The sequence below is a fragment of the Shewanella sp. GXUN23E genome (genome assembly GCF_050865035.1).
In the GTDB taxonomy this organism is placed as follows: domain Bacteria; phylum Pseudomonadota; class Gammaproteobacteria; order Enterobacterales; family Shewanellaceae; genus Shewanella.
The window spans coordinates 1-57,671 of record NZ_JBOZWP010000011.1 but is presented as its reverse complement, the minus strand read 5'-3'; the positions used below and the strand labels follow the sequence as shown (position 1 = coordinate 57,671).

General features: G+C 55.1%; 42 protein-coding genes (1 of these 42 running past the window's edge). 12 read left to right on the top strand and 30 right to left on the bottom strand.

The features are described 5' to 3' along the window. From ACRRUX_RS11350 to ACRRUX_RS11325, 6 genes are all read right to left on the bottom strand, one after another. On the bottom strand, positions 1-1,700 hold the 5' portion of the coding sequence (locus ACRRUX_RS11350) for an alpha-amylase family glycosyl hydrolase (RefSeq protein ID WP_432530311.1). 70 nt of this gene lie to the left of the window's left edge; only the first 1,700 of its 1,770 coding nucleotides appear in the window; it begins with the start codon at positions 1,698-1,700; its stop codon lies off the left edge, out of view. 22 nt (positions 1,701-1,722) lie between these two features. Next, the gene (locus ACRRUX_RS11345; protein WP_432530309.1) at positions 1,723-3,249 is read right to left on the bottom strand and encodes an MFS transporter; all 1,527 of its coding nucleotides are present in this window, start codon (positions 3,247-3,249) and stop codon (positions 1,723-1,725) included. 187 nt (positions 3,250-3,436) lie between these two features. After that, positions 3,437-5,854: a TIM-barrel domain-containing protein gene (locus tag ACRRUX_RS11340; protein WP_432530307.1), complete on the bottom strand. Its 2,418-nt coding sequence runs from the start codon at positions 5,852-5,854 to the stop codon at positions 3,437-3,439. 69 nt (positions 5,855-5,923) lie between these two features. Further along, positions 5,924-7,813: an alpha-amylase family protein gene (locus tag ACRRUX_RS11335; protein WP_432530304.1), complete on the bottom strand. Its 1,890-nt coding sequence runs from the start codon at positions 7,811-7,813 to the stop codon at positions 5,924-5,926. A gap of 25 nt (positions 7,814-7,838) precedes the next feature. After that, the gene (locus ACRRUX_RS11330; protein WP_432530302.1) at positions 7,839-10,505 is read right to left on the bottom strand and encodes an alpha-amylase family glycosyl hydrolase; all 2,667 of its coding nucleotides are present in this window, start codon (positions 10,503-10,505) and stop codon (positions 7,839-7,841) included. Between the two features lie 193 nt (positions 10,506-10,698). Next, positions 10,699-13,455 (bottom strand): TonB-dependent receptor, encoded by a 2,757-nt coding sequence (locus ACRRUX_RS11325; protein WP_432530300.1) that lies wholly within the window; start codon positions 13,453-13,455, stop codon positions 10,699-10,701. 533 nt (positions 13,456-13,988) lie between these two features. On the opposite strand from ACRRUX_RS11325, the gene ACRRUX_RS11320 reads away from it, so the two are divergent. Then, on the top strand, positions 13,989-15,605 hold the full coding sequence (locus ACRRUX_RS11320; protein WP_432530298.1) for an alpha-glucosidase family protein: 1,617 nt from the start codon (positions 13,989-13,991) through the stop codon (positions 15,603-15,605). A 541-nt stretch (positions 15,606-16,146) separates the two neighbouring features. Here ACRRUX_RS11320 and ACRRUX_RS11315 read toward each other — a convergent pair. Next, positions 16,147-16,860: a hypothetical protein gene (locus ACRRUX_RS11315; RefSeq protein ID WP_432530296.1), complete on the bottom strand. Its 714-nt coding sequence runs from the start codon at positions 16,858-16,860 to the stop codon at positions 16,147-16,149. Positions 16,861-17,003: 143 nt separating this feature from the next. Next, positions 17,004-17,852, bottom strand: a complete 849-nt coding sequence (locus ACRRUX_RS11310) for a hypothetical protein (RefSeq protein ID WP_432530294.1) — start codon at positions 17,850-17,852, stop codon at positions 17,004-17,006. A 1,025-nt stretch (positions 17,853-18,877) separates the two neighbouring features. On the opposite strand from ACRRUX_RS11310, the gene ACRRUX_RS11305 reads away from it, so the two are divergent. After that, entirely contained in the window at positions 18,878-19,861 is a 984-nt protein-coding gene (locus ACRRUX_RS11305) for a helix-turn-helix domain-containing protein (protein WP_432530291.1), read from the top strand. 85 nt (positions 19,862-19,946) lie between these two features. Here ACRRUX_RS11305 and ACRRUX_RS11300 read toward each other — a convergent pair whose 3' ends face one another. The 3 genes from ACRRUX_RS11300 to ACRRUX_RS11290 form a co-directional block, all read right to left on the bottom strand. Further along, the gene (locus ACRRUX_RS11300) at positions 19,947-20,756 is read right to left on the bottom strand and encodes a CPBP family glutamic-type intramembrane protease (protein WP_432530289.1); all 810 of its coding nucleotides are present in this window, start codon (positions 20,754-20,756) and stop codon (positions 19,947-19,949) included. 755 nt (positions 20,757-21,511) lie between these two features. Then, a complete protein-coding gene (locus ACRRUX_RS11295) occupies positions 21,512-22,264 on the bottom strand; it encodes a hypothetical protein (RefSeq protein WP_432530287.1) in 753 nt (250 codons plus the stop codon). Between the two features lie 533 nt (positions 22,265-22,797). Continuing rightward, positions 22,798-25,539 (bottom strand): TonB-dependent receptor, encoded by a 2,742-nt coding sequence (locus tag ACRRUX_RS11290; protein WP_432530285.1) that lies wholly within the window; start codon positions 25,537-25,539, stop codon positions 22,798-22,800. A gap of 659 nt (positions 25,540-26,198) precedes the next feature. On the opposite strand from ACRRUX_RS11290, the gene gdhA reads away from it, so the two are divergent. Then, positions 26,199-27,542, top strand: a complete 1,344-nt coding sequence (gdhA, locus tag ACRRUX_RS11285; protein ID WP_432530283.1) for an NADP-specific glutamate dehydrogenase — start codon at positions 26,199-26,201, stop codon at positions 27,540-27,542. A 175-nt stretch (positions 27,543-27,717) separates the two neighbouring features. Beyond that, the gene (locus ACRRUX_RS11280) at positions 27,718-28,029 is read left to right on the top strand and encodes a monooxygenase (protein WP_432530281.1); all 312 of its coding nucleotides are present in this window, start codon (positions 27,718-27,720) and stop codon (positions 28,027-28,029) included. A gap of 67 nt (positions 28,030-28,096) precedes the next feature. On the opposite strand, the gene ACRRUX_RS11275 is transcribed toward ACRRUX_RS11280, so the two are convergent. The 8 genes from ACRRUX_RS11275 to ACRRUX_RS11240 form a co-directional block, all read right to left on the bottom strand. Next, a complete protein-coding gene (locus ACRRUX_RS11275) occupies positions 28,097-29,470 on the bottom strand; it encodes a 4Fe-4S binding protein (protein WP_432530279.1) in 1,374 nt (457 codons plus the stop codon). A gap of 8 nt (positions 29,471-29,478) precedes the next feature. After that, entirely contained in the window at positions 29,479-31,623 is a 2,145-nt protein-coding gene (locus ACRRUX_RS11270; RefSeq protein ID WP_432530277.1) for a TonB-dependent hemoglobin/transferrin/lactoferrin family receptor, read from the bottom strand. A gap of 130 nt (positions 31,624-31,753) precedes the next feature. Then, a complete protein-coding gene (locus tag ACRRUX_RS11265) occupies positions 31,754-32,116 on the bottom strand; it encodes a hypothetical protein (protein ID WP_432530275.1) in 363 nt (120 codons plus the stop codon). 204 nt (positions 32,117-32,320) lie between these two features. After that, positions 32,321-33,778: a GGDEF domain-containing protein gene (locus ACRRUX_RS11260; protein WP_432530273.1), complete on the bottom strand. Its 1,458-nt coding sequence runs from the start codon at positions 33,776-33,778 to the stop codon at positions 32,321-32,323. After that, complete coding sequence (locus tag ACRRUX_RS11255; RefSeq protein WP_432530271.1) at positions 33,779-34,285, bottom strand: hypothetical protein; 507 nt, start codon at positions 34,283-34,285, stop codon at positions 33,779-33,781. Between the two features lie 221 nt (positions 34,286-34,506). Beyond that, positions 34,507-35,802: a TRAP transporter large permease gene (locus ACRRUX_RS11250; protein WP_432530269.1), complete on the bottom strand. Its 1,296-nt coding sequence runs from the start codon at positions 35,800-35,802 to the stop codon at positions 34,507-34,509. Beyond that, the gene (locus ACRRUX_RS11245; protein ID WP_432530267.1) at positions 35,795-36,412 is read right to left on the bottom strand and encodes a TRAP transporter small permease subunit; all 618 of its coding nucleotides are present in this window, start codon (positions 36,410-36,412) and stop codon (positions 35,795-35,797) included. Before ACRRUX_RS11245 ends, ACRRUX_RS11250 begins: the two co-directional genes overlap by 8 nt. Continuing rightward, positions 36,409-37,530 (bottom strand): TRAP transporter substrate-binding protein, encoded by a 1,122-nt coding sequence (locus ACRRUX_RS11240; RefSeq protein ID WP_432530265.1) that lies wholly within the window; start codon positions 37,528-37,530, stop codon positions 36,409-36,411. Before ACRRUX_RS11240 ends, ACRRUX_RS11245 begins: the two co-directional genes overlap by 4 nt. A gap of 122 nt (positions 37,531-37,652) precedes the next feature. On the opposite strand from ACRRUX_RS11240, the gene ACRRUX_RS11235 reads away from it, so the two are divergent. From ACRRUX_RS11235 to ACRRUX_RS11225, 3 genes are read left to right on the top strand one after another with little or no spacing between them, the layout of a single operon-like run. Beyond that, on the top strand, positions 37,653-38,396 hold the full coding sequence (locus ACRRUX_RS11235; RefSeq protein WP_432530263.1) for a 5-oxoprolinase subunit PxpA: 744 nt from the start codon (positions 37,653-37,655) through the stop codon (positions 38,394-38,396). Then, entirely contained in the window at positions 38,393-39,115 is a 723-nt protein-coding gene (gene pxpB / locus ACRRUX_RS11230; protein WP_432530261.1) for a 5-oxoprolinase subunit PxpB, read from the top strand. Before ACRRUX_RS11235 ends, pxpB begins: the two co-directional genes overlap by 4 nt. After that, positions 39,097-40,056 (top strand): biotin-dependent carboxyltransferase family protein, encoded by a 960-nt coding sequence (locus tag ACRRUX_RS11225; protein ID WP_432530259.1) that lies wholly within the window; start codon positions 39,097-39,099, stop codon positions 40,054-40,056. Before pxpB ends, ACRRUX_RS11225 begins: the two co-directional genes overlap by 19 nt. Here ACRRUX_RS11225 and ACRRUX_RS11220 read toward each other — a convergent pair. Further along, positions 40,050-40,301: a hypothetical protein gene (locus ACRRUX_RS11220; protein ID WP_432530257.1), complete on the bottom strand. Its 252-nt coding sequence runs from the start codon at positions 40,299-40,301 to the stop codon at positions 40,050-40,052. The two genes, ACRRUX_RS11225 and ACRRUX_RS11220, sit on opposite strands and share 7 nt — an antisense overlap. A 113-nt stretch (positions 40,302-40,414) precedes the next feature. Further along, positions 40,415-41,116 carry an oxidative stress defense protein gene (locus ACRRUX_RS11215; RefSeq protein WP_432530256.1) on the bottom strand — a complete coding sequence of 234 codons (702 nt, stop codon included), beginning with the start codon at positions 41,114-41,116 and terminating at the stop codon, positions 40,415-40,417. Positions 41,117-41,371: 255 nt separating this feature from the next. On the opposite strand from ACRRUX_RS11215, the gene rimO reads away from it, so the two are divergent. Further along, on the top strand, positions 41,372-42,787 hold the full coding sequence (gene rimO, locus ACRRUX_RS11210; RefSeq protein WP_432530254.1) for a 30S ribosomal protein S12 methylthiotransferase RimO: 1,416 nt from the start codon (positions 41,372-41,374) through the stop codon (positions 42,785-42,787). Between the two features lie 121 nt (positions 42,788-42,908). Here rimO and pmbA read toward each other — a convergent pair whose 3' ends face one another. Then, entirely contained in the window at positions 42,909-44,252 is a 1,344-nt protein-coding gene (pmbA, locus tag ACRRUX_RS11205) for a metalloprotease PmbA (RefSeq protein ID WP_432530252.1), read from the bottom strand. 194 nt (positions 44,253-44,446) lie between these two features. On the opposite strand from pmbA, the gene yjgA reads away from it, so the two are divergent. Continuing rightward, positions 44,447-44,977 carry a ribosome biogenesis factor YjgA gene (gene yjgA / locus ACRRUX_RS11200; protein WP_432530250.1) on the top strand — a complete coding sequence of 177 codons (531 nt, stop codon included), beginning with the start codon at positions 44,447-44,449 and terminating at the stop codon, positions 44,975-44,977. Between the two features lie 62 nt (positions 44,978-45,039). Further along, positions 45,040-47,538: an Ig-like domain-containing protein gene (locus ACRRUX_RS11195; RefSeq protein ID WP_432530248.1), complete on the top strand. Its 2,499-nt coding sequence runs from the start codon at positions 45,040-45,042 to the stop codon at positions 47,536-47,538. 124 nt (positions 47,539-47,662) lie between these two features. On the opposite strand, the gene ACRRUX_RS11190 is transcribed toward ACRRUX_RS11195, so the two are convergent. The 5 genes from ACRRUX_RS11190 to ACRRUX_RS11170 all read right to left on the bottom strand — a co-directional run bounded on the left by ACRRUX_RS11190 (position 47,663) and on the right by ACRRUX_RS11170 (position 53,699). After that, complete coding sequence (locus ACRRUX_RS11190) at positions 47,663-48,838, bottom strand: ABC transporter permease (protein ID WP_432530246.1); 1,176 nt, start codon at positions 48,836-48,838, stop codon at positions 47,663-47,665. Next, the gene (locus ACRRUX_RS11185; protein ID WP_432530244.1) at positions 48,835-50,025 is read right to left on the bottom strand and encodes an ABC transporter permease; all 1,191 of its coding nucleotides are present in this window, start codon (positions 50,023-50,025) and stop codon (positions 48,835-48,837) included. Before ACRRUX_RS11185 ends, ACRRUX_RS11190 begins: the two co-directional genes overlap by 4 nt. Before the next feature lie 25 nt (positions 50,026-50,050). Continuing rightward, positions 50,051-51,025 carry an HlyD family secretion protein gene (locus ACRRUX_RS11180; RefSeq protein ID WP_432530241.1) on the bottom strand — a complete coding sequence of 325 codons (975 nt, stop codon included), beginning with the start codon at positions 51,023-51,025 and terminating at the stop codon, positions 50,051-50,053. Further along, the gene (locus tag ACRRUX_RS11175) at positions 51,015-52,463 is read right to left on the bottom strand and encodes a TolC family protein (protein ID WP_432530239.1); all 1,449 of its coding nucleotides are present in this window, start codon (positions 52,461-52,463) and stop codon (positions 51,015-51,017) included. The genes ACRRUX_RS11180 and ACRRUX_RS11175 overlap by 11 nt, the downstream gene beginning before the upstream one ends. A gap of 657 nt (positions 52,464-53,120) precedes the next feature. Further along, a complete protein-coding gene (locus ACRRUX_RS11170; protein ID WP_432530237.1) occupies positions 53,121-53,699 on the bottom strand; it encodes a TetR/AcrR family transcriptional regulator in 579 nt (192 codons plus the stop codon). Between the two features lie 133 nt (positions 53,700-53,832). On the opposite strand from ACRRUX_RS11170, the gene ACRRUX_RS11165 reads away from it, so the two are divergent. Then, positions 53,833-54,873 carry an alkene reductase gene (locus tag ACRRUX_RS11165; RefSeq protein ID WP_432530235.1) on the top strand — a complete coding sequence of 347 codons (1,041 nt, stop codon included), beginning with the start codon at positions 53,833-53,835 and terminating at the stop codon, positions 54,871-54,873. A 161-nt stretch (positions 54,874-55,034) separates the two neighbouring features. Here the strand turns inward: ACRRUX_RS11165 and ACRRUX_RS11160 are convergent, their stop codons facing one another. Both ACRRUX_RS11160 and ACRRUX_RS11155 read right to left on the bottom strand, forming a co-directional pair. Beyond that, the gene (locus ACRRUX_RS11160) at positions 55,035-55,208 is read right to left on the bottom strand and encodes a hypothetical protein (RefSeq protein WP_432530233.1); all 174 of its coding nucleotides are present in this window, start codon (positions 55,206-55,208) and stop codon (positions 55,035-55,037) included. Between the two features lie 191 nt (positions 55,209-55,399). After that, positions 55,400-55,948, bottom strand: coding sequence for a sugar O-acetyltransferase (locus ACRRUX_RS11155; RefSeq protein WP_432530231.1), 549 nt, complete (start codon positions 55,946-55,948; stop codon positions 55,400-55,402). Between the two features lie 265 nt (positions 55,949-56,213). Between ACRRUX_RS11155 and ACRRUX_RS11150 the strand changes: the two genes are divergently transcribed. Further along, positions 56,214-56,447 carry a hypothetical protein gene (locus ACRRUX_RS11150; protein ID WP_432530229.1) on the top strand — a complete coding sequence of 78 codons (234 nt, stop codon included), beginning with the start codon at positions 56,214-56,216 and terminating at the stop codon, positions 56,445-56,447. A 625-nt stretch (positions 56,448-57,072) separates the two neighbouring features. On the opposite strand, the gene ACRRUX_RS11145 is transcribed toward ACRRUX_RS11150, so the two are convergent. Continuing rightward, the gene (locus tag ACRRUX_RS11145) at positions 57,073-57,657 is read right to left on the bottom strand and encodes a recombinase family protein (RefSeq protein ID WP_432530458.1); all 585 of its coding nucleotides are present in this window, start codon (positions 57,655-57,657) and stop codon (positions 57,073-57,075) included. Positions 57,658-57,671 lie beyond the last annotated feature (14 nt).

The window sequence follows — 57,671 nt, the reverse complement described above, 5'->3', positions numbered from 1 at the left end:
ACCAGTACCCGCACGCCGTGAGCCGGCACCGTCACTGACGCCTTATCCTGCAGGCTGACAGCGCCGTCGGTCAGCGGCTCCCGCCAGTCACCAGCCAGCAAATCTGAGTTCAGTTCAAGGGTTTCTGGCTTATCGCCTTTGTTAAGCAGCACCAGCGCCAGCTCATAGCTCTTGGCGCCCTTAACATCGCCATTAACTTCGTCCTTAACACGGCTCAGCACCCGATAAAAGGCAGCCGTGTCTTTGCCATACTCCAGATCCAGCTGCAGACCTCGCTGCAAACTCGGCAACTGGGCGCGCAGATTGGCGATGGGGATCAGCGCCTGACGAATGGGGTGACTGACCGCTTTGGCGACATTGTCCTGACCAAAGTAGTTGCGGTTACCCATGTGCTCAGCCTTGCCGCGCTCAAACCCCATCTCAGAGCCATAGTAGATCACCGGAATGCCCCGGGCGGTAAACAGCCAGTTGTGGGCATCGATAAAGCCCGCGTCGGAGGCATTCATCCGCGGCATATCATGGTTATCGTAGAAGGTCAGCAGCTCATAGGGATTGGCATAAGGGTTGTTCTTTGGCTGCAGAAACAGCGCCTGTTGCAGTTCACTGTAATCCGCCCCCTTGGCAAACACCTGATCCATGGCGGCCTTCATGGGGAAATCCAGCACACTCATGCCGCCCTTATCCGGGAAGGTGTACTGACCTATCTCCTTGGGGTCAAAAGAATAGACCTCGCCGAACATAAACATGCCCGGATACGCGGCGCGAATGCGCTGGCTGAATACGCCCCAGTGCGCCGCCGGTACATGCTTGACGGTATCGATGCGCATGGCACCCGCCCCCTGCCCCAGCCACTTGAGATAGGCGTTGACGAAGTAATCCATTACCTCTGGCTTGCCCGTGTTCATGTCTGCCAGCTGCGCCAAATCCCGCCTGGTATTGAACCAGGACTGCAGCGGCTTGTCGGTATTCAGCTGCTCAGGCGGCAGGTTGCCATGGTCTGCCACCAACTTGCCGCTGTCGTCATACAACTTGCCAAACAGACTGGTCTGATACTGCTCATCTGTCATGCTATAGGCTGGCGAGCCGTGGTTAATCACCACATCCAGAATAGTTCTCAGGCCCTTGTCTGCCAGCTGCTGATTAAGCTGCTCAAAATCCAGCCCGGGAGAGGGCAGATGCTTATCCAGCTGATAGAAATTGGTGCCCCAATAGCCGTGGTAGGCTGCCTTGCCTTTGTCCATGGCAAAGCCATGAGGCTTGATCTCATCGCCACCGCTGAAGGCCTCGGCAGGGTTCTGCACAATCGGCGTCATCCAGACGGCGGAAAAGCCCATCTCACGGATATAGTCGGCGTTATCGAGAATGCCTTTGAAGTCACCGCCCATATAACCCACATTGGCCTGATTGCCCTCCAGCGAGACGGGCAGCTGCCAGCCTGAGTCCTGTTCGTAATTATTGCTTTGGTCGCCATCGACAAAGCGGTCGGTGACCACAAAATAGACGGCGTTAGCGGCGAAGGGCTCAGTGGTGCCCACCAGCTCCTGACTTGCAGAGCCAGCGGCCATCGCCGCCTGGGTTATCCCCAACACCGCGGCAACCGCCACAGTAACCGCCACAGTAACTGCCCCAGTAACCGCCACTATGGTCGCAGCAAGCGTCGACATTCGCGCGCGCCCTTTCGCCATGAGATCCTTAGTCATGAGCTCCTTAGCCATGTGCCCCTTAGCCATGTGCACCACCCTGTGCCAGACTCAGCTCGCGGCCATTTTGCAGCTTCACCCGCACTATCATCAGCGCTGCCAGCGCGAAGGAGACAGCACCAATCACCATGGCATACAGAGGCTTGGACTCGAAACCGTGGCGCAGCAGCAGACCCAGAATACTGGCCGCCAGCAGCTGCGGGATCACGATAAAGAAGTTGAAGATGCCCATGTACACGCCCATTTTCCTGGCAGGCAAACAGCCAGCCAGCATGGCGTATGGCAGCGACAGAATAGAGGCCCAGGCAAAGCCGATACCCACCATAGACAGTAGCAGCCACTGTGGATCTTCAATCCACAGGAAAGACAGCAGACCCAGCGCGCCCAGCAGCAGATTCACGCCGTGGGCCAGTCGCAGCCCCCAGCAGCGCACCATCACAGGAATGATGATCGCGGCAATGGCCGAAAAACCGTTATAAGCAGCAAACAACACGCCGACCCAGTTGGCGCCATCGTTAAACAGCACTGAGCTGGAATCCTCGGTGCCATAGTGATGGGAGGTCACCGCGGCCGTGGTGTAGATCCACATGGCAAACAGGGCGAACCAGGAGAAAAACTGCACCCAGGCCAGCTGGCGCATGATCTGCGGCATGGCGAACAGATCATCCATCACGGTATCAAAACCTGACTGACGGCAGGCCTTGGCACGGCGAGCCCCCATCCACCACTGCGCCAGCGCAAACAGCATGAGACCAATCGACAGGATATACAGCTGCTTGTCCCAACCCAGCATCCAAATCAGTGCCGTACCGAGCGCCGCCGGCAGGAAGAAATACAGGCCGGACTTGTACCAGCTGTTGCTGTTGCGTTGCACAGCGCCTGTCTCATCTGCGCTCTGATGCTCGCCAAACGCCGCCAGCTCCTGGGGGCTGTACTCTTTGGATCTGATGACGGTCCAGCCCACGGCCACAAACAGCACCACGGCGCCGGCATAGAAGGCATATTTCACCGTATCCGGGATCTGCCCCTGTGGCGCGCTATTGCTGACACCAAACTGGCTCAAGATCCACGGCAGCATGGAGGCCACCACGGCGCCTATGCCGATAAAGAAACTCTGCATGGCGTAGCCCCTGGCCTGCTGGCGTTTGGGCAGGTTGTCGCCAACGAAGGCGCGAAACGGCTCCATGGAGATGTTGATGGAGGCATCCAAAATCCACAGCATACCGGCCGCCACCCAGAGCACACCTGAGTTGGGCAGCACCAGCAGCGACAGAGACGTGAAGATGGCTCCCACCAGAAAATAGGGACGACGGCGGCCAAGGCGGTTCCAGGTGTTGTCACTCAGGTGACCCACTATGGGCTGCACCAGCAGACCGGTGACTGGACCGGCGATCCACAGCAGAGGTATGGTGTCCATGTCGGCGCCCAGCGTCTGGAAAATCCGGCTGACGTTGGCATTCTGCAGGGCAAAACCAAACTGGATCCCCAGAAAGCCAAAACACATATTCCATATCTGCCAGAAACTCAGATTGGGTTTCTCGTTTACCATGCCCCGTCCTCTCATCCATTATTGTTATCGGCATCTGTAACATTATGGTAACCAGCCTGGCGCAGGCTGGGCACCCGTTTGCATACGTATTCATGGACGGCAAACCCGCGCTGCCGCCCAGTTCAGACTCGACCGGCGGCGTTGTGAGCAGCCAAAAACACTGCTCACAACCCGCCTTTTCAACGGGTTACAGTTTGATCTTGAGAGTCTGCACGGCATCAACACCCTTGAGCGGGATATTGACCGTCAGCACACCTTGCTGCCACTGCCAGGCCACAGACTGACCGCCGAGCATCACCTCGGAGGGTTTGTCCGCCAGCTGCAGCACTCTGAGCGCAATGGCACGGCCTTCGGCATATTGCGGCTTGCCGCGACTTTGCAGCGTCAGCGTCAGCGCATCGCCCTGGACTCTGGAGCTGAATTCCAGCAGTTCAAAATTGCCTGTCTGCAGGTTGTCTGCGCCTATGCCATCGTCATCAAACATCTCGCCCTTGCTGTGACTGACCGACTTGTCGAAGTAGAAATCCAGCTGCAGCTTATCGGTGCGATAGTCGCGGCTGGAGGCCAGCTCGCCGTCGGCTTTTTGCGGCTCAATCGCCATCGGGATAAAGCTGCCGGCGCGCACCAGCACAGGAATGGTTTGCAGCGTCACCGGCACATTAACCGTGCTGGGAGCCTGACTGTCGCCCTGTCCCGGCGTGGCACTCTCATACCGCGCGCCGGTGAAATAATCGAACCAGACACCACCAGGCAGCTCAACGGCCACAGACGCCACACCGGGATCGGTGACCGGCGCCACCAGGAAGGCATCGCCCCACAGGTAGGCATCCTTGTTGTCAAACAGTGCCATATCGGCTTCGTTTTCAAACATCAAGGGGCGCATCAGCGGCATACCGGTCAGGCTGTTGTGATACGCCAGGGTGTAGTTGTAGGGCAGCAAGCGGTAACGCAGCTTGACGAAGTCGCGCAGAATGTCGCGGGTCTGCTGATCGTGGAAAACCGGCTCAGGCGCGATATTCTCCTGGGCATGGGGGCGATACACAGGCTGGAACACACCATACTGCAGCCAGCGGGTGTACATCTCAGGCTCGAACTGCTCGCCACCGGCAAAGCCGCCCAGATCCGAGTGGGTGTAGCCAAGGCCCAAGAGGCCCATCTGCAATGACAGTTCCACCTGAGGCTTGAGTCCGCCCCAGCTGCGGCTGACATCGCCGGTCCAGGGGATCAAACCGTAGCGCTGGGAGCCGACAAAGCCAGAGCGCATCATGATCATCGGCCGCTTGTGCGGCTGCGCCTGCATCAACCCCTGATACAGTAATTTCGCCCACTCGTGGCCATAGGCGTTGTGGATTTCATCGGCGCTGCCAAGGCTGTGCACTGTGTCATGGGTGTGCACTTCCGGCTCACCCAGATCGCCCCACCAGCCACCCACGCCCTGCTCCAGCAGGGTGTTGTAGATGCCCATAAACCAGTCCTGCCCTTTGGGCGAGAACACATCGATAAGCCCGGTATTGCCAAAGTAGAAATCAAAGGTTTTGGGCTCGCCGGCAAAGTTCTGCGCCAGCGCCCCGGCCTTAACCGCTTCATCCCAGCGTTTGGAGGTCGTCAGCACAAAAGGCTCGGTGATCAGTATGGTATTTACCCCTTTATCACTGAAATCGCTGATCATTTTCTCCGGCGTTGGCCAGGCTTCACTGTCCCAGTCCAGATTGCCCATATGCCCCTGCACATCCTTACCGAACCAGTAGAGATCCAGTACGATGGCATCCAGCGGATAATCCTCTTTGGCGAAGGTGTTGACCGTGTCCCGCGCCTCCTGCTCGGTGTGGTAACCAAAGCGCGAGGCGAAATTGCCCAGCGCCCAGCGCGGCGGCAATGGCTGACGACCGGTGGCGGCAGTCAGGTTTTCAATCACCTCGGGATAGTTGCTGCCGGCAGCCACCAGATAGGCGGTGCGTCCGGCCTGCGCCTCAAACTGCAGCACGTCGGGCTCAGTCTTGCCCAGATCCAGCCAGCCGGTGGCCGAGTTATCAAACACCAGCGCATATTTGTTGGAGGACATCACCGCGCTCAGGCCGTAGTACATCTGCTCGGCATGGGTGGTGTAGCCGTAGGAGGCTTTGTTGTACATAGGCAGGCGATGGCCGCGTCTGTCCATGCCCAGCACCCGCTGACCGCCGCCAATCAGCTTCTCATCCTCGTCCAGCGCGAAGCGAAAACCACGGATATTGTCATGCACAAACAGGCCGCTTTCTTCGGCCAGAATTTGCTTGCCCTCATGGTAAAAACTCAACTGCAGCGGCGAGGACTGGATCGCCACCGTCAGCTCAGGCAGCTGGTATTGCAGCAGGCCATTGCGCTTATGCAGCGCGCCGCGCACCAGCGCCGCAGTTTCATCCAGCGCAAAGGAGGGCAGCTGCTTTACCCCGTCGTTGGCATAGTGCACCGCCACCGCGCCGTCGCCATAGCCGGACAGGGTAACCAGCCCCTCGTCCGTGGTCAGCACCAGATTATTGCCATCAAAATGATGACCTTTGAGCACGGCAGCCTGCGCGGCCGTGCTAATGCTCAGGCCAGCCATCAGGATCCAGAGTAAGTTTTTCATGGGTATCTCGTTATTCTGCTTATTCGGATGTTGTTGTTTAACTTGGGCTGTTGCCCGTGCTGATGCTTATCAGCGCTGCAGTTCAAGAATGCGTGACTGCAGCGCCGCCAGTTGCATCGCCACCCGGCCTTCACCCTTGTTGACTGTCAGCGTCAGCGCATCACCACTCAGCTGGTCCAGCAGCTGATAGCGGCCATCTGTCAGCGCCATCGCGGCGATCTGTTCAGCCGGCAGCGTGAGCTCAAACTCAGTACCAGTGCGCTGGGCAAAGTTGCTGGCAATGATCAGCTGCTGCTGCTCGCTGTAACGCACAAAGGCATAGGTACTGCCGCTGTAACCGGGCGTGGTCTTGTTGGCGGTGTGAATTTCAGCGTACTGACCCATCAGCGCCGGGCTGGACTGCACAAACTGCATCAGGCGCACATAGTAGTCGCGAAGCTGCTGCTCATCGGCGCTCAATCCGCCACCGTCAAACTTGCCGCCGTTCATCCAGCGCTGGTGCGCAGGCACGCCCCAGTAGTCGAAAATAGTGGTGCGGGTAGCCTTGCCAAAACCGGCATCGCCCTCGCCGCGCTCGCCCACTTCCTGCCCGAAATACAGCATGGTGGGCGATGAGCTCAGGGTGGCAGACAGCACCATGGCTGGCAGGGCATTGACCGCTTCACCGGCAAAGTCAGGGCTGGCGATGCGCTGCTCGTCGTGGTTCTCGAGGAAGTGCAGCATATTGTGTTCAATGTCGGCTTTGGCGGCCTGGATCCTGACTATGGCATCCGTGCTCTCACGGCCCTGGATAATGGCTTTCAGGCTGTCATACAGATCCACCTTGTCATACAGATAATCCATCTTGCCCAGGTGCAGATAGTCACGGTACAGGTGCGGCTGATACACCTCGGCCAGCAGGAAGGCGTCCGGGTTGGCATGCTTGATATGACTGTTCAGATAGCTCCAGAAGGCCACAGGCACCATTTCGGCCATGTCGAAGCGGAAACCATCGACGCCAAAGTCAGTCCAGAACAGCGCGATATCGCGGAATTTTTCCCAGGAATCAGGTACATCCTTGCCCTGCCAGAAGGCGTAATGGGCGGCCACATCCAGATTGGCAAACTCAGCAGGCAGCTGCGGGAAGTCATGGCTGCCATCGGGGCGCACGCCATAGTTCACCTTGACGGTTTCATACCAATCGTGGAAATGCGGCTGGGCCGAGCGGGCGCCATTGCCGGTCCACTTGGCCGGGTTTTCCACAAATTCGCCATCAGCCAGCGGCTGCTTTTCACCGCCCAGTGGCAGGTAGCCGTCAAGATATTCAGGCACTTTGAAAGGCTCGCCCACGGCATAGTAGAAGTTGTTGTCGCGGGCGTATTCCACACTGGTGTTGTCACTGGCGCCAAAGTCCTGCACGCCTTCTGGCTTACCCAGGGATTCATAATTGCGGGCCACATGGTTGGGCACTATGTCGATCAGCACTTTCAGGCCGTGCTTGTGGCTGCGATCCACCAGCGCCCTGAACTCATCCATGCGTTTGGCGGGATCGACCGCCAGATCCGGGTTCACACTGTAATAGTCTTTGACCGCATAGGGTGAACCAGCGCGGCCCTTGACTACATCCGGGTCATCATTGCTGATGCCATAGGCCGTGTAGTCGGCCACCAGCGCATGGTGCGGCACGCCTGTGTACCAGACATGGCTGACGCCCAGCTGTTTAATGCCCTCCAGCGCCTTGTCAGATATGTCGTTGAACTTGCCGATGCCGTTCCGCTCCGCCGTGCCCCAGGGGATGTTGGCGCTTTGGGTATTGCCAAACAAACGGGTAAACATCTGGTACACCACGGCTTTATTGTGCGGCTGTGCACCCGCGACGTTAGCTGCGTCCTCGCCCTGGTTTGGCGCGGCACTGCAGCCAGCAAGACCAATGGAAACGGCCACCAGCGCCGACAGCCGGGAAATGCGGAAAAACGACATAGGGTATCTCACTCTTTTGTTTTGCTTATTCTATTGTTGAGCTGGTATTCGGGCTCAGGGTGGATGCCTGCTTCAGCTTGGTATCAAGCCACAGACTGTCCATGATCAGCGGCGATTGACTGTCACCGCCACCGAATGACCAGGAGCTCGCCTGCGGCGTCACCAAACGTAAATCCCCTTCACCACTGCGATCCCAGGTGGTGATATAAATGCTGACGCCATCCCACTGCTGCAGTCCCAGACCTTCTCCCTGATAGCTCAGGGTCAGGGTGCCTGCCGCTTTATCCACAGTCACTTTGGGCGCAGGCGCCACCCGCGCAATCCCGAGCTTGCCCGCAGAGTCGGTCGCGCCCGGAATAAACAGGGTATTGCCCCAGCCATGCAGGGTGTGCCCCAGATGCCAGTGGCCCTGTGGCATATCAGCCTTAAGATCCGGCAAGGCGCTGGCGGCGTTGGCATGGGGCAGCTGGCTGGAGAGATCGAAATAGATATCGAAGCTGACATTGTCGAATCCCTGGGCAGGCTGCCAGCCATCGCTGATCTCGGCCATACTCAGGGTCAGCTCCAGCACACTGCCGCCGCTGCGCACACTGGCTGCAGTGATATCCCGCTGCGCGCCGCTGTTGGCATGATTTGGCCGCTGATAGGCTTCATCACCCACAGGGTCTGTAACCTCCAGTTGCCATGCCGGAGTCAGCACCTGAGTGGTAAAACTGACCGTCTCGCCCGCCAGCGCCAATCCCGGCGCATACAGATTGATAGACTGGGGCCAGTTGCCAAGGGATCTCACCGGCAGTGGATATTGCCACTTGCCATCGGCTGAGACGGTCAGGGGCACAGCAGTATCCAGATTACCGTTCAACACCAGCTGCAGCTGGCTATCAGGCTGGCTGAAATGTCCCTGCAGCAAGGTATCCGCTGTCAGGGTTTGGCCCTGAAGCCGGGTTTCCAGCGTCAGCGCTGGCTTCTTTTCTGGCATTAGCTCTGGCGTTAGCTCTGACTGAACCGCTGCAGACTCGCCCACCCAGCGATAAACCCGGATTGCCTTGGCAGGCAGGTTCATGGTCAGCTCACCACTGCTGCTCAATACCGGCTTGTCAGCAACCGCCCCCTTTTCATCCAGCACCAGCTGCCAATGTCCGGCTTGCAGCGGCATATTGGCCAGCAGCTGGGCGCTCTGGGCGGTATTCATCAGCACCAGAGTGCGCTGCTGAGCGGCTTGTTTATCCTGCTCATCCTGATAGCTGCGCTCAAACCCCAGTATTCCCGCGCCCTGACTGGCGCTCGCCAGAACCCTTAAATCACCCCGGGTCAGCGCCTTGTCACTCAGCCTGAGGGCGGCCAGATCCCGCACAAAACGGAACATCGGCGAGTCGGTATCAAACTGGCTCTGGCTCGAGCCATAACCACCGGCAAACATGGCCTGACGGGTTTGCGTCAACGCCTGCTCGTCCCCCTGATAGATCACAGGGATCCCCGGTACAGTGAAGATGACCGCCATCGCCTGACGGAAAGATTCCAGTGAACCGGATGACAGGAATCTGCGGGTGTCATGGTTATCAACAAAGTTGGGGATCACCCAGGGATTGGGATAGACCGCCATCTGCTGCTCGAGCCGGTAGGCCAGTTGCGCCGTGGGCGCGCCTTCGGCCATCACCCGCCCCAGCTCGAAAAACAGCGGGAAACCGATGACAGAGTTCAGTTCAGGCTTATCCTTTGTGCCCAGAAAGCTCACCAGCTTGTGCTCGCCGCTGTTTTGCATGGGAGCAGAGCCATCAAAAATTTCGCCGAAGGCCAGAAAATCATGCCGCCCTGTGCCTTTCGCCGCTGCCATGATGCCGTTGGGCGCATGTAGAAAGTCGTGCCAGAAGTCATGCTCCACATACTTGGCGGTATCTACCCGAAACGCATCCACCCCCACGGTTTCAATCCAGTAGCGGTAGCTGTCTTTGAGGGTTTCCCGCACCCTGGGGTTGCTGGTGTTGAGATCCGACAGATTAGCCAGCTGATGAGTGAACTCCTGAGCCGGATCCTGATAGTCGGTAATGGGCGGAGTCCAGTGGTAGATATCCGCTGCCACATGCTCAGGATTGTGCCTGTCGACCAGCTCAAAGGGCGCCTGAGTCGGGAAGCGGTTACCCGGATGCTCATCAGCAAACACTCTGAAGTGTTTGGCTGTGTCCTGCGGATCATATTCGCCTTCGTAGCCGAAGAAATTGCCTGTGTGATTGACCACAATATCCTGGATCAAATACATGCCGCGGCGATGCAGATCATCAGACAGCGCCTGATAATCTTCCAGCGTGCCGAAATGGGGATCGTTCTGCTTAAAGTTGGTCGCCCAGTAACCGTGGTAGCCACCATACTGACCTTTGGGATACCACCACTGATTGGCCACAGGCGGGGTCAGCCATAGGGCGGTGGCGCCGAGCTTTTGCATATAATCCAGCTGGGCCTTCATGCCCTTGAGATCGCCCCCGCTGAATTTACGGTGATCTTGAGGATCAAACTCGCCGGCACCCTGATCATTATTGGACGGATCGCCATCGTTAAAACGATCGGTCAATGCGAAATAGATGATCTGATCGCGCCAGTCCGGCGACGGCACGTGCAACAGAGGCTCAGCAAACGCAGGCGCAGCTAAAGATACGAAACTGCTGCCCGCCAGCAGCACAGGGAAAATACGCCTCACTTTACAGTCTCCATCTGACAATAGGCTGGTAGAAATTCTTGATGAGTTGGCACAGGACAAAGCCGCTGCGCGCCCCAGTGTTTCCGTTAACCACATCTGACCCAGATGTTGTTAAGCAAAACACTGTTAACTGATTAATTCAGTTAAAATAATGTCCGGCAGCATCCACTGCCGGACATGGGTTAATCACAGATTAAAATGCGTAGCTGGCACCCAACATATAGGTACGGCCATAGCTCTGATGGTCGATGATTCGACGCTCATCACCGTTTTCAAAGGTGATAAACGGCTCATCGGTCAGGTTCAGGCCCTGCAGCACGATAGACAGACCTTCCAGTCCACGGATCCCGGACTCGGCAAAGTCATAACCTATCTGGGCATCGACGATAGTTTCACTGGCAACGGTACGCATATCCCGCTTCAGACCTACGCCACTGACTTCGCCCAGGAAGTCAGAGCGGTAACGGGCGCTGACACGGGCCTGGAAGCCATAATCTTCGTAGTAGATGCTGGAGTTGATCACTTCCCTGGACAGACCCGGCAGCTCGATAGGCTCGCTGTCGGCAGATTCCTGTACCTTGCTGTCTGTGTAGGAGTAGTTCACCGACACACCGAAACCGGACAGGGCGTCGTGCAGCAGGTCGCCGGTCAGCGCCAGAGTCAGTTCACCACCCCAGATATAACCACCCTGACCGTTTTGCCAGATATTGTAATAACCTTCGGTCATTGCAGGCGGCGTACCGGCAACTGGAACGTCACTGAAATCATGAACGGTTTGCTGGTTGTAGATGTAGTTTTCCAGATGCTTGTAGAACAGGGCCGCAGAGAAGTAGCTGGTGCCGGAGAAGTAGTTCTCATAGCTCAGATCATACTGCCAGGCCATCCAGGGCTTAAGCTCAACGTTACCGCCACCACCACTCCATGGAGATTGGGTTATCTCAGTTGAGTTGGCCTTTTTCGGGTCATAGTTGACGCTTCTGCTGGCATTCATCTGATCCATACGGGCGCGGGCCAGAGTTCGGGCGATACTCAGGCGGACATATTGATCATCTGCCACTTCCAAACCCAGGTTCATACTGGGCAACAATTCCCAATAGTCAGTGCCGCCATTAACTGATACGACTTCCTGAGTATCCGGAGCACCTTCTTGCTCGCCTTTTTTGTTAAGAACGGTATATCCATCAGAACTTTGATCTGTATACACAGCCTGAAGACCCAGGTTACCTTTCAGCTCCATACCTGCAATTTCGGTATACAGGTTGGCCTGCACATAAGGGGTAATCACCTCTTCCTGTACTGACCAGGATTTGGTGTGACTCCAGGGATCCAATACTGATGTTTCCAGCACATCATAGTAGAGACCGCTTTCATACAAAGCGCGGGCGTCATAGGTCAGGATATTGCCTATGCCGATAAAGCCCAGATCCACAGGTGACATAAGATATTCAGAAGGTACGGCAACAGATGCATTGTTCTTCAGTTGCAGGAAGGCACCGCGGTAATTCTTGGTCTTTTCACGATTGGTGTAGTTAACGCCGAACTCGAGCTCTTCAACGATGCCGGAACCCAGGTAGTAATTGGCACTCAGGCGTACTGCCGACAACTCATCTTCCAGCTTAATGTCATTGATAAAGCCATCCTGAATACCAGGATGATTCATCACGCCCCAGTTCTGTGGATTACCCAGCTGCACCAGATTCGGGTCGGCCAGGTTCAGACCCATATCGAAAATCGCGCCGGCATCTGTCATCACAAAATCAACGTCAGTACCAGGACCTGTACCACCACGGCCAATACCGGCATAGCTTTCCAGGGAGAAGGTGTGGGTATCAGCTTTGGAGTAGGAAATGTCTGCCGCTAGGGTCAGATTATCACTGGCTGAGTAGCTGAGATTCCAGCCCAGGGCGATCAAATCAGAATTCTTGTCTTCATAGTCATTCCGGATAATGGGGTTTACACCGGTAAAGGTACCGGAAGTCACCATACCGTCTTTGATAACCGCATTTTCCAGATTAGAGGTGTTAGTGTCTTTGTCGTAGCGGTACAGTGGCATCTCGGCGCCACGCAGATTGTAGTTATCTTCAAAGTTTGTATAGAAGACATCAATCAGGGAGTGCCATTTTTCGTTGGGAGCAAATTCGATAACCGCCATCACGCCGTCACGCTGTTGCTCAGAAGACTGCACATAAGGTTTGTAACCATTGAGCACTCTAGGGCTGCCCTCGATCTCTTGAGCTTCAGGATATCCCCAGCTGTGGGAGCGCTCATTCTGGCTGGGGCTGGACATGGAGGAGAAACCGATGGCCACACCCAGGGTGTCATCCAGGAATTGATCTATGTAGGAGATGCTGCTGCGGTAACCCTTGTTGCTGACTTCAGGGTTAAGCTGATGCATGTCGTTCATTTCATAACGACCGTTGATCACCAGTGCCTGCTCGCCGAAGGCCAGTGGCCGCACGGTTTGCAGATCCACAGTGCCACCAATGGCCTGGGCCATCAGGCTGGCATCCGGGGTCTTGTACACCACGGCTGAGTTGATCAGTTCAGAGGGGTATTGGTCGAACTCGATACCACGGTTTTCGTTGACTGTGACCTGTTCACGGCCATTGAGGGTCGCGGTGGTAAAGTCTGGTGCCAGACCACGGATAGACACCACGTTGGCACGACCATTGAGTCGCTGGGTGGTCAGACCCGGCAGGCGCGCCAGCGATTCGGCGATACTGTTGTCGGGTAACTTACCAATGTCTTCCGCCGAGATGGCCTCAACGATGGAACTGTTATCCATTTTAGTGGCCTGAGCGGCCGCCAGTGAACCTCGGATACCACGGACTTCAATCACTTCTACCGGCGCGTCTGTTGCTGACTGCTCGGCGGCGACCACAACACTTGTGCTGGTTGCTCCAGCAGCGGCCAACGCCAACATCACCAGACTAGGCTTGAACAGTGACATGTCTCCCCCTTGGATTTAATTATCTTTTTGTGGGGATGAGATCTGGTGCCTTGTTATGTAGGGTATGCACTCAGACATCATCAGATATTTGTTACCATCCGGTTAAACCCAGCTCAATTTCCTGCATACGTATTCATCCCTGGGCAAAAAGGCATTTCCGCCTGCCCGGCCTTAATTAAGCCAGTCTGCGGAAAACAGGTAACTCCTTGTATTTACTCTGCCAAATGTCTAATCCATGACAATCTTTGATGCCGGACAGTGCTCCCGGGAGAGAGTCGTCCAACGGCGCACCGGACATCACTTGCGAACCGAAATCAGCGATGCAGGGCAACATGGTTACTGACGATTTTTCAAAGCCCGCCAATAAGACATCACACATGAATAAAATTCAATGATTGATACCTCATTGTGAGCATGCATACGTATGCAAAGTGACGTGTACCTCAGGAACCATTACCGTTATTTGTAAAAGGCGACAGGCCGAACTGTGATACCAGCCCCATTTATCTTCGCAGGGGCGATTGAGGAGTGTTATGAACAACATGGAATGGTGGCGTGGCGCCGTCATCTATCAGATCTATCCCCGCAGTTTTGCAGACAGCAATGCCGATGGCATTGGGGATCTGCCCGGGATAATCGATAAGCTGGATTACATTGCCGATCTGGGTGTGGATGCCATCTGGATCTCGCCGTTTTTCAAATCGCCCATGGCAGACTTTGGCTATGACATCAGTGACTACCGGGATGTCGACCCCATGTTCGGTAATCTGGATGACTTCGATCGCCTGCTGGCAAAAGCCCACCGTCTTGGCCTGAAGGTGATGATAGATCAGGTGCTGAGCCATACCTCAGATCAACACGCCTGGTTTCTGGAGAGCCGCGAAAGCCGCGACAACCCCAAGGCCGACTGGTACGTGTGGGCCGATCCCCGTCCGGATGGCACCCCACCAAATAACTGGCTGTCGATCTTCGGTGGCTGCGCCTGGCAATGGGAACCCCGCCGTGGTCAGTACTACCTGCACAACTTCCTCACCAGCCAGCCGGATCTGAACTTCCATAACCCGGAAGTACAGCTGGCGGCACTGGATAATGTGGAGTTTTGGCTGAAACGTGGTGTGGACGGTTTCCGTCTGGATGCCATCAACTTCTGCTTCCACGACAAGCTGCTGCGCGACAACCCGCCTAAGCCGGAAGCCGAGCGTTCAGGTCGTGGGTTCAGCAACGACAACCCCTATGCGTTCCAGTACCACTGGTACAACAATACTCAGCCGGAAAACCTGGCCTTTATCGACGATCTGCGCGCCCTGCTGGACAAGTATCCGGGCGCAGCGGCGCTGGGCGAGATCTCCTCGGAAGACTCGCTGGCCACCATGGCCGAGTACACCCAGCCAGGCCGTCTGCATCTGGGCTACAGCTTTGAGTTCCTCACCGACGACAGCGACGCGGCCTATATCCGCAGCACAGTGGAGAACCTGGAAAACAAACTGGGCTCCGGCTGGCCTTGCTGGGCGTTCAGCAACCACGACGTTAAACGGGTCGCCACCCGCTGGGCCCGCAACGGCGAGCCATCGGCGATTCAGGCCAGCATGCTCAATGTGCTGCTGGGCTGTATTCGCGGCAGTATCTGCATGTATCAGGGCGAAGAGCTGGGCCTGACCGAAGCCGATATCCCGTTTGAGCTGCTGCAGGACCCCTACGGCATCACCTTCTGGCCTAACTTCAAGGGCCGCGACGGTTGCCGCACGCCCATGCCATGGCAGCAAGATGGTGAGTTTGCCGGTTTCAGCACAGTCACTCCCTGGCTGCCCGCCGTCGATACTCACAAGCCACTGGCAGTGGATGTGCAGCAGGCCGATGAGCTGTCAGTACTGAAAGCCACCCAAGCCTTCCTGCACTGGCGCAAGACCCAGCAGGTATTGCTGGCCGGTTCCATCCGCTTTGCCGATCTGAGCGAGCCACTGCTGGGCTTCTGGCGCGAGTATCAAGGCCAGCGTCTGCTGTGTGTGTTTAACCTCAGCGGTGAGGCACAGTCTGTATCTCTGGACGGTATCGCATCCAATGGCGTGCAGCTTGCCCCAGGTGGGGTGGAGGTGTCTGGCAACACCTTGCACCTGCCGCCGTTTGGGTATGCAGTGTTGTCGGTTGAATAAGCCTGAGCCTTTATTCATCGGCTCTAAATGATGAGAACCCAGCCCAGGCTGGGTTCTTTGTTTTTGCTGATTGCGATTCAGCAGTCGCAGATTTGATGCTTCTCATCGAGGTCGCCTACGGCGGGGAGCAGCCAAGCTACGCTTGGCCGAAATCGAAGCCTTCCAGGCTTCACCCGGGTCAGGGGTATTGCTCGTCCAATACCCCTAACAACCCCAAGGACGCCCCAACCAACGCTGACAACTCCTCAGGCTTATGCTGAAAATTGGCTAACGCGACAGACGCTCGTCCATGATTCGACTGTCGCTGCTTCGGCATCCGTGCCTCGCTACGCCATTTTCAGCAACACCCTCGGCAGCGTCGGACGGGGACTCGGCGCAACCCTCAACTATCGTGCATCTAACATAGGGACAGTTTGGATAACGCCCACTAAGTTGTGAGCAAAGCTGCCACATTACCGAAAGACTGCACCTTAATCACCAAACAAATTGAAACCAAAAGCGCCAAACGTCGCAGATCAGCTTGAATTATTTATAAAACAAATTATTCATTGTTCCAAAAATGATTATCGTGGATACCAAGTGGAAGTTCTAAGTAACTATGCCGTTTCATAGCTGCTTCGTACTCATCAAGTATTCGCATGCATATTTCTTGCTTATGTTCGGCCGTATAATCTTTGGGAAATCTTGCGATATCGTCCGTACGGCATAGAGTTTCAACTCTACGATATATGGGTACTAGCATTACATTTTTCAATTTTTGATAAATAGACTTTGGCAAAGGAACATAACAGACCGAGCCATTACTCAAGTAAATAGCAATCTTTGCTTTGAACATTCTTTGCATACCTACAGGACTCCTGATATCAGATATCTCACAATATGCATCAAAAATTGATTTTGCTGAGCAATTAAATCGATGGTACCCCCCAGATTGAACCTCAATATCTAACCTTTCACTTTGCCTATAAGGATCGTCAACGAATAAGGAACTATGGGTAAACCTGCTTGGCGATTGTTTTCTTCTAGAAATCAACGAAGCTTGGACTAAGCGAACATGCGATATATGTGCAGTAACCGGCTTGAAGTTATATACATCAATAGAAAACTCACCATCTTCACCAAACTTGATTTCTGAGACTCTAGCTTTTAGTCTTGGCCGGTTAACATTCATTGCGTAAAATACTGCTGAAAATGCACCTAATCCAGAAAACCAAGTACCTAACATACTCAAAATATCAACTGTACTTGCCTTCATTTATCTTCTCTACAGGAGATTAGCCTAACACCCTAATCTATGGTGTGAGCAACACTATCCAAAAAATACCGCATACGAGATTATTCACTGAAACCAACACTCTGTGAAAATGCCACGCGTTGCGAATCCGCTTGAATTTATTATTAAGCTGCATTTAGCCACTTACTTAGATCTAGTTCTGGCTTCACTGCTTCTTGCATTACTTTCGAGCTAGGTAGAGATGTAAAGTCGATGTTTAGCATTTGCTGAAGTGTTTCGCTAGGTTCATATGCCAGTTCAAAAGAGCAAGCTTCATTAAAGATATGAGCTACTTTTTGTATTTGAGAAACAAATAACTTTATATCACCATCTTGAACAATTATTTGTACACCATTATACGTTACGGCACTACCGCTACTTCCTGCGTAAGAAGTCAAATACAGTGAATCGGCAAACTTTTGAACAGTAGATTGCATTTCAACCAAAATCCGATTTTGGTCAGACTTCGAGCATGCTGTAAGTTCCGTCGATTGTTCAACAAAACGTGTAACCATAGAGTTGAAACTATCCCAAACACTGGCTGGTACAGAGAAATCACCATATCTCGCATTCGGGAATAGTACTTTATGCAATTTCCTTGGTGAGGATGTGTGATGCGTGCTACTCCATATCTTAATTAGGTACTTTTCAAACTCTTCGATATGCTTGTAGTAGTTAGAAAAGCTATTTTGTTCATTCGCGACACGTATTTGCTCTTTGGTTCGCTCTGAACGATGATTCGCAGCAAGCAAAGCAACGATTGGTATGATTAGAGCCAAGATAGCTAGAGGAACACGAAATACTACCAGGGCATGATTAAAACCAGCATATGAATAATCTGGAGTTATCTGAGAATTAATACCGATGATCAGCGCAACAATAGTTGCGAAGCTAATAAAAACACCTACCACAAGCCAAAGAACCTTTAGCTCAATTAGGCTTTTTTGTGGATCAAAACGCAATTTACTCTTCATTGCCCCTCCTTCTGTGTAATATTTTAGCTACAAGAACGCCTGTTTATCCATTTTGAGCGATCACCCTATCCTTCCGTTTTATTCACAAAATATGCTACATAACGTCTCTGTGGATAGATAGCTATATAGACAAATCGAGACGTCTCGTGATCTCGTTTTATCAGTCTCGTTGATTGAACAATAATTTACCACTAACAGACTGAATAATTGAAGATTTATTGATTCTGCTCTAGCTATCTGTGAACGAAGTTGCGTAGATAGTAGGAGCCGTTCCTGTCATCTCGGATTTAACGGGATAACCGACCGCGCAAAGTGACTTTGGGGTGGCTCAGTGGTTGAGGAGTGCACCAGTCCCCGTCCGACGCTGCCGAGGGTGTTGCTGAAAATGGCGTAGCGAGGCATGGATGCCGAAGCAGCGACAGTCGAATCATGGACGAGCGTCTGTCGCGTTAGCCAATTTTCAGCATAAGCCTGAGGAGTTGTCAGCGTTGGTTGGGGCGCCCTTTGGGGTGGAGGGGGCTTTGGGCGAACAAAGCCCCCTCCCCGGGTGTGGGTTGGAGACCCACGACTTTCGCCGCTGATAGCGGCACGTCCCGCAGGGACAGAACTTTAGTTCGGCCAAGCGCAGCTTGGCAATCCTTGCGAAAGCAAGTTTGGAGCGCAGCTCCAATAATTCCACCGCTGGCAAGCGGCATATCCCGCAGGGATATCAAAAGAGTCTCACTGGCGATACGGTGGCGACATCACGCTTGGGATATCAAAAGAGACTCACCGGCGATACGGTGGTGTCATCTTGCTTGAAAAATCCTAACTTCCCTCAAAGTTAACCCCACCACAGACTCTATGTATGATGAAGTACAAACGACGAGAAAAAATGTGGTCACCAGAGGTGATGTATCGCTCAAAGTGCAGCTTTTAGGGCATTCGCAACCGCTGGTTGACAAAATTACAAGCGGGCTTGGTGGTGGGCAACTGGCTGAATTTCTACGATGAAGGCCTATACAAAGCAACGAGGGATAAGTGCGATGATATTGGCTGACAAGATAGTGAAGTTACGCAAGCAGACCGGCTGGTCGCAGGAAGAATTGGCAGACAAGGTGGGAGTATCCCGCCAGTCTGTGTCCAAATGGGAGAGTGCCAACAGCATTCCGGATCTGAACAAAATCATTCTGCTGGCCGACCTCTTCGGTGTCTCCACCGATTATCTGATCAAAGACGAGATAGAGCAGGCAGACAGAACAATCGTAAGCGATAAGCCAGAGGTGCCGCAGATCGGCATGGAAGAGGCCAATCGTTATTTGCAGAGTAAGATGGCTGTGGCCGAATTGACATTAAAAGGGGTAATGCTGTGTGTCTGCTCCGTGGTGCCCCTGTTCTTCTTCCTCGCCATGGCGGCAGACCAAAGATTTGGCATGACCCATAACATGGCAGTCGCCTGCGGTATCGCTGCTATTTTGGTGATGGTGTGCTGGGGCATCAGTTATTTTATCAAGATGAGCCCATTCAGCGCCGACACTGACACCATAGATGAAGAGGTGTTTGAACTCAGCTATGGGGTCCACAGCGCCTTCACCCAAAAGCTCAACAGCTTCCGTCCCACTTACACCCGTCGACTGACACTGGGCATATTTCTGTTTTTCAGCAGTTTTCTCCCCTTGATGTTAAGCGCTGTCTTCTATCAAGGCCGGGAGCTACTCATGCTGATGCTGGTTGTGCTTGTATTGCTGATTGCCGCTGGCTTGTTTGTCATCATTCCGATATCGGCTAAATTTGATGCTTACACCGCCATACTCACAGACAAAATGGCCAATACCGCCAAGTCACGCCGTGCCAAACAGGCACAAAAGCTGGCAGGATTTTACTGGCCACTGGTTACAGCGATATTTCTTGGTTGGAGCCTGTGGACCATGAACTGGGGCATTACCTGGATTGTCTGGCCCGTCGCCAGTGTACTGTTCGCCGCCCTCGTCGGCTTGATGGAACTGCTCCACAAAGAAGAACCGGCCTGAATCCCGCGCTGCAGTCTTCTCAACAAAGACCCCGGTCAAAACCGGGGTCCAAATGTTACTCCTGATTACCGAGTCATGGCGGTTGTTAAACCAATTTCTCGCCCACAATCATCACCAGATGAGCAACCATATGGGCAATCATGGCAGCCTCCAACCCACGCTTCCAATACAAGGCCCCGGCGATAAAACCGAACAGGCTGTTGCCCAGTATGATGTAGGTCACCAAAGGCATAGTCACAGTCGGCGACAACAAATTGACCGCGGGTAAATGGCCAATAGCAAACAATAAAGATGAAAGAATAATCGCCAGAATATAGTTGTAGGCGTTAACCGAACCCTGCCCCTGCTGGATAAGGCGATATATCCCCCAGGTAAAAAATGACATCAACCCAAAGCGGATCAGTATCTCTTCGGTAATGCCGCCATACAGCAATTTTGTGTAAACAGGTAAACTGAATGCCTGTGCATTACCGATAAACTCACCGGGTAAATAGGGCAAAAACACCCCCTGCACCGCCAAAATAGCGACCCCGCCGACCACGCCCCAGATCACAGCAGGCAATATAATTCGCCGATAATTAATACTCCCCAGTGACTTGCCAATCCACGCGTCAATTATTGGTGTCTCTAATTCCACCTTAGGTGCAGCCCAGATACCGATGAAAATCATGGCAATCAGGAGAGCAGAAGATTGAACAGCAGAAATAACATAAAGGAGTGAAAGTGGCAGCGGACTTTGTTGACCGGAAATTTGAAGCAATTGGGGAATTAATGGCAGCGCTGACAACACCCCGACAAAGCCCAAACCAAAGAGTATTAAAATTTTAAGCCAGTATGCTTTTCTCTGTTCCATCATGTTACTTCCTTCACTCTTCCCTATAGCTTTTTTGCTCACTACACACTGGCTCATTGATATGCAGATTCCCAATTGAACTGGTTATGTTCAACCCACTGTAACATGGGTGTTTATTAGGCACAGCTGAAAATGATTGAAGCTCAAAATGACAACATAAATAAAAAAGATATGACAGGCATACCACTAACTCAGAAATAGCGGAGTACACCAGTCCCCGTCCAACGCTGTCGAGAGTATTGCTGAAAATGGCGTAGTGAGGCATGGATGCCGAAGCAGCGACAGTCGAATCATGGACGAGCGTCTGTCGCGTTAGCCAATTTTCAGCTTAAGCCTGAGGAATTGTCAGCGTTGGTTGGGGCGCCCTTTGGGGTGGAGGGGGCTTTGGGCGAGCAAAGCCCCATCCTCAGGTGTGGGTTGGCGAGTGTCGCAAAGCGGCAAGCTCACGAGCGAGAGCCATGGATGACGAACTGGCGGTTGTACAGGGATGTATTTGCCCACGACTTTCGCCGCTGGCAAGCGGCATGTCCCGCAGGGATATCAAAAAGAGGCTCACCGGCGATATGGTGGCAGGTCGTCAACCTGGTTGATGAAGTAGTTCCGAATTCAGGCATCGTACTATTCTCCCCAAACGAAAAAGCCCCGGTGACTACCAAGGCTTTCACGGTACGAACCCGATTATGGATCAAATGACAAACCAAATCGTCGCAGAGTCAACCGCCAGCTTAGAGCTAAACTGGCATTCTCCTATCGAAGCCAAACTTACGAAATTTCCAATCAGTTCGATATGTAATTAATTATAATACTAAAGGAATTTCTTTAAATGTAAGGATTTTCTTTGCACTCATGCATCCGGAACCAAAGGCCATTTTAATCGCTGAAACACCTGTAACAGCGTTACTAGGTGAAGCAAAAGACAGTCTGAAAGGCGTGTTTACACCATCTATAAGCTGAAACTCCCTAGAGCAATATCCGTCAGCCGATACACTAGTGCCATTGCTAGCAATATACGAAATAACTGTCCCAGCATTTCCTAAATCATCATAAACAGCTGAGGTCGGCCTAATAGTAACACTGGTGTCACCCTCTACAGCTCTAAACACCACATTACAATCCAAGCGAGAACCATTTCTTAGGCAGTCTTTAACGCTAATCGCTACTCCCGCATATTCTTGTGACTTTAATTCCGCAAAACTCTTATTCAATTTTTCCCTGGCAACTCTGCTCTCATTCTCTTTTGCCAGTTTTAGCACTGTTTCTTTTTCGGCCTCTAATAACTGCTTTACCAAGCGATTCTCAGTTACGATACTGTCTAGCGAAGAGTTAAGTGTATCATTCTGGGTTTGCAACCTAGAGTTTTCAGCCTTCAACTCGGCCACCAAACCTTTATATTCAGCGATTTCTTCAAGCTTTGGAGTCATAAGCTCCATTTGATGTTTCTCGCCCATACCAAATGCTGTATACGCAAGACCAACGACCGTACCAACTAAACCAATTGCCGCTACCGTGAAGCCAGTCCCTCTGCTAAACCCTGAAAACAAGTTACTCATCTCACTTTCTCCTTGTGAACTACACCCAAAGCCAATATTACAAACCAACAACCGAACAAAGTACCATATCTTCCAAGTCGAAAACAAAGAGCGGAAAGGTAGGACAGGCATAACTTTTACTCAGTTATCGCAGGGTACACCTGTTCTCCGTCGAAGCGGCCGAAGGTGATGGGTTCAAATGCCGTGGACGAGGCATGGACGCCGAGTCAGGCTCAGTCGAATCATGGACGAGCGTCTGAGCCGGTAGCGATTTTCACCATAAATTCGAGGGGGTGTCGGCACCGTCCGGGGCGGCAGGGGGTTTGCAAAGGGGGCGAAGCCGCCTAGTCCACTTTGCCCGGGTGTGGGTTGGAGACCCACGACTTTCGCCGCTGGCAAGCGGCATGTCCCGCAGGGATATCAAAAATGAGTCTCACCGACGATACGGTGGCTTACTCCTGCCGACCGGCCCTGTCGGCAATAGCAGGGCAATAAAAAGCCCGATCAGGTTTCCCCAACCGGGCTTTCAAAAAGCGTTAACTGATTACGCCCAATCAGAAGCTATAACTGAATCCCAGCATATAGTTACGGCCATACTGCTGATAATCGCGGATCTGGCGGGAGTCACCATTCTGATAAGTGACAAACGGCTCGTCAGTCAGGTTGTTAACCTGGAACAGCACCGACAGTCCTTCCACTCCCATCTCACTGAAGTCATAGCCTATCTGGGCATCCACCAGGGTTTCGCCTTTGACATAAACCGGAGTGCGCGCCAGCGACAGGCCGGTCACTTCACCCAAAAAGTCACTGCGGTAACGGGCACTGATACGCGCCTGGAAGCCATAATCTTCATAATAGAGTGTGGCGTTGGCCACCTTTTCCGACAGACCGGGCAGATCGATGGGATCGCTGTCGGGGGTTTCCCGCACTTCGCTGTCGTTGTAGGAGCCGGAGAGGATTAAACCAAAGCCACTGAGCGCATCGGTCAGCATGCCACCGGTCAGGTGAGCAGACGCCTCAATACCTCGGATATAGCCGCCCTGGCCGTTTTCCGGAAGGGTAACCAGGCCTTCATCCAGCTTGGGCTGAGGATCCGGCACGGTAAAGCCTGAGAAGTCATAGGCCACAGACTCGTTAAACACATAGTTTTCCAAATCCTTGTAGAACAGGCCGAATGCCAGATAGCCTTCATCCAGATAGATCTCATAGCCGAGGTCGTATTGCCAGGCCAGCCAGGGCTTAAGGCTTGGGTTACCACCATTTCCGCTCCAGGGGGAGTTATTGATATCCGTGCTGTCAGCCAGTGAAGGGTCGTAGTTAAAAGTAAGGCTCGCATTCATCTTGTCCATACGGGCGCGGGCCAGTGAACGTGCCACGGCAAACCTCAGCTGATGGCTGTCCATCACCTCCCAGGACAGGTTGGCGCTCGGCAACCATTCTGTGTAGGTATCACCGCGACTGTTATCCTGCAGTACCACTCGGTCATCATCATTCTCATCCTTAGTCACCGCCTTACCGGTCGATGTCTGCTTGGTGTGTACCACTTGCAGACCAAAGTTACCCACCAGCGGCTTGTCGGCAAGTTCAGTATCTACAATGGCCATCACATAGCCTGTGGTGACCTCTTCTTTCACGCTCCAGCTGCCGGTTGCCCGACTGGACACAGTTTCCCCTTCCGAAGTCAGGGTGTAATAACCGTCGTTATACAGGCCCTGAGCATCATAGGTCAGCATGTCACCCATGCCGATAAAGGCCAGTGAAGTCGGTGACATCAGATACTGGGACGGGACTGCCAGCGTGCCTGGATAGTCTTTCAGGGTGAGGAAGAAGCCTTCATCCTTCTTGGACTTTTTACGCTCTGAGTAATTCACCCCAAATTCCACTGCACCAATCGGGCCTTCGGCCAGCAAGCGCTCAGCAGTTAAACGCACTGACGACAACTCATCTTCGATGCTGGGCGTGTTGATAAAGCCATCCTGGGCATTGCCCGGCACAGTGACACCATTGCCCCAGTTGAACGGGCCTCCCAGTTTGATCAGCGAAGCATCGGCATAGTTGATGGTGGGGAAGAAGGTCGCACCGCGATCGCCGCGCATCTCAAACCTGAGATCTTCACAACCGCCCGGCGTACAACCATTGCCACGGCTGGTACCTGAATAAGTTTCCAGACCAAAGTCGGTTCTGTCAGCCTTAGAGTAAGACAGGTCCCCTTCCACACTCCACTTATCGTTGAGGGTATAGATACCGTTCCAGCCAACAGAGAAAGTATCGGCATCGCGGCGGTTCAAATCATTGCGCACCAGCACCTTGGAGTTAACGAACCTGCCGTCTGTCACCAAGCCATTCTGGGTTTTGGTGGCAATGACACCATCGTTGGCCCAGCCAGATCCCCATTGGCCGGGGATCTCAATGCCACGCAGCAATTGCTCATCGGTAAACTTGGTGTAGTAGGCATCCAGGGTCGAGCTGAAATTGGCGTTGGGCTGGTATTCAATCACCAACATCACGCCGTCACGCTCCAGCAGACTGGAGCGCACAAACGGCTTGGCACCGCCCAGAACCAGGGGGTTGGCGTCGTTGTAGTCCAGGTTGGGATAACCCCAGGCCTGCCAGCGCTCTTCCTGATTGGGGGAATACAGCTTGGCATAACCAAACGCGACCCCCAGGGTATTATCAGCAAATTGGTCAATGTAAGAGAAGCTGGCGCGATAGCCCTTATCCTTGCCATCCGGGTTCAGTTTGCCCAGATCGTTGTACTCACCCCGGGCATTGACGACCAGCTTACGCTCATTGAATGACAGCGGCTTGACGGTGCGCATATCCACTGTGCCACCAATGGCCTGCGACAACAGCGCCGCATTGGGGGTCTTGTACACCACCACGGAATTAATCAATTCCGAAGGATACTGATCGAACTCCACGCCACGGTTGTCACCGACAGTCACCTGCTCGCGGCCATTGAGGGTGGCAACGGTAAAGTCCGGTGCCAGACCACGAATGGATACCACATTGGCCCGACCATCCAGCCGCTGCGCCGCCAGGCCGGGCAAGCGTGCCAGTGATTCGGCAATACTGACATCCGGCAGTTTACCTATCTCTTCGGCGTTAATAGATTCCACAATTTCAGTGGAACCTTCTTTCACAGCCTGACTGGCCAGCATTGAACCGCGGATCCCCCGCACTTCAATGACCTCAATCTTGCCGTCCTGCTCCTGTTGCTCTGCCGCAAGCGTGCTGTAGGTCAATCCCGTAGACGCCAGCGCCAGCATGATGATACTTGGCTTAAACAGCGACATGCTCTCCCTCCGGATATAATTGTCGTTATAGGGTCATGCCGCATTCACCTTTGGAGTGCTGTAAAACGGCATCAACTGCAATATTTGTTACCATTCAGTTACAGACGACTCAATTTCCTGCATACGTATTCATTGGGTACAGCAGCGGCTCACCGGCCGTAAACCTCAGTTCACGAGAACACCATCATCATCGTCCATAAAAACACTAAAGCACTGAATTTGAATAATTTAATACCAGTAACATAGCGCTTTGCGGAGCTGACGGCCGCCATGGAATTCCCCGGACAAATATCTGCACTGAGTGCTTCCCCGGGAGAACGCCGCATAGAAAACACGCTCCGGCACCATCCATGAACCGGATAGGCTATCAATAGACATTAAAAATCAATAAATTAGATGTTAATCATGGAATACATACGTATGCATAAGTGACTTGATGAATTGTGAATTCTGATGGGCTTTAATTGATGAATTCTCTGCAGGCTTCGAGTTTCTTTACTCTTTTGAAGCAAATTCATACGTTTAGGGGAAGTGTCATCTTGAGTTGCCAGTGATTCCTGCTATAAATCGCTGACAAAAAAACGCTCAGGCTTGCCCCATCAGGGTCTGGCCCGGTCATAATCACATTTTCCACCTTTGTAATCCCACAGGAGCCCTTAATGAGCACAGAGATGACTCTCGACAGCTTTCTTGCCACAGTCGCCGACCGTAACCCTCACCAACCGGAGTTTTTGCAGGCTGTGCGCGAAGTGCTCACCTCAATCTGGCCTTATGTTCAGGCGCACCCTGAGTACCTGGATGCCAGTATTCTGGAGCGTTTGGTGGAGCCGGAGCGGCTTATTCAATTTCGGGTCTCCTGGGTGGATGATCAGGGCAAAGTACAGGTCAACCGGGCGTTTCGTATTCAGCACAACTCGGCCATTGGTCCCTTCAAGGGCGGTATGCGTTTCCACCCTTCGGTAAACCAGTCAGTGCTCAAATTCCTGGCCTTTGAACAGACCTTCAAAAATGCCCTGACCACCCTGCCCATGGGCGGCGGCAAAGGTGGCAGTGACTTTGATCCCAAAGGTAAAAGCGAAGGCGAAGTGATGCGTTTCTGCCAGGCGCTGATGCTGGAGCTGTATCGTCATCTGGGAGCCGACACTGACGTGCCTGCCGGTGATATCGGCGTGGGTGCCCGTGAAGTGGGTTACATGGCCGGCATGATGAAAAAGCTGACCAACAGCGCCGAGTGCGTGTTTACCGGCAAGGGCCTGTCTTTCGGTGGCAGCCTTATTCGCCCGGAAGCCACTGGTTATGGCGTGCTCTATTTCGTGGAAGCCATGCTGGCCACCGGTGGAGAGACCCTGGCCGGCAAGACCATTGCCGTCTCGGGTTCAGGCAACGTAGCGCAATACGCCATTGAAAAGGCCATGGAAATGGGCGGCAAAGTGGTCACTGCATCCGACTCTGCCGGAGTGGTATACGATCCTCAGGGCTTTACCCCTGAAAAGCTGGCCAAACTGATGGAAATCAAAAACCAGCGCCGCGGCCGGGTGTCTGATTATGCCCACGAGCTGGGGCTGGAATACATCACAGGTGGCACCCCATGGCAGTTCGCCGTCGAAGTGGCACTGCCCTGCGCCACTCAGAATGAGCTGAACCAAGAGCATGCCCGTCAGCTTATCGCCAACGGTGTGCGCATTGTCGCTGAAGGCGCCAACATGCCAAGCACTGCCGAGGCCATCGCCCTGTTCCATGAGGCCAGAGTGCTGTTTGCCCCGGGCAAGGCCGCCAACGCCGGTGGCGTGGCCACCTCAGGTCTGGAAATGAGCCAGAATGCCCTGCGCCTGAGCTGGAGCCGTGAGGAAGTGGATCAGCGTCTGAAAGATATCATGTACTCCATTCACGCCACCGCAGAAAAGTATGGCCGTGAAGGCGACCATATCAATTACGAGCTGGGGGCCAACGTGGCCGGTTTCGTAAAAGTCGCCGAAGCGATGAAAGCTCAGGGCGTGTACTGATAAGCCACGCAGTCTGCCGCAAAGCAGCAGGCTGGCTCCGCAGACTCAAAGGGCCCCCGGGCCCTTTTTTGTTTCGCCCCTCCCGGCCCTTGTCGATTTTATAATCTGACGCAACATCCCGGCTTTGGATTACAGCTATGATGCTGCTTTTCATATCATTTAAAGGAGTATTGATATGCCAACCTTGCTGCAGGTCGATTTTCACTATGAGGGTCCGTTCGGTGACGGAATGAGTGCCATGCTCAAACCGCTGGCCGAGTCTATCAATCAGGAACCCGGTATGCTGTGGAAGATCTGGACAGAAAATCCCGCCAGCCAACGTGCCGGTGGCGTATATCTGTTTGCCAGTGAACAAACTGCCGCCGACTATCTGGCGATGCACAGCGCCCGTCTGACAGCCATGGGCATCCGCGATATCCGCGGCCAGCTGTTTGAAATAAACCAGGCCCTGTCAGAGATCAATCACGCCGCTGGGCTGCTTGTCTGAGACTATTGCAGGGCTGCCGCCCGCACCGGCCCAAAACACTGGCCAGAGCCGCAGCCCCGCAGACATATCAATGACAACTGGCCGCCTGAGCGGCGAGCAGCATACCGCCCCAACGCAGGCCGACGAACAACCACACCAGGGCCGATGCCAGCAGCCACAGGCCGATGCGAGTCAGCGCCCGACGGCTCAGACTCACCGCCCATTGCCAGGCCCTGGCCAGACTCCACAGCACGCCCAGCCATACCAGCAGACCCAATACCGGCATCAACGCCGAATCCCGAGCCAGTGCCGGCAGCGCCCAATCCAGTCCAAACAGCTGTCCAAGCCCTTGGCTGAGCTGGGTAATGCCCCGCATCGCCAGCATCATCAAACCGTGGGACAAGAGCAGGCACAGCAACAACGGGGTATTGACCGCCGCCATGGCTGGCAGCAATTCGCGCCAGGGGCGGCGGCTGAGCGCCGCTGCTGCCAGTGCACAGCAAACGGCCAGCAACAGTGTCAGCAACAGCGAGCACAACGCCAGCGCCAGTGAGCGGCTGGCAAGCCAGGGCAAAGACAGCCCACTCAGCCAGCTATCCAGCGTGTGCCAGGGCATCAGCTCCCGCCAGGCGGTGCGATCCCAGCGATGTGCCAGCTGGGATTCAATCACCACCAGCGCCGTCAGAATAAGCAGAGTCAGCGCTGAAGTCATACTCAGAGACGGCTGCACTCGACGCTTTCCCGGCTGCAGGCGCAAACGGTCACACTGGCGATAACAGGCCAGACACAGGTTGCAGCGCGCCTCTCTGGCCGCAGAGTCCGCCGCCGGCGATTCAGCACTCTGACTGGCCAGCCTGGCGGGTGACAGCTTTTGTGGACACTGGCGAGCACAGTCCGATTTGCGGCAATCGCGGCAGCCCTGCTCACTTTCGCTTTGCTGAACTGTGCCCCGGGACACATGACCCAGACGCACATAACCGTGACCGGCAAATATCCGCGTCAGAATTGCAAAGGGACACAAAGAGCGGCAGAAAGGGGCATCCCGGTACAGCAGCGACAGCACAGCCATCAGCAGCAGATAACCGCCGAAAAATGCCAGGGTAAACACCAGCGGCAAGCGGCCATAGCCCGGCGTCACTGTATTCACCAGCCAGTAGCTGAGCAGCAGCATCAGCGCGCTCAGACCACTCCAGCCAAGGGCGTTGGGCAAACGCCATTTAAGACCATGACGACTGATAAAGCGCCCCATCACCCCGAGGGGGCACAGGGCGCAGAACAATGGCCCGGCCAGCAACAGCACAAACACGGTGAGCACCGGCCAGAACAGGCTCCAGAACAGACTGCGCACCCAGAGTTCACTGGTTTGCGGGGTTAACAACCCCAATGCCAGCGTGCCCAGAAACACGGCGACGCTGGTCCACTGCAGCAGTTTCAGCCCAGGACGGTTGGCGTTATTTTCCATGCAGGCCTCTAGAAACGGTACTGCAGCGCAGCGTTGATATGCCGACCCGGCTGAGTAAAGCGATCCGGATTGATCTGTTCATCCGGCTGCTGACCGGCCAGATTGGGGTACAGCCAGTACTTTTCATCACTCAGGTTCATCACCCCAAGTTGCAGCTTCAGTCGATCATTGATCTGCCACCAGGCCAGCAGATCCAGATACAGGTAATCCGGCGCGCTCAGATTATCCAGCTCACTCCAGTCATCTGCAGTTTTGGCATCACTGTATTTGGCAAACAGCTCGCCGCCCCAGCGACCGGATGGATGCTCATAACCCAGCGTCAGCGTGGTGTTAAACGGTGCCACGCTGTCCAGCGCACGACCGGTATTGCGGTTCTCGCCCTCGGCCCAGGCCGCGGACAAACGCATGAAGCCGCCTTCAATCCAGCTGTCCAGCTGATAGTGGGCTTTCAGTTCCAGACCACGGATCCAGGCCTCTCCCACGTTCTGATACTGCATCACCGCCGGGAACACTGAGTCGTCAGTCACGCTGTCAATGAAATCGCGAAAATCACTGTAATAAAACGCAATTTCTGCCTGCAATCCGCTGCCGAACCAGCGCATGCCCAGCTCTGAGTTGGTGCTTTGTTCAGCCTGCAGATGCTCGTTGGGCAAAATCACCACATGGGGCAGATCCAGCCGGTAGTAGAGATCATACAAAGACGGCGCCCGGTAGCCGCTGCCAACGGTGACATAGGCTGACAGCGCATCTGAGACTGTCCACATCAGTCCTGCGTTATAGGTGAGAACATCGCTTTGATGCTCGGGCAGATCTGATGCAGGATCGGTGCGGTAGTCATCGTATCTGAGCCCCAGATCCCAGGTGAGCGGCAAGCCATCCAGCGCCAGTTGTTGTTTGACAAATACCCCGCTGCGCAGCGCACTGGCAGCAGGCATGGTGGTACTGGTCCGGGCCACAGTGCCGGCAGCAAAATCATGATCTTCAAAGAAAGAATCAAATTCACTGCGCACCACAGACAAGCCATAACTCCACGTCTGGGATGCTGCTGACCAGTCGATGGCTTTATCAAACTGGCCATGCAGCTGCAGATGACGATCCTCGCGGTTGCGCACCAGCTCACAACCGCCGAGACAGTCGGTGTTCTTGACCCGGAAATTGCTGTTGTCCGTAGTGGCTTGCTGCCAGCTCAGCTGCCAGTGGGAGAAGTCAAACCAGGACAGGTCCGCCTGCCACTCATGGGCTGCGGTCAAACGCCAGCGCGCCTGCTCGCTCTCCAGTCGGTTGCCTATGTAGATAGTGTCTTTGCCGCCACGACGGGCAGGCACCAGATAACCTTCCATTGACCAGAGATCGGTATCGCCGTCTTTACGGTACATCTCGGCGGTGAGCGACAAGGTCTGCGAATGGGTCAGCTGCGCAACACTCTTGAGCAACAGGTTATGGCTGGTATAGGCGGCCGGATCCGCGATGCCACGCTGCACACCAATCACATCCAGACTGTCGTCATGGGTTTGGGTCTGTGATTCATCGCGGAAGGTGTAAATCATCAAGCCCTGCCAGTCGCCCAGATCCACTGCACCTTCCCAGGTATTTTTGAATCCGGCGTTGGCGCCGCTGTAACCGAAGCTGACCGCCAGTGCCTGCTCATCGCCCTGCAGAATATCGTCCGGGGATTTGGTACGCAGCAGCACGGCGCCACCAATGGCGTCACTGCCGTACAGACTGGAGGCCGAATTTTTGTTGATTTCGATGGCAGTCAGGGTATCGAGCTCAATCTGGCCTGAGTATTCGTTGATCACATTGGTGTGCGGCGAGCCGGTACCGGCCTTGAAGAACACCGGCTGCTCAATGCCGTCAATAAGCAGCTTGACGCGATCGTCGGTCATACCGCGGATATTGAAGCTGCCCAAACCAAACTTGCCGGTCCCTGCTACTTCCACCCCGGGTTCGGCCTTGATGGCATCCTGCAGGTTGTTGGCCAGGCTGGACTGCAGCTGATCGGCACTGATAGCGGCAACACTGCCACTGACACCGGCGATTTCGGTCGCCACCCGACTGCCGACCACCACCAGGGTTTCATCTATCTGCTGCGCCACACTGACTGGGGTATAGCAAAGTGCCAGCATGACGGGAGAAAGAGCAAAATACTTCATCAGATACATCCACAGAGTTCAACACCGGGCGTATCTTTGTGAAAGGCGATAACAGATGCCATGCGACCGATTGTCGCACCTTATTCAACATACTGTTTATTATGAAATTTTCAGCTAATGCAAATTACCGCTATGTGATCGCTCTGACACTCACCGAGCTGTCCGCGGGGAAATCCAGCGCCTGCGCCAACAGTCCATCGCCATAACTCTGCTCCACTCTGGCAATGATCACCTGATAGCCTTTGAGCCAGTTGTAATGTCGCTGTTTGGCCTTGAGGTGTACCGAGTCCTGCATCAGCATCTCCAGCCCCTGCCTGCCCTGCCAGTAATAGATGTTAATCAGCAGATTCTGCACCCTGTCCTCACAGCTCTGCAGCCCCAGGTAACCCGGCGTCTGACGGGTATGTTCGGCGATCACATTATCCAGCGCGTAAAATTCTTCATCGTATTGGCCTTTACCGAAGATAAAGGTCGCGGAATAGATATCAGACATGCAGGCCTCCTGAAGTCGATGCCAGGTTTCGGGTATCTGCCTAACGTCCCATGAGCGGAGAAGCGGATCAACTGCCACAAATGAAAGTTTCAACGGCTGTCGAGTCTGGATTGCCCCGGAAGCTCTCCGATAAATTGCCAGCAGAGCACCGGGCAAGCTGGAGGTGCAGAATGGCCGTGGGACTGAATGATGCAGGGACTGGGGTTATATCTCCCAGCTGATACCGAAGGAGGCGCCCTGATGCGAAGTCGCGGCGAGTTCGACCCGATTCCGGCCCTGATGTTTGGCCCGATACAGGGCGTTGTCTGCTTCGGCGATCAACATCTCGGCATTGTCACCGTGCAGACGTTCGGCCTGCCACACTGCCACGCCAATGGACAGTGTCAGCAAGCCGCTATCCCCGCCCTGCCTGTGCTTGATTGCCAGCCCTCTAACCCGCTCCAGCAGCGACTCTCCGATACTCCTGCCATCCTCGATATTGAGCAGCGGCAGCAGTAACATCAGCTCCTCACCGCCGAGACGAAAACCAAATCCGCCCAGCTTTTCGGCACTGATGCGGCAAACCTCGGCCAGCGTTTTCAGCGCCTGATCACCGGCATTATGCCCATAGCTGTCGTTGTACTTTTTGAAATGATCAATATCCATATACAGACAACCGATCAGCATCTTAGGGTGAGTATCTTTCAGCTCGGTAATGCGTTCGGCCAATCCCCGGCGATTCAGCAGTCCGGTAAGGGGATCGAACCGGCTCAGGTTCTCCAGCTCGCGATTTTTGTCCATCAAATCATCCAGCAGGATACTGAAGCTCATGGCCAGTTCGCCGATTTCATCGCGCCGTCTCAGACAAGGCACCTGGGCCGTTGGCTGCAGGTGATGACGCTGGCGCATAAAGGAGGTGAGCTTATTCAACGGCGAGGCGATATGGCTGGACAGCAACCAGAGTACAGGCAAGGCCAGCAGACAGCCGATCAGCATTTCCCGCAACGCATTACCGACAAACTGCCCCTTAATGGCAGCGATCGCCTGGGTGTCAAACAGGATCTCCACATGCCCCCTGACCCCGGTGCTCAGCGGCAGATCCAAATACAGCAGCTGGCGATCGAAATCCATCCGCGACTCCTGCGCACCGCGAAACACACTCAGATCCTGACGGAAGGATTGATTCAGCTTCTGGTTACGGGCAAACCCCTCGCGGGCATCCTCAATGCGTCCCATCAAAAAATCCAGCTTGCCCTGATCCACCCGTTCCGGATCACTGTGCTCATTGAGCGCGCTGATCCGGGCATCCATGCTGGCCTGATAATCCCCGGGATACTCAGATCGCCACATATGACCGACCAGGCGGTTGTAGATCGCCTCGATCGGCTGACCGGACTGACTGGATCGCCCCGAGACTTCCAGATACAACAGCCCCTGCTGACGGTTGATCTCCTCGCTGATCCTGGGCGATTGCAGATTGGCATAGTTGCCCCCGGCTACCGCATCACTGATCTCATACAACAAAGCGCCCAGACTGGCTTTGCGGGTGACTATGGTGGTTTCCACCAGGGTATCGAGTGCCTGCCGGTAGTTGTAAAACGACAGCGCGCCAATCACCGCAGCCAACAGGATGAAGTGAGAGACGAAGATTTTGGTGCGGATGGATTGGCGCAGTGCTGTCATTTACCTAACCGGCAGACTGTTGAGCTGGCCGCAGGTGCCATTGATACAGATATCCTTGTAACCATCATGACAGGCATAGCAGGTGTCTATCGCCAGCGATGGATGGCTGTCGCTGATATCCTGTCCCGCCTGATTATAAGTGCCGTACAGCACTTCCCCCGCCAGGTGCTCAGTCACGAACACCACATTCCCCTCCTCATAAATAGCCACGGCTGACAGGCCATCCGAGTAAGGACCGTGGTTACGGTATTGCTCCAGTTTTTCTTTGGGCACATAGATGGTCAGACGGGTGCCCTGCCCCTCATTGATCCAGTTGTACATCCTGATGGTTTCCAGCAAATAGCTGGGCACATCGGCAGACAGCACCACATCCTTGCCGGGGATAACACTTTGTTTGACCTGAATCAGCTGACTCAGATCAGCAGGAAAGGACGCCAGCGATTCCGCCCGGCCCCACCCGGGAAAACACAGCACCAGCAGCAACAGCACGCCTCGATTCATCACCATCCATCCCCTCAAAACCTTGCAGATATCAGCACAAACAACACGAAAACAACGCAGATAAGTCTTAAACAGCAATGACTTGATTAACTTCAGTGTAGGCGGAGATCGGCAAGGCTGCCGGGCAGTTCAGGGAATGCCTGGCAAACAGGCCAACACAAAGGACAGCAAGCCAGAAAGACAGTCACCCGTGACTCAAGCCGGACACAAGGCGCATGGGAAACCTGTTACATCATGGTGGGCAAGGCGGTGACTATGTCTGGCCAGAGGGTGATAAGCACGCAGGCCAGCAACAGCAGCAAAAAGAACGGCAGGGCGCAGCGGGCGATATACAGCATGTCCCGGCCGGTAAGATCCTGGATCACAAACAGGTTAAAGCCCACAGGTGGGGTGATCTGCGACATCTCCACCACCAGCACCAGATAGATACCAAACCACAGCGGATCGATCCCCGCCTGCTGCACCATGGGCAGCACCACAGAGGTAGTCAGCAACACCACGGAAATGCCATCCAGAAAACAGCCCAGCAGCACAAACAGCAAGGTCAGACAGGCGATCAGCGCCAGCGGCGACAGCCCAAGTTGAGCGATCTCGGTCGCCAGCATCGAAGGTAAGCCGATAAACCCCATCGCCAGCGTCAGAAACGCCGCCCCGGCCAAAATAAACAGGATCATACAGGCGGTTTTCACCGCCCCCATCAGGCTGTCGGCCAGCAGAGACACACTCAACTCCCCACCCGACAGCGCCAGCAGCAAAGCCCCCAGCACCCCAAGTGCCGCCGCTTCGGTGGGGGTCACCCAACCGGCAAAAATACTGCCCAGCACCAGTGCCACCAGGCTGCCCACAGGCAATAAATTCAATAATGACTGGTACTTATCCCGCCAGCTGTAGCAGTGTTGGTCAGCCGGCATGGCATCGGTATGCCTGAGCGCCCACAGCATGGTAAAGCCCATAAACAGCGCCACCAGCAAGATGCCGGGCAACACACCGGCGACAAACAGCCGGGCGATAGACACCTCGGCCGCCACCCCATAGACAATTAGGATAATGGAAGGCGGGATCAACAGTCCGAGGGTGCCGGCCCCCGCCAGGGTGCCGATGGCCATGCGTTCGTCATAACCGGCGCGGCGGAGCTCAGGCAGGGTCATGCGTCCTATGGTGGCGGCAGTGGCCGCCGATGAGCCGGATACCGCAGCAAACATCCCGCAGCTTAAGATATTGATATGCAACATGCGCCCCGGCAGATGAGCAAGCCAGGGCCTGAGTCCGTCGAATAAATTGCCCGCCAGGCGGGTGCGGAACAGTATCTCCCCCATCCAGATAAACAGTGGCAAGGCCGCCAGCGACCAATCTGACAGCACGCCCCAGGTCGCCAGCGCATAGTTAAGCCCAAAGGCATCATTGCCCAGCAGCGCCATGCCCAGCATGCCCACCATGATAAGCGTCAGCGCAATCCACAGCCCGGCCGACAGCAGGGTAAACAGCGCCAGCAGCAGGAGCATGCCGATCGTCAGTTCATTCATGTTCACCCCTGATCGGCTGGCCATTCTCAGTCTGTGGGTCGCTTGGGGTAAGCGCCTCATCACTTTGTGTCAGGGCATCATCACTTTCGGCCAGGGCAGCACCTGTGCCGGTCAGCAGGGTATCGAGCAGGCTCAGGGTAAACAGGCTCATCCCCAGAGGCAGCGGCCACTGCACCCAGTAGATGGGAAACGCCAGATAGCCGGTGCTCATTTCGTGAAACTGCGCGCTTTGCCACACCATAAAGGCCAGATGCCAGCTCAGATAGCCCGCCAGCGGCAGTGCCAGCAGTAAGACTCCCTGCTGCAGCCAGTGGCGCAGCGCCCCGGTTACCCTGGCGGCAATCAGGGTGACCCGGATATGACTGCCGCGCCTTAAGGTATAGGCCAGTGGCAACATGGCCGAAGCTGCCAGCAGATAACCACTGAGATCGTCCGCCGCCGGGACAATCACACCAAACCAGCGGCCCACCACACGGGCGAGGATCAAAAGGCAAATCAGCACAATAGCCAGCGCCGCCAGCAAGGCACCGGCCAGATACAGGCGCTCCAGCCACAATCGCACTGGGCGGCTGAGCGTCAGTTCTGGCGTGATCTTGTCCTGCGGCTTCATGGTTGATGGCTCCTTCGCTGGCGATAGCGCTCCAGCACTGCTTCACCGCGGGCACCGGCCTCCTGCAGCCACTCCAGGGTCATGACTTCGCCTGTCTGTTTCAGTCCCTGCATCAACGCCGGTGACGGCGGGCTGACCTGCATTCCCTGCGCCGCCAGCTGGGCGGTTTTCTCCAGTGTTTCCTGCTGCGCCCACTGCCAGCCGCGGGCCTCGGCCTGAGCGGCGGCGGCAAGCAATGCCTGCTGCGCCTTGGGGGAGAGCCGCTCAAACGCCTGACGATTAACCAGCACCAGATTGCGCGGCAGCCAGGCCTGAATATCCGTGTAGTGGGACACATAATCCCAGGATTGGGAGCTGACACCCGTGGTGGGCGAGGTGATCATCATCTCTATCATGCCGGTAGAAAAAGCCTGAGGGATCTCCACCGTCTGCACTGTGGTGGGCTGACTTGCCAGCAACAGCGCCAGTCTTGAGGTAACCGGGCTGTAGGCCCGCATTCTGGCACCTTTAAAATCTGCCAGGTCGTTAACCGGCTGCTGACTGTACAGCCCCTGGGGCGGCCAGGGCACAGAAAACAGCAGCATCAGCCCCTGCTGCGCCAATGCGGCCTCCATCTCAGGTTTGCTGGCCAGATACAGGTCATGGGCAGCGTCAAAGTCAGTGGCCAGAAACGGCAGATTATCGAGCTTGAACAGCGGATCTTCATTGCCCAGCAGACCACCGAATACTTCCACTATGGGCACCAGCCGACTGCGCACGGCTCTGGGCAATTCATTGTGTTTAAACAGCGACGCGCCGGTATGCAGCACGATTTGCAGTTCATTCCCCGAGGTCTGCGCCACATCCTGGGCAAACGCCCGCAGATTGCGACTGTGGTGAGTGGCATCGCCATAAGGCGTCGGCATATCCCAGCGCACACCCGGAGATTTGCCCTGAGACTGTTCACCCAGAGGATGGGCGGCCATCGCGGCAAAACCAACCAGCAGCCACAGCGCAATCAGGCCGGGCAGCGCAGCGACTTTCACCCATGACGATGATTTCACGGCTTTGGCTTTGACGGCCAGAACTTTCAAGACCTGAGCGTTGACACGCTGTCGGTTAACGGCTGGGGTTATCACAGATTGGGCTGTTCCGTTTGAGGTCGCAAAACACCACACTAACCAGCAACAAACATTTTGACAACAAAGTCATAGAGCCCAATCATGAACAGCAGACACCACACAGGAGCCGATGGCAGACAATGACAACAGGGGTAACGCTGAATTGCGATATGGGAGAAAGTTTCGGCCAGTGGCCCATGGGACTGGACAGAGAGGTCATGCCGCATATTCAGCAGGCTAATATCGCCTGTGGCTTTCATGCTTCAGATCCGGATGTGATGGCCGCCACGGTTCAACTGGCGCAGCAGCATAATGTCAGCATTGGCGCCCACCCTGGGTACGCCGATCTGCAGGGCTTTGGCCGCCGGCATATCCCCCACTCATCTGAGCAGATTTCCCATCTTATCGCCTATCAAACGGGCGCGCTGATGGGTATTGCCGCGCAGTTTGGCGCCCGGGTGGACTATGTCAAACCCCATGGCGCGCTTTACAACCTGATGATGCAGGACGTTGCGGTATTTAATGCCATCCTCAGGGCTGTGGCCAGATTACCGGGCCATCTCAGCCTGATGATTCTAAGCCGCGCCGATAACAGTCAGTACCGGGCGCTGGCCAGCGCAGCCGGAGTCCCGCTGCTGCTGGAAGCCTTTGCCGATCGGGCTTATACCCGGGATGGCCTACTGATGCCCCGCAGTGAGTCCGGCGCCGTACTGGACAGTGAAGCGGCCATCCTCAGCCAAACCCAATTGCTGGCAGGCGGCGCGGTCAACACCTGTGATGGCAGCCTATTGCCGCTGGAGGTGGACAGTATCTGCGTCCACGGTGATAACCCGGCATCGGTTAACACCATAGCGGCTATCGCCGCGCAACTGGCCAGCCAATGACATCCAAGCCCCTAACCCCCTCAGCGTCACCACAGCTTGTCCGGGTTGGTGAAAATCAGCTGCTGCTGCGTTTTGCGGATGCCATCGATCCCACACTTGCCAGCCGAATCGCCACCTTTTCCCACACGCTGCAAGGCTGCTATGGCAGCGCACTGCTGGAGCTGATCCCCTCCTACACCACATTGTTGCTGGAGTATCATCCGCTCAGATTGTCATTCGAGACGCTGGCATCGGCACTGCCCGGCCTGTGGCAGAGCAGTCAGGCCGATATACCGCAGCCCAGGTTGCATCGCTTGCCCGTGTTCTATGGCGGCGAATATGGCCCTGATCTACCCGGGCTTGCACGCCACGCCGGGTTGACTGAGGCCGGGGTGATCGCCCGCCATGCCGATCGCCGCTACACGGTTTGCGCCATCGGCTTTGCACCTGGCTTTGCCTTTCTGGCCCGGGTCGATGACGCCATCTGCCATCCCAGACACCCCCACCCCAGAGTGCTTATTCCCAAAGGCAGCGTCGGTATTGCCGAATCGCAGACCGCCGTCTATCCGGATGCCTCCCCCGGTGGCTGGCAGATCATAGGTAATTGCCCACTCACGCTGTTCGACCCGACACATGACCCCATGAGCCCATTTTCGACCGGTGATCAGGTGGAATTTTATGGCATAGACAGGGAAGCATTTCTGGCATTGGGAGGCGAGCCATGTCCGCGCTGGAAGTAATCTCCCCCGGTCCGCTGACGTTGCTGCAGGATGTGGGACGCTTTGGCGGGGCACAGCTTGGACTGAGTCAGGGTGGCCCCATGGACCTGCACGCTTATTGCTGGGCCAACCGCCTGCTGGGCAATCCCATGAGCGCCGCCGTGCTGGAAATCACCCTGGGCAACGCCAGCTTTGTCGCCCGTCAGGATATGACCCTGGCGCTGTGCGGCGCCGACATGTCCGCCAGTGCAGCGGGTAAGCCCCAGGCCAATTGGCGCAGTTTTCAGCTTCGGGCGGGTCAACAGCTGAAACTGGGCATGACATCACAGGGAGTTAGAAGTTATCTGGCGGTCGCAGGCGGCTTTCAAACGCCAGTAGCGCTGGGCAGTCGCGCCACGGTTTTGCGCAATAAACTGGGCGGGCTGAATGGTGAAAAAGTCGCCAGCGGTGAATTACTGACAGTTAGCAAAGACTCACACACCAAGGTGCTGCATAAGGTGCCAGACCAATTTCAGCCCGACTATAGCCAGCCGGTGTGCCTGAGTCTGCTGCCCGGTGCCCAGCACGCCGACTTCGATGAACAAACCCTGAGCGCGCTGCTGAGCGGCCGCTATCGCATCAGCCCCCAAAGCGACCGCATGGGGATCCGCCTGGAAGGACCGCCAGTCTCCGCCAGCGCCTCCGCAATCAATGCCAAGGGTATGATTTCCGAAGGGATCACCATGGGAGCCATGCAGCTGCCGCCCGATGGGCAGCCAATCGTGCTGATGAGCGATCGCCAGACGTTGGGAGGCTACCCCAAACCCTTCAGTCTGAGCCGTCGCGCCCAGTGGCGACTGGCGCAGTGCATGCCTGGCACAGAGGTGAGTTTTTGTGCCGGCGATCTGCAGCTTGCGCTGCGCCAATGGCAGGACTTCGTGCGTTTTTTTAATCTCTGGCCTGAGACAGGTGCAAATCAATGACGCTGTTGCCACAGCCAGTGCACCAGGCAAATCACAAACAGCAACACGATCAAGACAGCCTCCCAACTTCGGGGAACCTCATGATGTGAAAGCCGGTAATCGCTCAGCTCAGTGGGTTGCACACTGCTTGCCTGCGATGCTGGCGGCGAGGCCCGGGCGGAAGGGACATAAAAGGCGGCAGGATGATACATACCGGGGTGAAGTTCACCGGAATTATCAGCGGGTTTGGGCTCAGACTCAGGCATAACCACTCCTTGTGCACCTGTATCCAATATCTGCAGTTAACGCCTTTTATCTTTAAAAAACAATAGCCAAAGCAAAGGCTTTGGCTATTTTGCCGCTATGTTACCGCAGTGGTTCAGCGGGAAATTTTGTAAGTCACTTGGACCCTGTCAGTCACGGTAATCTGAGCATTCTGGTAGCTTTCACCCACACCGTCATTCATGGCTCGGGCAGTGGCATACATCACGGGACGGATAGGCTGCTGTTCCATATAGCTTATCTGCCACACGCCTTTAAGTTCTTCGCCAAACCCTTCGGCCACTGCCTTGGCCTTTGCCTGGGCATCCTTGATGGCTGCGGTTCTGGCCTGTGCTTTCAACGCTTCCATATTGCTGGCTTTGAATTCAATGTTGTTGATGCGATTGATGCCTTCATTCAAGGCTGAATCCAGCAGGCCATTAAGCATGGGCAGTTCACGCACCACCACAGTGACACTGCGGCTGGCCTGATAACCGGTCAGTTCAGGGGTCTTCCCCTGCTGATACAGGTATTGGGGCTGCAGATTGATATTGGCGCTCTGAATGTCTTTATCACTCAACCCCGCCTTTTTCAGCTTGGCGATAAAACTCGCCACCGCCTTGTCTGATGCCTGCTTGGCAGCCGCCGCCGTGGGCTCGGTCACCACCACCTGCACATGGATCTCTGCCATATCCGGCACGGCAATAATCTCACCCACCCCTACAGTCTCCAGATGAGGGAAATCCGGAACATCGGCAAATACGGGGGCAGCAGCAAATACAACAGAACCCAGCAAGGCGGCAATCACAGTATGTTTCATATAAAGACTCCTCAGGATAAATCGAAACTGTTTGTTGATTTACCCCTATAAACGGGCCATTTCAGAAAAGGGGTTAGAAAAGTACAAAAAATTTTTGTACGCCGAATCCGACCTCCCGGCAAGGGTGTTTTTTAACCAGCTCCCCTGTATCTTTATCCGGGTTCAGGTATAATCCCGCGCCTGATGCGTCCAAGCTGGCTTTTGCCGCCCTTCGGCGCCCCGAATTCCTTGCATTCAGAGAATATTCGCAACGCTATGACAGTTGAAACCTTTAATCCCAAGCAAACCACCACGCTGGAAACGGCCGATAAAACCCTGGCCGAAGTGGCAGCCAACGAGTCACAGACCGAAGGCAACCGTATCGGTTTTGTGTCTCTGGGATGCCCCAAGAACCTGGTGGATTCAGAGCGGATTTTGACCCAGCTGCGTATCGACGGCTATGAGGTCACCAACAGCTATGACAATGCCGACTTAGTGATCGTCAATACCTGTGGCTTTATCGACGCGGCGGTGGAAGAGTCTCTGGATGCCATCCGCGAAGCACTGGAAGAAAACGGCAAGGTGCTGGTGACCGGCTGTCTGGGTGCCAAGGAAAACCAAATTCGTCAGGTACACCCTGATGTACTGGAGATCACCGGCCCGCACAGCTATGAAGAAGTGCTCAAGCATGTCCACAAGTATGTGCCCAAGCCAGAGCATAACCCCTTCACCAGTCTGATCCCCCAGACAGGCGTCAAGCTGACGCCCAAGCACTACGCCTATTTAAAGATTTCCGAAGGCTGCGACAACCGCTGCACCTTCTGCATTATCCCGGCGCTGCGTGGCGATCTGGACAGCCGTGGCGTTGGCAGTGTGCTGGATGAAGCCAAACGTCTGGTGGAAAGCGGCGTGCAGGAAATTCTGGTGGTCAGCCAGGACACCTCTGCCTACGGCAAAGACAAGGGCGGCCGTACCGACTTCTGGAACGGCATGCCGGTCAAGCAGGACATCACCACCCTGGCACGTCAGCTGGGCAAGATGGGCGCCTGGATCCGTCTGCACTATGTTTACCCCTACCCTTGGGTCGATGAGCTGATCCCGCTGATGGCCGAAGGTTTGATTCTGCCTTATCTGGACTTGCCGCTGCAGCACGCCAGCCCACGGGTGCTGAAGATGATGAAGCGCCCTGGCCGGGTTGACCGTCAGCTGGACGCCATCAAGAGCTGGCGTGAGATCTGCCCTGATCTGGTGATCCGCTCCACCTTTATTGTCGGCTTCCCCGGTGAAACCGAAGAGGACTTCGAGATCCTGCTGGACTTCCTGCGTGAAGCCAAGCTGGATCGCGTAGGCTGTTTCAAGTACTCAGAAGTGGAAGGCGCTGTGGCCAACACCCTGGGTGAGCTTATCAGCGATGAAGTCAAAGAAGACAGATACCGCCGCTTTATGGAAGTGCAGGCAGAGATAAGTGCCGAGCGTCTGGCCCGTCTGGTCGGCCGCGAGCTGGATATCCTCATTGATGACGTGGATGAAGAAGGTGCCATCGGCCGCTCCTACGCCGACGCTCCGGAAATCGACGGCATGGTGTTCTTAAACGGCGAAACCGAACTGACCCCGGGCGACATGGTACGCGCGGTGATCACTCACTCAGATGAGCATGACCTCTGGGCTGAGATGGTGCAGCTGGAAGATTAAAATAAGGTCCCAGGATCGAGATTCGAGGTCGCGGCAAGCCGCCTCGAGATACTAAAAAAGCGAGTACCTGATCAGGTCTCGCTTTTTTTGTTTTAGGCCCTAGGTTCTAGGTTCCAGCTTCTCAGTTCCCGGCGATCTTCATCTGATCCAGCAACATGCCGCCGGTGCGGATGGCACTGCGGTAATCCCGGTCACAGGCCACCGCCTGAATATTGCGGAACATATCCCTGAGGTTACCCGCCATAGTGATCTCTTCCACCGGATAGAGGATCTCACCGTTTTCCACATAGAAGCCCGCCGCGCCACGGGAGTAGTCGCCGGTGACCATGTTGACACCCTGCCCCATCACCTCAGTGACAATCAGGCCAGTGCCCATCACCTTCACCAGCTCATCAAAGGTCTGGCCGCTGTCGCTGACGGTCCAGTTGTAGATACCACCGGCATGACCTGTGTTCTTCATCCCCAGCTTGCGGGCGGAGTAACTGGTCAGCAGATAGGTTTCCAGCAAACCATCGTTGATGATGGCGCGATCCCGGGTGGCGACCCCTTCACTGTCGTAGGGCGCACTGGACAGGCCTGCCAGCAAATGTGGCTGCTCGGCAATACCGAACCAGTCCGGGAACAGCTGGGTGCCCAGAGAATCCTGCAGGAAGCTGGACTTACGGTACAGGCTGGAGCCACTGATGGCGCTGATCAGGTGCCCCATCAGGCCGGTGGAGATCTCGGGGCTCAGCAGCACAGGCAGTTTGGTAGTGGCAATTTTGCGACCGCCAAGACGTCCGACGGTTTTCATCGCGGCTTTGGCACCAATATGCGCAGCCGGCGCCAGTTCATGATACTTGCGCGATACTGTGTAATCGTAATCGCGCTGCATATTGCCCTGCTCATCCTCACCAATCACCACGCAGCTTAAGCTGTAGCGCGAGCTGCAGTAGCCGTTGAGGAAACCGTGGCTGTTGCCATACACTTTGATGCCGGTATGGGCATTAGCACTGGCGCCGTCTGAATTGGTGATGCGTGCATCGGCGCCCAGAGCGGCCTCTTCGGCGGCAATCGCCAGCTCAGCCAGTGTCTCTGGCAGCAGGGTTTCAGGGTGGTACAGATCCAGATCCGGGATGTCGGTCGCCATCAGCTCTTTGTCCGCCAGTCCGCTGAAGCTGTCTTCACCGGTGAAACGGGCAATATCATTGGCAGCCTGCACCGCCTGACGAATCGCTTCCGGGCTCAGATCCGAGGTGGATGAGTTGCCCTTGCGACCGTCCCGGTAGACAGTGATCCCCAGCGCGCCATCTTTGTTGAACTCCACGGTTTCCACCTCTTTGAGGCGGGTCGATACCGACAAACCCTGCTGCTTGCTGATGGCAACTTCGGCATCACTGGTGCCCTGTTCACGGGCATAATCCAATGCCATGGCGACCGCTTCTTTCAGGGCGCCCAGCTCATGTTCAATGTTGTTTGACGACACGTCTAGTCTCTTCACAGGCCTATGTTGGCCTAAGCATAACAGTCAGTCAGGGACCAATCCACCGCCATCCCTGTCCAATGGCCGATATTTAACATCCTGATCTGACGAAGGTATCACCGTCGGCTGAGAATGATTTAGGCGATATGCCGCTGCGAATGTTAATATTGGCAGCATATTGATAGTGAGGTTTTCCCATGAATATCGTTGGTGATTCAGAACATTTTAAACAGCCCTATGACAATGATGATGATTACATCAGCAAAACGTCATACAAGAAAGAAAGTGCCGATCTGCAGGATCTGGGTAATAAGTTGGCCAATCTGAGCAAGAGTCAGCTGGATAAACTGGATCTCAGCGAAGAGCTGTACGATGCGCTGATCGCCACCAAAAAGATCAAGCCAAGAACCGAGGCTTATCGCCGCCAGATCCAGTTTATCGGCAAGCTGATGCGCAGTGAGGAGATCGCCCCCATTGAGCAGCAACTGGCGAACCTGCTCAACAAAAACAATAATGAAGCGGCAAAAATTCAGGTTTTTGAAAAACTTCGGGATAAACTAATAACTGATGGCGATGCGGAAATTCAGGCATTGGTTGAAGAACATCCACATCTGGACAGACAGAAACTGCGTCAGCTGGTTCGTGCCGCAAGCAAGGAACTGGCCAAAGGCCCCGAGTCAAAATCCTCGGCAGAGTTGGTCAAATACCTGCGCAGCGAAATTAAATAACCCCTCGATAAAGTGCCCTTGAATAAGGGCACTTTGCTACTTGAGTTAACAAGGATGTCCCCATGCAAAGACTGCTTGGTTATGGCGCAGCGGTGCTCGCCATGGTGTTCACAGCAAGTATGCTCAGCGGCTGTAACGGTGCGGCTGATGGCACAGACAGTTCAGGTCAGGAAGTCGGCTACGGCCTGAGTATCAGCTTCCAAACCCGCAGCAACGGCCAGTGCGGCGAAACCACGACCAATCAAAGCTTCAATGCCGGTGACAGTTTCTGCGCCACCGCCACCCTCACCAGAGGCAGCTCGCCTCAATCCGGGGAAATCATCAACTTCACCACCAGCATGGGTAGCCTATCGGCAGCCACCGCACTGACATCGGCCGATGGCAGCGCCAGCATAATCATCAGCAATCCAGCCGGCAGTCAGGGCGCAGGTACCGTCAGCCTGAGTTTCACGCCGCAAGGCAGTGATGCCATCAGCGCCAAACGCAACTTTGAGTTTGTTGGCGAAGCCACGCCGCCCACAGAGGTTCAGCCCACGCTGAGCGCCAGCATAATGAGCAGCGGCCAGCCGGTGACCCGCTTCAAGGTCGATGAGCCCGTGCAGCTACAAGCCAAACTGACTGACGCTCAGGGCCAGGCAATGGCCAATCAGCTGGTCAGCTTCAGCGCCGGCAGCGCCACCCTGACGCCGGCCACCGCACTGACCTCTGATGCCGGTATTGCTCAGGTCAGCTACACCCCGGCGGCAGCGGAACTTGGCGCCCACAGCATGACGGTCAGCAGTCAAATCAGCGGCCTGACTCTGACCGCCTCCAGTCTGTATGAAGTGATCGCCAAAGACGCCATTGGCACTGAGGGCATACTCAAACTCGGCCATTTTGTCGGTGATGAATTTATCGAAGGTAAACTGAAAACCAGCCTGGCCGCGGATGCACAGGGCAAGATTCTGGTCAGCGCCGGTGGCGCATTTGGAGTTCAGGCCAGCCTGGTTACCCAGGCAAGCGATGGCAGTATCACCAAGGTACAGACGCCTTCCAGCATCAAATTCAGCTCGGATTGTGTACTGGCAGACTCAGCCACCATTGATTCCCCGGTCACTACCCTGTCTGGTACCGCTTATTCGACGTTTCAGGACATTCGCTGTGCAGGCAACAGCGACCGGGAAGACACCATAGTCGCCACAGCCGTTGCGGGTAATGAGACCCTGAATGCCACCCTGAAATTCACTCTCGCCAGCCAGACGCTCAGCAGTCTTAAGTTTATCTCGGCCGATCCCACCAGCATCCGCATCAAAGGCAGCGGCGGCACAGATGCCAGCGAGTCCTCTTTAATCACCTTTAAAGTCACTGGCTCTGATGGTCAGGGCGTTACCCAGCAAGAGGTTAACTTCAGTCTGGATACCCTGGTCGGCGGCATCAGCTTCGCCAACGGTGAGACAACCGATACCGGCCTCACCAATGCCGAAGGCCTGGTCAGCGTGCGGGTGCTGGCAGGCACTGTCCCAACCCCGGTGCGGGTGCAGGCCAGCGCCACTGATAGCGGTGAGACCATAGTGACTCAATCTGAGCAACTGTCGATCAACACAGGCCTGCCGCAGCAACTGGGTATGAGCCTGTCGACCTCCAACGCCAACCCGGAAGCAGATGGCATAGATGGTCAGCAGGTGACTGTCACCGCCCGTCTGTCTGACAGTTTTGGCAACCCGGTCCCCGATGACACCACAGTCAACTTCACCACAGAGGGCGGACAGATTGGCTCCAGCTGTGTAACCCAAAATGGCAGCTGCTCCGTCATCTGGACTTCGCAGGCCCCCAGAGTGCCGGATCATCGCATCACAGTGCTGGCCTATGCGCTGGGCCATGAAACCTTCTTCGATACCAATGGCAACAATATCTTTGATGCCGCCGATGGGGTGGGGACCACGCTGGCCTGCCTGAATGACAGCGGCGTCATCATCGCCTGCAATGGCAATGGCCTGGACAGAGAAGCCTTCCTGAGCAGTGGTTTCAGCGATCTGCCCAATGCGTTCAGGGATGACAACGAGACTGGCAGCTGGGAGTCCGGTGAGCCCTTCTTCAACCCTGATGGCAGCAATCAATATGCACCTCAGGACGACCTCTTCAATGGTCCCCAGTGTCAGGGCAGTCTGTGCGGCACTGGTACAGCCAACAAGACCTATATTCGCAAGGCCCAGGTGCTGGTGATGTCCGGCTCACAGGCCTTCTTTACCCTGACGCAGGATGGCACTGAGATATACAACAGCGCCTCGGGCACTATCGCCACACTGCCCATTGCCGCCAACGCCACCGCCACCTTCGCAGTGCGCCTGTATGACAGTGCCAATCAGCTCATGCCTTCGGGCAGTGCTCTGACCATCAGCACGGATCTGGGCACCCTGGGCTTTAACGGCTATACCGTCCCCAAAGGCAATGCACTGGGCGGCAGCACTACGACCTTCACCCTGAAAAACGACGGTGACAGCGGCCAGGCCAATATCAGCCTGACGCTAACCACACCCAGCGGCCAGCAAACGCTAGAGACCTTGCTGCTCACCCTGTTGTAATCGACCATGCCAACGAAAAAGCCAGACCTGCGGTCTGGCTTTTGTTTTTCAGGGGCCTTGCGTGCTTTCTGCGACAATAATTTGCATCAATCATTTGCATCAATCATCAGCACTGGTCCTCGACTCAAGGCTCGCGGTCAGGGCTTGCGGTGTTGTCCAGCATGACTCTGTGATGACGGATCCCCCACCAGGCCAGCGGCGCAAAGATAGCTACCAGCAGCCACAGATGCAGCCAGTAAGGCAGAATCTGCTGCCAACTGGCCCCCATCTGGTTCATCTCCAGCATACCCATAATAACCGGGGTTACCGGGAATACCTGCGATAGCCATACCAGCGTCTGGGGGATCAGCGCCAGCGGCCAGACAAAGCCGGAAGCAAACAGGATCGGCATGGACGACAGCAGATAGATCTGAGTAGGCAACTCGCGCCGGGTAAACAGCGCGCTGAGCGCCACTCCGACCAGACTGGTCGCCAACAGAAACGGCAACATCAGCAAACCGATTTCAGTCATGCTGGCCATGAGGTTGGCGCCATACCAGTAGTAACACCAGCCCACATAGTAGGCGCTGAAGATGCCGTAAATCAGCATAAAGGCCAGCACCCGACAGCCCAGCAGCATCAAGGGTGATACCTGGCTCCAGTAGCCACGCTGACGCCACTGCCCGGCGCCCAGAATGCCGGTGCCCACCAGCAGGGTTTGCTGCAAAATCAGCAAAAACAGCCCGGGCACCACGTAAGGCGTATACCCCAGCGACAGGTTAAATGCCGGGACTGAATTAATATCCAAAGGATTCAATTGCATGTCCGCTGCCACCGGATTGCTGCCGCGACTGGTCAGTGCCTGCCACTTCAGCTCAGTGGCAAAATCCATCCCCACATCCACCAGGCCTTCGGCAATGGCCGAATACACCAGGAAGTAACTGGCATCGCCGCCAATGGCCAGAGTCGCACCTTTGCCCAGCTTGATGTCCCGGCTGAAATGCTCGGGGATCACCAGCAGGCCATGAGCCTGAATACCATCACGCGGCAGCGCAATCCAGGCCTGCGCGTCGGGGATAGCGCCAACCGTACCGACCACTTCCAGCTTGGGACTGGCATTGGCATGGCGAATTAGCTCGCGGCTTAAACTGCTGCGATCCAGATCCACCACCACGATCGCCTGACGGGTCGGCACCTCATGCAGATAAGGCAAGGGATACAGCACTGAGTAAAACAGCACGCCGCCAAACAGAGTGATGGCAATGGCCTTGTCGGAGACGATGGCTTTCAAATCAAGCCATACTAAAGTCCACCAGTTCATCGGCTGCCCTCCCCTGAGTCAGCACGCACGATCGGCGCCGGGGTAATTGCCAGCTCATCGTTGCGCCACTGCTTGTTACGCAGCATTGCCAGTGCGGCAATGGGCACCAACAGCAGCAAAAAGCCCCAGTAACCGGCCAGTTCATTGAAAATATCGGAGCCGCTCAGGCCATAACTGACTACAGCCACCTGGGATTCAATGTAATGACTGGAAGGCATCAATACCCGCCACCACTTGGCTAATTCGGGCATTTCATGCACCGGAAAGGTCGCCCCCATAAAGGCAAACGCCGGGGCAAACAGGGCGGTACAGAAGCTCACCACCCTGGCCTTGTCCTGCAGCAGGAAGAAGATGGCCGCCACCCACAAAAACACCGCGGATAACATCACCGCCTGCGCCAGTATCAGCCAGGCGAAGCCACCATTGATGGGCAGCCCCAGATAGCGGTAAAGGAACACCATCATCACCGCACTTTGCAGCAGCGCCAGCGGCAGATACACCAGCCACTTGACCACCAGGTTCACACCCCAGTGCTCCAGCCAGCGACCATAGCTGCCCACATCCAGTTCACGATTGAGGGCATTGACGAAAATCAGCATGGCAACTATTTGAAACAGCGCAATAAACAGCGGCGGCATCAAAAATGCCACATAGTTGCTGGCCTGGTTGTACAGCGGCGTGATCTGAAAACTTATCGGGCTGATATTCACCCCGACCTGCACACTGGGCACGCCTTTGGCGAGCTGGCTGGTGCGGGCCAGGGATTGCAGTGCCGGGGCCAGGCTCTGCTGCAAGCTGCTGTTGAGCAGCTTGCCGACCAGCAGGAACTGGCCGTTATAACGGATCTCCAGCGTCGGCTGCTTGCCGCTTTGCAAACGGGCACTGAACTGATTGGGAATGATCACCATGCCAAATACTTCACCGCGCTGCATGGCATCAATGGCCTGCGCCTCGCTGCCATATGAGCGCGGCGTACTGGCCGGACTGGCCTGAATTTGCCGTCCCAGCGCGCGGCTGAGGCTGGTGTTATCCAAATCCACCAGCGCCACCGGCAATTCTCTGGGCACAGCGGCCGAAAACAGCCCCCACAGTCCCAGCGCCAGCAGCAGCGGCACATAGCTGACCAGCGCCAGCAGCCAGGGATCTTTCTGCAATGCCCGCCATTCACGGACAATCGGCTCAAACATCTCAGGTCCTTAGCGTTATTGCCGTTTATTCAAGGGGCAGCAGTACCGACATACCGGCGCGCAGACCGTCAATCGGAGTGACCGGACGCAGCTCTACCTCGAAGGTGCGCATGTCGAAATCATGCCCCGCCTCAGTAGCGCGCCAGGTGGCGAAGTTACCCATAGGGCTGATGTAGCTCACCCTGAACTGAGCCTCGGTATCCAGCGCAGGAATGCGCAGCTTGAGGGTTTGCCCCATTTTGAAGTGCTTGAGCAGATCTTCACGCACCTGCATCAGTGCCCAGTTATCCTGCATATCGATAAGGCTCACCACAGGGAAGCCGGTGGGCGCCAGTTCGCCTTCAAACAGCAGCACTTCGCTGACTTCACCTGAGTGAGTCGCGCGCATCTGGCTGTCTTTAAGTACCGATTCCACCTCATTCACCGCGCCCTGCGCCATCATCGCCTTACCGGCAGCGGCGGCCTTGGTTTGCTCACGGGCGCCTTCCTGGGCCATTTGATACATGGCCAGCGCCGCCTGCTCTGTGTATTTGGCCGCCTGCCATTGGGTATAGGCCTCATCCCGCTTTTGCCGCGGCAGAACGCCTTCGGTGAACAGATTCTCAACCCGCTTAAAGGTCGTTTGCGCCAGCTCAGCAGCGGCTTTGGCCTTCTGCCATTGCTCTCTGGCCGCCATGATCTGCTGCTTGCGGGCACCGGCATCGGCTTCGTCTTTCAGCGCCAGCGCAGCATCCCGTCCCCCCTGGGCCTGCATCAGTTTGGCATCCAGCTCAGGACTGCTGATGGAGAACAGCAGATCGCCCTCTTTCACGCTGTCGCCACGGCGCACCATCACCTGCTCAATGCGACCGGCCACTTTGGAGGAAATATGATATTCACGGGCTTCAATCTGCCCCTGCAGTACCTGCGCCTTGGGGCTGTAAGCCAGTTTGAGGCCGTATGCCAGCACGATAACCAGCGCCAGTAATACCACCAGGGCAAGGATTCGGTTAGCGCGCATTGTGATTCTCCCCATCTGTGTGTTCAGTGTGTGTTGGCCGCTCAGCACTCAGGCTGCTGCGGGCAATAAATTCATCGAGTTGACCGGAAACTGCCATCAGTCTGGCGTAGGCCTGCACATAGCGATAAGTCGCCGCCAGTTGCTGGGTTTGCACCGCCGTCAGCTTCACCTGAGCATCCACCCGCTCAATCGAAGTCGACATACCCTGATTGAAGGCCAGCTCCCGCAGGCGCAGGTTTTCTTCGGCCAGCGCCAGTGAGGTATTGAGTGAACTCACCTCCTCGCGCGCCTGCTCCAGCTGGCGGAAACTCTGATCCAGCAGCAGGCTTAAGTCCTGACGGGTCTGGGCTTTGGTGTATCTGGCCTGCAGCAGCGCACTTTTGGCGGCCTCCACCTTGTCACCACGGCCTGAGTTACTGATTATCGGCATCTTGATGCCTACCCCGACCAGCCAATCCGGCTCCATCTGCGACGCCAGACTGTCATCTTCATACAGGGTGTAGTTGCCGTACAAAAACACCGTGGGCAGGTACTGACTTTTCTCTACATCCACCAGTCCCTGAGCCTGAGCCTCTTTGGCCTCCAGCAATTTAAGCGCCGGATGCTGCGCCAGAGTCAGTTGTGTCAGCTGTGGCAGGGAAGGATCGGCAGGCAGCATAAACAGCGGCGAGTCCGGCTCGCTCTGCTGCTGGTGCAACATACGACTGAGGGCGATTTGCGCCATCTGATACTGACGCATGGCACTTGCCGCATTCACTTTGGCATTGGCCACTGCCACTTCGGCATTGAGCCGCTCGACTTTGGCGATCTGCCCCTGCGCTTCCAGCTTGATGGCATGCTGCAAATGTTCATCCAGGGCATCTACCAGCGCCTGCTGGGTCTGCCAGGCTTTGTGGGTCACTATCACGCCATAATATCTGTCCACCAGGGTGGTAAACAGGTCCCGTTTGGCGAGCTCTGCCGCCTGTTGCTGCTCAGCCACCTGGGCTTTTTGAATGCTCTGGGCAGCACTGATTTTGCCGCCGGTATAAATTGGCCACAGTGCCTGCAGACTGGCGCGGAAAATATCCTGCTCGGTAAAAGGCGTCACCATAGGCAGGCTTTCGAGCAAACCACCGAGAGCCGGTGGGATAGGCACAGGCAGTTGCCCGCCATTGAGGGACGCCAGCGGATTGAGATCCCGCAGATCCAGCTCAACCGGTTTATCCAGATGGGTGTAAGTGCCACTGATCCCCAGCGTGGGATAGTCCAGCGCATCGCCGCCACGCTTGAGCGCCTCGGCCCGGCTCACCTGCGCCTCATCGGCCTTGAGCTTGTCGCTGACGGTTTGCAGCTGCTGCCAGGCTTCACCGAAGCTGACCGTTTGCGCCTGAGGCTGGGGCTGCGCCTGCACAGACAGCGGCAGTACCAGGCAAAGCGCCAAAATTGATAATCTCACGTGTTTTCCTCGCGTCTGCAGATAACGTGAACAGACATCAGACTGAATGCGGATTAGAGCTTTTACTCTAAAGAGGCGAAATTCTACACCTAATATCGCAAAAAATGTACTTTTAATCATCGGAATATTGATGGAGTTTAGTGTCGGCCACAGAATAAAAACGGCTTTTTTACCAATCGCTTGAATGCACGTGGCTAAGGAAGGTGCGAATAAGTCCCGTGCGTGCTCTGCGAGTGCTGACAGCTTCTAGATGCGCGGCGCAGTGTGAAGCTAATGGCCCTAGTCCTTATCAAGAACTGCAACAAAGCAGCTAGGGCTGTCAGCCTCGCCCTACGGGGCTTTCGAGCAATCGCCATTTCTTCGGTATTCAGCTTTGAAAGGCAACCAGCCTTCCTTTATCTAAATACCTCGAACTGTCTTCTGCTCATAAGCCAGAGTGCCGCGAGGACTTGTTCGCACCTTCCCTAAGACACAAAAATCAACCGGACAAAAACTTGGGCATGGATTGGGGCTGCCCCCACCAACCAGTTCCTGCGCGAGCGCAGTGCTCGGCCTCATTAATCTGAGCACTGCCAATCTGAGTCAGGACAATCTGAATAAATAAGCTAAATCCAGACTTGCGGCCAGTAGAATACAGGAGTGTTGCGACAGAGCCTGTCAGCCGCGAATATGGGCCAGCAATTGCTCAGCCAGTGAGGCCAGTACCCCTTTGGCGGGTTTGGTGTGGGCATAGGTGCGTATGCCATAAATGCCCATCACCAGAAACTGTGACAATGCCTCACAGTCACGATTGGCGGCCAGTTCACCGCGACGCTGCGCCTCACGCAGTTTATCGGTAAAGGCTGCCTGCCAGTCGGTGAGCATGGAGCCAATCAGGGCTTCAACTTCTTCATCCTGATGGACCAGTTCACTGAGCGCCTTTTGCAGCAAGCAGTCTTTGATTTCGTCCCGCTCACATTCATCCACCACGCCTGCCAGATAGGCAGCAATCCCCGCCAGCACTGAGTCTTTGCCGGTAAAATAGGTTTCAAACTCAACGGTGCGCTGCTGCCGATAGTGCTCGAGCGCCGCCAGCAACAGACCACGCTTATTGGTAAAGGCGCAATAAATAGACCCGGGATGCAGGCCGGTGGCCTGTTTCAGGTCCTGCATACTGGTTTTGCTGAAGCCCTTGCAAATAAAGGCATCCATGGCGGCGCTCAGTACTTGCTGACGGTCAAACTCTGCAGTGCGCATTAAGATTCTCTGATAGCTTGGATAACTCTGGATTCTAACTTAGTTTGAATGAACGCTCAAAAAAGATCTTGAACGCTCATTCAAATTAGTCTAACTTGAACAAACATTCAAATATCAATCCAAAGGCTGAACCATGGACAAGCTGCTTACTCCCTACTCACTGAACCCAACCCTGACACTGCAAAACCGAATTTTGATGGCGCCGCTGACCCGCTGTATGGCCGATCCGGATCTGGTACCTACTCAGGCCATGGTCGAGTATTACGCCCGCCGCGCCGATGCCGGCCTCATCATTTCCGAAGCCACCATTATCCGTGCCGACGGTCAGGGGTATCCCAATACTCCGGGGCTGTTTACCCGGGCACAGATCGACGGCTGGCGCAAAGTGACAGAGGCGGTGCACGCCAAGGGCGGCAAGATGTTTGCCCAGCTGTGGCACACAGGCCGGGTCGCTCATCCGCACTTCTTTGGCGGCGAGTATGTGCTGGCACCGTCAGCACTGGCGGTGGAAGGCAGCGTGCCACGTATGCGTGAACTGGTTTATACCGTACCAAAGGCTGCCAGCCATGCCGACATAAAGCAGCTGGTTGAAGATTATGCCCAGGCCGCTGCCAACGCCATGGAAGCCGGTTTTGACGGCGTGGAGATCCACGGCGCCAACGGCTATCTGATTGATCAGTTCCTGCACCACGCCGCCAATATCCGCACCGATGAATATGGTCAGACACCTGAGAACATGGCGCGCTTCCCGCTGGCGGTGGTAGATTCCATCATCGCCCGCATCGGCAGCGATCGCACCGCATTGCGGGTATCACCGGGCGCTTATTTCAATATGGGGGCTGATGCCCGCGACCGTGAGGTGTTTGACTACTTGCTGACGCAGCTGGAACAGCGGGATCTGGCCTATCTGCACCTGGGGATCTTCGATGACAGCATGACCTTCGATTATCTGGATGGCACCGCTTCGGCCTACCTGAGATCCCACTACCGCAAAACACTGGTGGGGGTGGGCGGCTACAGCGCCGAAACCGGAGATAACGCCATTACCGCAGGCAAATTCGATCTGCTTGCCATCGGCCGTCCCTTTATCGCCAACCCTGATTATGTTGCCCGAGTAAAGGCCGGGCAGCCTGTAGTGGAATACTCAGACGAGATGCTGGCCAGCCTGATTTAACAGCGAAAAACCGCCCTTTTGGCCGACTTAATCAGCAAATGCTAATTTTGCTGACTGGGGTTCACAATTCGGCAGAGCATGGAGGATGACCTGCGTTATCCTCTACGCTTCACCTGATCAATTAGGTGAGCCATTGCTCAGGGTCTGTTGACCTTTCATGGTTAATTGCTGCCACTGCCCGCCAGCGCACAGGCCCTCGTCCGGCCTGATTGCCCATAAGCCGCTTCACTCCGTTTCCAGACATAAGCCGCCCATCCCAGTCCGCCGATGGGAAACACGATCAGCGCAATGACCAACCTCAGCCACCAGGGCTCGAGTGGCGATACCCAGTGCATGAGCACCGACCAGCTGATGGCCGTAATGGTGCACCAACCCCAAAAGCCATTGAGCCACAAAAAGCGGGTTCTGCCTTTGCCCTGATCTGGCGCACTTCCCGTGCTTGTTCATCATCAGTTTTACCTTGGCAAGGTTAGGACTCCAGATAAACAAAAAGCCCGTGGCATTGCCACAGGCTTTTGTGTATCACTTATACCAAGTGCCTGATAATTCTCGCCGGCGTACCGCCCACCAGAGTATCCGGTGGCACATCCTGATTCACCACTGAGTTAGCGGCTACCACGGCGCGAGCGCCTATGGTCACCCCCTGATTGATCACCGCATTGCCGCCAATCCACACATCATCTTCCACCTGAATGGGACGGCAGAAGGTAGCCCAACTGCGGCGCTCAAGATAATTGAGCGAATGGGAGGCGGTATAAAACTGCACATTGGGCCCCACCATCACATTGTCGCCTATGGTGATGGCCGCGCCATCCAGCATGGTCACGCCACTGTTGAAAAAGCTCTTGCGGCCAATGCGGATATGCTGGCCAAACTCACAACGAAATGGCGGCCGAATTAAGGATTCAGGCCCCACCTCGCCCAGCAGTTCACGCAGTAAAGGCTGCGCCTCATCCACATCAACACACTGATTTATCTCATGCACCAGCACAAACGCCCGATCGCGCAGGGCGCAGATCCCGGCATCGCCGCCGTCGAATGCCTCGCCATTGAGCATCTTTTGCAGTTCTGTCATTCAGGGTACACCGTTTATTGTTGTTAAGTTCCGATCAGGCCGGATTGGTGTGATTGCACAGCCTGGATAAGCTAAGCCATGCTCTGGAATTGATGGGTAAACCTATGTTCTATACAACACTTTTGTACTGTACTTATTTCACAAAACTAAACTCTGAGACGATTATCACAGGAAAAAGAACACGATAGTAGACTACCGTCATGCCACTGGCTCACCGTGGTATCTTCTCCGGCATCATCCGCAACAACGACAATGGAGACATACTATGTTAATCGATACTATCACTCCTATTCCTGAGCGATTCCAAGCACAGATTGATAATACCTGCGATGCATTGTCTATGGTTTTGACATCAGAAGTCTGCAACGTTAGCCCAGAGACTGCTCTCGAACTAACTTGGGTAATTCATCCTACGCCATCGGAAGCTATGACTGCATTTGCTGGTGGTCATCCCTGTATCATCAGTGAAACACTAGGGCTATATGCCACGGTGTCTTAATTAATGGTCTTCAGTTGGGCGCAAGGATGCGCCTATACTCCTTAGGTCACTTTTGGGAATGACACCTGCTCAAATAAAGACCAAAAAGACGACTAAAAACCTCAAAGCAGCACAAATGTGTTTACTTTAAGGTCGAAATATGATACTAGCCACAGCCCCCTCTATAGACATACCTTAAGACTCACCTTAGGTGACCTCAGACCTCTTAGTTCCTGTCTTTGTTAGTATTATTACCACCTTAGACACACTTGGTCATTAGACTACCTATAGACAGACCTCAGTCTCTCCTCAGACCTTACTGGGTCATTCGGTGACTTTAGACTACCTTAAGTCTCTACCTTGGGGCACGAAAGTATGACCAACCAAAGGAAGGGCTGGAGATACGCACAAGCATTTGCCACGCTCTCCTATAGTCGTACCGCAGGTATTGATTAGGTGGTCATCAGCAAAAAAACAGGCGTCCACAGACAGAAGCCAAAGTAACAGACAGAACCCCCTCATAGCATTGCGTCAGAAGACCCTCAGAGCCACCGTAAGCCACTAAAACACAAAAGAAATAGTAGTGTAGCACCACGACTTATGACTGCTTTAAAGCCTCTCTGACGCCCCCCATAAGCCCTTGCAATCAGGGGCTCACCTTCTTGGACTCAGCATACATGCGCTTCACAGTAGCCTCTGATATTCCCAGAGCTTGAGCAGTCTTGGCTATGGACATGGTTTGACGCAGCTCTGCCACTTTCTCAGGCGTTGCCTTAGCTGGACGCCCAATGGTCTTACCTTCAGCTCTCGCTCTGGCCTGACCTTCCATAGTGCGCTCACGGATGCGGTCTCTCTCGAACTCAGCAAAGGCGGTAAACATACGCAGCATCAGCTTGCCCTCAGATGACGTTAGGTCAGCGACAGGTAGGTCTAGGCTATGTACATTGACGCCCTTCTCCTGAAGCATGGCAATGGTATTCTGGACATCAATGTTGTCACGTCCCAAGCGGTCTAACTTCAATACCACCAGAGTATCGCCAGCCATGAGCTTATGCTCGACCATCGCTCGAAAGCCTTTACGCTCCATTGCACAGACTGCACCAGAGACCGTCTCAGAGGTTACGAAGGCTGGGGCAACCTCATATCCACGGTCTTTAAATGCTTGTATCTGGTTAGCTGTAGTCTGCTCTGCGGTAGACACTCGACAGTAAAAGTAAGTACGGCTAGTCATGTTTGATATGTCCA

Excerpts from the sequence above, each read along its gene's own strand:
- ACRRUX_RS11345 (WP_432530309.1), bottom strand. The coding sequence starts at position 3,249 with ATGGTAAACGAGAAACCCAATCTGAGTTTCTGGCAGATATGGAATATG.
- ACRRUX_RS11340 (WP_432530307.1), bottom strand. The coding sequence starts at position 5,854 with ATGAAAAACTTACTCTGGATCCTGATGGCTGGCCTGAGCATTAGCACG.
- ACRRUX_RS11335 (WP_432530304.1), bottom strand. The coding sequence starts at position 7,813 with ATGTCGTTTTTCCGCATTTCCCGGCTGTCGGCGCTGGTGGCCGTTTCC.
- ACRRUX_RS11325 (WP_432530300.1), bottom strand. The coding sequence starts at position 13,455 with ATGTCACTGTTCAAGCCTAGTCTGGTGATGTTGGCGTTGGCCGCTGCT.
- ACRRUX_RS11320 (WP_432530298.1), top strand. The coding sequence starts at position 13,989 with ATGAACAACATGGAATGGTGGCGTGGCGCCGTCATCTATCAGATCTAT.
- ACRRUX_RS11315 (WP_432530296.1), bottom strand. The coding sequence starts at position 16,860 with ATGAAGGCAAGTACAGTTGATATTTTGAGTATGTTAGGTACTTGGTTT.
- ACRRUX_RS11310 (WP_432530294.1), bottom strand. The coding sequence starts at position 17,852 with ATGAAGAGTAAATTGCGTTTTGATCCACAAAAAAGCCTAATTGAGCTA.
- ACRRUX_RS11305 (WP_432530291.1), top strand. The coding sequence starts at position 18,878 with ATGATATTGGCTGACAAGATAGTGAAGTTACGCAAGCAGACCGGCTGG.
- ACRRUX_RS11295 (WP_432530287.1), bottom strand. The coding sequence starts at position 22,264 with ATGAGTAACTTGTTTTCAGGGTTTAGCAGAGGGACTGGCTTCACGGTA.
- ACRRUX_RS11290 (WP_432530285.1), bottom strand. The coding sequence starts at position 25,539 with ATGTCGCTGTTTAAGCCAAGTATCATCATGCTGGCGCTGGCGTCTACG.
- gdhA (WP_432530283.1), top strand. The coding sequence starts at position 26,199 with ATGAGCACAGAGATGACTCTCGACAGCTTTCTTGCCACAGTCGCCGAC.
- ACRRUX_RS11280 (WP_432530281.1), top strand. The coding sequence starts at position 27,718 with ATGCCAACCTTGCTGCAGGTCGATTTTCACTATGAGGGTCCGTTCGGT.
- ACRRUX_RS11275 (WP_432530279.1), bottom strand. The coding sequence starts at position 29,470 with ATGGAAAATAACGCCAACCGTCCTGGGCTGAAACTGCTGCAGTGGACC.
- ACRRUX_RS11270 (WP_432530277.1), bottom strand. The coding sequence starts at position 31,623 with ATGAAGTATTTTGCTCTTTCTCCCGTCATGCTGGCACTTTGCTATACC.
- ACRRUX_RS11265 (WP_432530275.1), bottom strand. The coding sequence starts at position 32,116 with ATGTCTGATATCTATTCCGCGACCTTTATCTTCGGTAAAGGCCAATAC.
- ACRRUX_RS11260 (WP_432530273.1), bottom strand. The coding sequence starts at position 33,778 with ATGACAGCACTGCGCCAATCCATCCGCACCAAAATCTTCGTCTCTCAC.
- ACRRUX_RS11255 (WP_432530271.1), bottom strand. The coding sequence starts at position 34,285 with ATGGTGATGAATCGAGGCGTGCTGTTGCTGCTGGTGCTGTGTTTTCCC.
- ACRRUX_RS11250 (WP_432530269.1), bottom strand. The coding sequence starts at position 35,802 with ATGAATGAACTGACGATCGGCATGCTCCTGCTGCTGGCGCTGTTTACC.
- ACRRUX_RS11245 (WP_432530267.1), bottom strand. The coding sequence starts at position 36,412 with ATGAAGCCGCAGGACAAGATCACGCCAGAACTGACGCTCAGCCGCCCA.
- ACRRUX_RS11235 (WP_432530263.1), top strand. The coding sequence starts at position 37,653 with ATGACAACAGGGGTAACGCTGAATTGCGATATGGGAGAAAGTTTCGGC.
- pxpB (WP_432530261.1), top strand. The coding sequence starts at position 38,393 with ATGACATCCAAGCCCCTAACCCCCTCAGCGTCACCACAGCTTGTCCGG.
- ACRRUX_RS11225 (WP_432530259.1), top strand. The coding sequence starts at position 39,097 with ATGTCCGCGCTGGAAGTAATCTCCCCCGGTCCGCTGACGTTGCTGCAG.
- ACRRUX_RS11220 (WP_432530257.1), bottom strand. The coding sequence starts at position 40,301 with ATGCCTGAGTCTGAGCCCAAACCCGCTGATAATTCCGGTGAACTTCAC.
- ACRRUX_RS11215 (WP_432530256.1), bottom strand. The coding sequence starts at position 41,116 with ATGAAACATACTGTGATTGCCGCCTTGCTGGGTTCTGTTGTATTTGCT.
- rimO (WP_432530254.1), top strand. The coding sequence starts at position 41,372 with ATGACAGTTGAAACCTTTAATCCCAAGCAAACCACCACGCTGGAAACG.
- yjgA (WP_432530250.1), top strand. The coding sequence starts at position 44,447 with ATGAATATCGTTGGTGATTCAGAACATTTTAAACAGCCCTATGACAAT.
- ACRRUX_RS11195 (WP_432530248.1), top strand. The coding sequence starts at position 45,040 with ATGCAAAGACTGCTTGGTTATGGCGCAGCGGTGCTCGCCATGGTGTTC.
- ACRRUX_RS11190 (WP_432530246.1), bottom strand. The coding sequence starts at position 48,838 with ATGAACTGGTGGACTTTAGTATGGCTTGATTTGAAAGCCATCGTCTCC.
- ACRRUX_RS11185 (WP_432530244.1), bottom strand. The coding sequence starts at position 50,025 with ATGTTTGAGCCGATTGTCCGTGAATGGCGGGCATTGCAGAAAGATCCC.
- ACRRUX_RS11180 (WP_432530241.1), bottom strand. The coding sequence starts at position 51,025 with ATGCGCGCTAACCGAATCCTTGCCCTGGTGGTATTACTGGCGCTGGTT.
- ACRRUX_RS11170 (WP_432530237.1), bottom strand. The coding sequence starts at position 53,699 with ATGCGCACTGCAGAGTTTGACCGTCAGCAAGTACTGAGCGCCGCCATG.
- ACRRUX_RS11165 (WP_432530235.1), top strand. The coding sequence starts at position 53,833 with ATGGACAAGCTGCTTACTCCCTACTCACTGAACCCAACCCTGACACTG.
- ACRRUX_RS11160 (WP_432530233.1), bottom strand. The coding sequence starts at position 55,208 with ATGCACTGGGTATCGCCACTCGAGCCCTGGTGGCTGAGGTTGGTCATT.
- ACRRUX_RS11155 (WP_432530231.1), bottom strand. The coding sequence starts at position 55,948 with ATGACAGAACTGCAAAAGATGCTCAATGGCGAGGCATTCGACGGCGGC.
- ACRRUX_RS11150 (WP_432530229.1), top strand. The coding sequence starts at position 56,214 with ATGTTAATCGATACTATCACTCCTATTCCTGAGCGATTCCAAGCACAG.
- ACRRUX_RS11145 (WP_432530458.1), bottom strand. The coding sequence starts at position 57,657 with ATGACTAGCCGTACTTACTTTTACTGTCGAGTGTCTACCGCAGAGCAG.